Origin of the sequence: Pseudolysinimonas sp. (genome assembly GCF_051954455.1) — a bacterium.
Taxonomy (GTDB): Bacteria; Actinomycetota; Actinomycetes; order Actinomycetales; family Microbacteriaceae; genus Pseudolysinimonas.
Map to the genome: position 1 here is coordinate 57,109 of NZ_JBQCHS010000024.1, position 55,849 is coordinate 112,957.

Below are 55,849 nucleotides of genomic sequence, written 5' to 3' on the forward strand. Positions count from 1 at the left end.
CTCCGCGGCCTTCGTCGCCGTCAGGAGGTAGCGCACGAGGATGACGAGGAACGCGATGATCCCCGCGAGGACGACGAGCGCGACGACCACGGCCACGATCGCCGCCCCGACGCCGTAGGTCGCGCGGAGCAGCTCGCCGAGCGGGCCGTGCGGTCCGGGGCCCGGCCACGGGCCGTGCATCAGTAGCGCTCCTCGAGCTCCCGCAGCTCGGCCTGGCGCGACTTCTCGAGCACGTCGCCCACCGCGATCGCGATCCCGATGCCGAGGCTGGCCCACATGAGGACGAGCCGCCAGTCGCGCGGGCCCTCCTTCGACGCCCGGGCGAGCCCGATCGCCGGGAAGATCGCGGACCAGATGCCGGGGCTCAGCAGGAACTTGCGCACGGCTCCACGGTAGCGACGCCCGTCGGAGGCCGCATCCGTCGCCAGCCGACCCTCAGGTCGATCGCGTCACGCGGTGCGCTTGGCCTGGCGCTTGGCCGCCTTGCGCTCCGCGCGCGCCTTCAGCATGTGCGAGGGGCCGACGCCGAGCGGATCGCGCTCCGCGTGCTCCTGCCCGACGTACTTCTTCGCGTACGCGACCGTCTCGATCAGCACGTCGAGCTTCGGCTGCTGCTCCTTCTCCTTGCGCGTGATCACCTCGGCGACCACGTTGCCGCTCCAGTGGTTCTCGGCGAGCCAGGTGAGCGTCTCGGCGACGGGCTGGGTGCCGTGCCCCGGGGGCAGGTGCTCGTCGAGGATCTGCCCCTCGTCGGCCGACCTGCGCCCGTCGCAGAGGTGGATGTGCTTGAGCCGGTCGCCCATCGCCTGCGCCATCTGCAGCGAGTCGCGACCCGCGAGCGAGGCGTGGGAGAAGTCGAGCGTCATCGCGTCGACGTCCATCTCGAGCGGATCCGAGCTCGGCTTGTAGGCCTTGATGCCCCGCCCGCCGACCTTCCACGGGAACATGTTCTCCACGCAGATGTCGACGCCGCTGGACTGCGCCGTCTCGCGCACGACCTTCTCGAAGCGGTCGGCGTACTCGCCCTGCCAGCGGAACGGCGGGTGGACGACGACCGAGCCGGCGCCGAGGCGAGCGGCGTGCTCCGCCGACTTCTCGAGCTTGATCCGCGGGTCGCGGCCATAGACGAACGTCGTCAGCAGCAGCACCGGCGCGTGCACCGAGAGGATCGGCATGGTGTACCGCTCGCTCAGGCGGAGCAGGGCGTCGGCGTCCTGCGTGGTCGGGTCGTTCGTGATCATGACCTCGACGCCGTCGTACCCGGCGAGACGTGCGAGGCGGAAGGCCTGCTCCATCCCCAGCGGATAGACGCAGGAGGTGCTCATCCCGATCGAAATCATCAGACCCACAACCTAACCGAGCGACGTGACGGGGGCGTGACACGCACAGGAACTGCGTGGACCGCTCGAGGGATTCGGTGCGGGGGCAGGATCGGATGGTGACGGTCTTCCGCAAGCAGCGCGCCGACGCGCCCCCGGGCTTCTTCGCGGCGGAGGCGGCCGGGCTGCGCTGGCTGGCCGAGGCCGAGTCGGTCGGCGGGGCCGCCGTCGTCGCGGTGCGCGGCGTGGGGGAGGGCTGGATCGAGCTCGACCGTCTCGCGTCGGCGCGCCCGACGGCGGAGGCGGCGCGCGTCTTCGGGGCGGCGCTCGCGCGCACCCACGCGGCTGGTGCCGCGGCGTTCGGCGCCGCCCCCGGCGACGGTCCGTGGTTCATCGGCCGGCAGGAGCTGCCGTGCGATCCGAGCGCGACCTGGGGCGCGTTCTACGCGGCGCAGCGGGTGCTGCCGTTTGCGCGCCGCGCGCACGAGCGGCGCCACCTCGATGCCCGCGGCCTGGCCGTCGTCGAGGAGGCGTGCGCGCGGATCGCGTCGGGCGCGCTCGACGACGACGAGCCGCCCGCGCGCCTGCACGGCGATCTCTGGAACGGCAACGTCGCGTGGACGCCCGCGGGGGCCGTGCTCATCGACCCCGCGGCGCACGGCGGTCATCGCGAGACCGACCTGGCGATGCTCGCCCTGTTCGGCCTCCCGTTCCTCGACGTCGTGCTCGACGGCTACGACGCGGCGGCGCCGCTGCGGCCGGGCTGGCGGGATCGCGTGCCGATGCACCAGCTCCACCCGCTCGCCGTGCACGCCGCGTCGCACGGCGCGGCCTACGCGGAGCCGCTCGCCGCCGCTGCTGAGAGCACGCTCGGACTCGGCTGATAGCGTCGGGACCATGGACGACGAGACGTACCCCTTCGTCGTCGTCAGCAACCGCCTCCCGGTCGATCGTGTCGTCGACGAGGACGGCACGGAGCACTGGCGCCAGTCGCCCGGCGGCCTGGTCACCGCCCTCGAGCCCATCATGCGCGAGGCCGACGGAGCCTGGGTCGGCTGGGTCGGCGCCCCCGATCTCGAGCACGAGCCCTTCGATCACGACGGCATCCGCATCGTGCCGGTCGCGCTCAGCGAGGACGACATCCAGCGCTACTACGAGGGCTTCAGCAACGACACCCTCTGGCCGCTGTACCACGACGTGATCGCGCCGCCGAGCTACCACCGGATCTGGTGGGACAGTTACGTCAGCGTCAACCAGCGCTTCGCCAACGCGGTCGCGGCGGTCACCTCCGAGAACGGCACCGTCTGGGTGCAGGACTACCAGCTGCAGCTCGTGCCGCGGATGCTGCGCCAGCTCCGCCCGGACCTGACCATCGGGTTCTTCAATCACATCCCGTTCCCGGCCTACGGCATCTTCAGCCAGCTGCCCTGGCGCACGCAGATCGTCGAGGGCCTCCTCGGCGCCGACGTCATCGGCTTCCAGCGCTCCGCCGACGCGGGCAACTTCTCCCGGGCGGTACGGCGCCTCGTCGGCTACCCGGCGAAGAGCCCCGTCATCGACGTGCCCGCACGCGGCGACAGTCCGGCGCGCAGGGTGGTCGCGCGGGCCTTCCCGATCTCCATCGACGCGGCGGGATTCGAGGAGCTGGCGCACCGCCCCGAGGTCGAGGCGCGCGCCGCGCAGATCCGCCACGATCTCGGCGACCCGAAGCGGATCCTGCTCGGCGTCGACCGGCTCGACTACACCAAGGGCATCGGCCACCGGCTGAAGGCCTACCACGAGCTCCTGCAGGACGGCCGCGTCGACGTCGAGGACGTCGTGCTCGTCCAGGTCGCGAGCCCGAGCCGCGAGCGCGTCGACACCTACCGTCAGCTGCGCGACGAGGTCGAGCTGACCGTCGGCCGCATCAACGGCGACTTCGGCGGGATCGGCCGCGAGGCCGTCAGCTATCAGCACCACGGTTTCCCGCGCGAGGAGATGGCGGCGCTCTACCTCGCGGCCGACGTCATGCTCGTCACGGCCCTCCGCGACGGCATGAACCTCGTCGCGAAGGAGTACGTGGCGGCGCGGTTCGACGAGGACGGCGTGCTCGTGCTCTCCGAGTTCACCGGGGCCTCCGACGAGCTGCGGCAGGCGGTGCTCATCAACCCGCACGACATCGACGGGATGAAGGACGCGATCGTCCGGGCGATCGAGATGCCTCGGCCCGAGCGGCGCCGGCGGATGCGGGCGCTGCGCAAGCGCGTGCGCGACAACGACGTGGCGCACTGGTCGCGGGAGTTCCTGCGCACGCTGGCCGAGCACTCCCGCGGCGGGTCCGACCCGCTCGGCGAGCTCGAGTGGACCGTCGACCGGGCCCCGCGGAGCTGACGTGGACGAACCGCTGGATCCCGGGCTCGTCGACGCCCTCCGCGCCTTCGCCGGGCCGGGCCGGGTGCTCGTCGCCCTCGACTTCGACGGGACCCTCGCCCCGATCGCCGACCATCCGGGCGGGGCGCGGACGCTGCCCGCCGCGCACGACGCGATCGAGCGGCTGCTCGCGGCGCCCGAGACCGAGGTCGCCTACGTCAGCGGCCGCTCGCTCGCGAGCCTCGTCGACGCCGCCCGGCCGCCGGCGGGGTCGCTGCTGGTCGGGTCGCACGGGATCGAGGTGCGCCTCGACGACGGGGCGGAGCCGCTCGCCCTGCACGACGACGAGCGCGCCCGGGTGCGGGAGCTCCACGACCTGCTCGAGCAGGTCGCCACCCGTCACGAGGGCGTCTGGGTCGAGGACAAGCCGGCCGGATCCGCGCTCCACACCCGGCAGGCCGACGACGACGTCGCGGAGACGGCCGAGCGGGAGGCGCTGGCGGAGACCGAGGCGCGGCTGCCCGGCCTCACCTCGCGGGGCGGCAAGAGGATCCTCGAGTTCTCCGTCCGCGACGCGACGAAAGGGGACGGGCTCGACCTGCTGCGCGCGCATGTCGGCGCCGACCGTGTGCTCTACGCGGGCGACGACCTCACCGACGAGGACGCGTTCGCGGTGCTGCGCGACGGCGACGTCGGGATCAGGAGCGGGCCCGGGGAGACGCGCGCCGCGTTCCGCGTCGCCGGTCCCGAGGAGATGGCGGCCGCGCTCGCGCTTCTCGCCGACGCCCGCGCCTGAGGGACTGCCGCCGCGCGCCCCAGCCGAGCATGCCACGCCGCTGGGCCGAGTACGCCTGCGCATCCGCGAGCCCTCAGCGACGAAGGTTCAGGGGAGGCCCGCCGAGTCGCGGTCCGGCGCGAGCGGTGTGCGGCGCGTCTCCTGAAGTTTCGACGGGGGGCGGAGCCGAGGGGGCGCATCGACCGGGGGCGGAGGGGAGGGGCGCTTCGACGTGGCGGAATCCGGTCGCCGCTCCCGCGCGTCGGTGGCGCCCGCGCGGCGGCGCTACCCTCGTCACATGCCGGAAACAACGCCCGAATCGGCCGCGCCCGCCGTCGACTGGAAGCCGCGCAGCCGCACCGTCACCGACGGCATCGAGGCCATGACGAGCCGCGGGATGCTCCGCGCGGTCGGCATGGGCGATGAGGACTGGGAGAAGCCGCAGGTCGGCATCGCGAGCTCCTGGAACGAGATCACCCCCTGCAACCTGAGCCTCGCCCGCCTCGCGCAGGCCGCCAAGGAGGGCGTCCACTCCGGCGGCGGCTACCCGCTGCAGTTCGGCACCGTCTCGGTCTCCGACGGCATCTCGATGGGCCACGAGGGGATGCACTTCTCGCTCGTCAGCCGCGAGGTCATCGCCGACTCCGTCGAGACGGTCATGCAGGCGGAGCGCCTCGACGGCTCGGTGCTGCTCGCGGGATGCGACAAGTCGATCCCCGGCATGCTCATGGCCGCCGCCCGGCTCGACCTGGCGAGCGTCTTCCTCTACGCCGGGTCGATCGCGCCCGGCTGGGTGCGCCTCTCCGACGGCTCGGAGCAGGACATCACCATCATCGACTCCTTCGCCGCGGTCGGCGCCGTGCAGGCCGGCCTCATGAGCGAGGAGGACGCGCACACGATCGAGTGCGCCTTCGCGCCCGGCATGGGCGCGTGCGGCGGCATGTACACCGCCAACACGATGGCGTCGGTCGCCGAGGCGCTCGGCCTCTCGATCCCCGGCAGCGCGAGCCCGCCGGCCGCCGACGGACGCCGCGACTACTACGCGCGCCGCTCGGGCGAGGCCGTCGTCGAGCTGCTGCGGAAGGGCATCACCGCGCGCCAGATCCTCACCAAGGAGGCGTTCGAGAACGCGATCGCCGTCGGCATGGCGCTCGGCGGGTCGACGAACATCGTGCTGCACCTCCTCGCGATCGCCCACGAGGCGGGGGTCGAGCTCGACCTCGACGACTTCAACCGGATCGGCGCCAAGGTCCCGCACATCGGCGACCTGAAGCCGTTCGGCCGCTACGTCATGAACGACGTCGACCGTCGCGGCGGCATCCCGGTGCTCATGAAGGCCCTGCTGGATGCAGGCCTCCTGCACGGCGACTGCCTCACCGTGACCGGCAAGACCATGGCCGAGAATCTCGCCGACATCGACCCGCCGAAGCTGGACGGCACGGTGCTGCGCACCCTCGAGGACCCGATCCACGCGACCGGCGGCCTCACGATCCTCAAGGGCTCGATGGCGCCCGAGGGGGCGGTCGTCAAGACGGCGGGCTTCGACAAGGCGACCTTCGAGGGCCCGGCGCACGTGTTCGAGCGCGAGCGTGAGGCGCTCGACGCGCTCGCCGCCGGCCGGATCGCGAAGGGCGAGGTGGTCGTCATCCGCTACGAGGGCCCCAAGGGCGGTCCCGGCATGCGGGAGATGCTCGCGATCACCGCCGCCATCAAGGGCGCGGGGCTCGGAGCGGATGTCCTACTATTGACGGACGGACGATTCTCGGGCGGCACAACCGGCCTCTGCATCGGCCACATCGCACCCGAGGCGGTGGACGCTGGTCCCATCGCCTTCGTGCGCGACGGAGATCTGATACGGGTCGATATCGCAGCACGGACGATCGACCTACTCGTCGACGCCTCCGAGCTGGAGAGCCGCCGTTCCGGCTGGGCTCCCCTTCCCCCGCGTTACACCCGCGGCGTCCTCGCGAAGTACTCCAAGCTCGTGCGCTCCGCTGCGGAGGGCGCGGTCACGGGGTAGCCGCGTCCCGCCTCCGATCTCAAGGACACCTCCATGGCCTCCACCGAGCCGCCGATCCTCACCGGGTCCGGCGCCATCCTCGCCAGTCTCGAGAAGCTGGGCGTCACCGACGTCTTCGGCATCCCGGGCGGCGCCATCATGCCGTTCTACGACGAGCTCATGTCGTCGACCGCGGTGCGGCACATCCTCACCCGGCACGAGCAGGGCGCCGGTCACGCAGCGGAGGGCTACGCCGCCGCGTCGGGCCGGGTCGGCGTCTGCATCGCGACCTCCGGCCCCGGCGCCACCAACCTCGTGACCGCGATCGCCGACGCCTACATGGACTCGGTACCGCTCATCGCGATCACCGGGCAGGTCTTCTCGACCGTCATGGGCACCGACGCGTTCCAGGAGGTCGACATCGTGGGCATCACGATGCCGATCACCAAGCACTCGATCCTCGTGAAGACGCCGGAGGAGGTGCCCGCCGCCCTCGCCGAGGCGTACCAGATCGCGACCACCGGCCGCCCCGGCCCGGTGCTCGTCGACGTGACGAAGGACGCGCAGCAGAACTCCGCGCCGTTCATCTGGCCGCCGAAGCTCGACCTGCCGGGCTACCGGCCGGTGATCAAGGCGCACGGCAAGCAGATCGTCGCGGCGGCGGAGCTCATCGCCGCGTCGAGCCGGCCGGTGCTCTACGTCGGCGGCGGCGTGGTCCGCTCGGGCGCGGAGGCGGAGCTCGAGAAGCTCGTGACCGCGACCGGCGCCCCGGTCGTCACGACGCTCATGGCGCGCGGGGTGTTCCCCGACTCGCGGCCGGAGAATCTCGGGATGCCGGGCATGCACGGTGCCGTCCCCGCCGTCCTCGGCCTCCAGGAGTCGGACCTCATCGTCGCGATCGGCGCGCGCTTCGACGACCGGGTGACGGGCAAGGTCGCCGACTTCGCCCCGCACGCCAAGGTCGTCCACATCGACATCGACCCGGCCGAGATCGGCAAGATCCGCCAGGCCGACGTGCCGATCGTGGGCGACGCCAAGGAGGTCCTCGTCGATCTGCTGGACGCGTTCCTCGGGCTGCGGAAGCTGCCGGACCTGCAGCCGTGGTGGGCGCGTCTCAACAAGCTGCGCGAGGACTTCCCGCTCGGCTACACGGAGCCCGACGACGGTCTGCTGTCGCCTCAGGCGATCATCGCCCGCATCGGCGAGCTGACGGGGCCCGAGGGCGTCTACGCGGCGGGGGTCGGCCAGCATCAGATGTGGGCGGCCCAGTTCATCAGGTACGAGCGCCCGCACGCCTGGCTGAACTCCGGCGGCGCCGGGACGATGGGCTACGGCGTGCCCGCGGCGATGGGCGCCAAGGTCGCGGAGCCCGAGCGGGTGGTCTGGGCGATCGACGGCGACGGGTGCTTCCAGATGACCAATCAGGAGCTCGCCACCTGCACGATCAACGACATCCCGATCAAGGTCGCGATCATCAACAACTCGTCGCTCGGCATGGTGCGCCAGTGGCAGACCCTGTTCTACGACGGCCGCCACTCGTTCACCGACCTCAACACCGGGCACGACACGATCCACGTGCCCGACTTCGTGAAGCTGGCCGAGGCGTACGGCGCCCTCGGCATCCGGGTCACGAAGAAGGAGGAGGTCGATGCGGCGATCAGACTGGCGCTCGAGACCAACGACCGACCCGTGGTCATCGACTTCGTCGTGAGCCGCGACGCGATGGTGTGGCCGATGGTGCCGCAGGGCGTCGGCAACTCGCAGGTGCAGTACGCCCGGGACCACGCCCCGGCGTGGGAGGAGGAGTAGTCATGAGTCAGCACGTGCTCTCCCTCCTCGTCGAGGACAAGCCTGGTCTGCTGACCCGTGTCGCCGGGCTCTTCGCCCGCCGCGGCTTCAACATCACCTCGCTCGCGGTCGGCACGACCGAGGTCGAGGGGCTCTCGCGCATCACGGTCGTGGTCGACGTCGAGGAGCTGCCGCTCGAGCAGGTGACGAAGCAGCTGAACAAGCTCATCAACGTCATCAAGATCGTGGAGCTGGACCCCGCCCAGGCCGTCCAGCGCGAGCACCTGCTCGTCAAGGTGAAGGTCGACAACCAGACCCGCTCGCAGATCCTCGAGGCGGTCACGCTGTTCCGCGCCCGCGTCGTCGACGTCGCGACCGACGCGCTCGTCGTCGAGGTGACCGGCGACAGCGGCAAGGTGCAGGCGTTCCTGCGGGTGATCGAGCCCTACGGCATCCGCGAGATCGCCCAGTCCGGGCTCCTCGCGATCGGGCGCGGGTCCAAGAGCATCACCGAGCGCGTCTTCAAATCCTGACCCGCCCTCCGGGCGACCAGAGAACAGCCACCCCAACCAGAAGGAAAGAAATGCCCACCGAGATCTTCCACGACAACGACGCGGACCTGTCGATCATCCAGGGCCGCAAGGTCGCCGTCATCGGCTATGGCTCGCAGGGTCACGCGCACGCGCTGAACCTCCGCGACTCCGGCGTCCAGGTCAAGATCGGCCTGAAGCCCGACTCGAAGTCGGTCGCCAAGGCGCAGGAGGCCGGGTTCGAGGTCCTCACCGCCGCCGAGGCCGCGAAGTGGGGCGACGTCATCGTCATCCTCGCGCCCGACCAGCACCAGCGCGGCCTGTTCGCCACCGACATCAAGGACAACCTGGAGCCCGGCGACGCGATCCTCTTCGGTCACGGCTTCAACATCCGCTTCGGCTACATCGAGGCGCCGGAGGGCGTCGACGTGATCATGGTCGCACCCAAGGGCCCGGGCCACACCGTGCGCCGCGAGTACGAGGCCGGCCGCGGCGTGCCGGTCATCGCGGCGGTCGAGAAGGACGCCACGGGTCACGCGTGGGATCTCGCCTGGTCGTACGCCAAGGGCATCGGCGGCCTCCGCGCCGGCGGCATCAAGACCACCTTCACCGAGGAGACCGAGACGGACCTGTTCGGCGAGCAGGCCGTCCTCTGCGGCGGCATGAGCCACCTCGTGCAGGCGGGCTTCGAGACCCTCGTCGAGGCGGGCTACCAGCCGCAGATCGCGTACTTCGAGGTCCTGCACGAGCTGAAGCTCATCGTCGACCTGATGTGGGAGGGCGGCATCGCCAAGCAGCGCTGGTCGATCTCCGACACGGCCGAGTACGGCGACTACGTCTCCGGCCCGCGCGTGATCGACGCGCACGTGAAGGAGAACATGAAGGCGGTGCTGTCCGACATCCAGGACGGCACCTTCGCCACGCGCTTCATCGCCGACCAGGACAACGGCGCGAAGGAGTTCCTGGAGCTCCGCGAGAAGGAGGCCGCGCACCCGATCGAGGCGACCGGGCGCGAGCTGCGCGCGCTCTTCGCGTGGAAGCAGCAGGACGCGGACTACACCGAGGGCTCCGCGGCGCGCTGACCCTCACCGATTGACGCAGAAGCCCTGTGCGGGAGAGCCCGCACAGGGCTTCTGCGCATGATGGCGGTCGGCGCGGGCGTAGGGTCGCGAGCATGGAGCATGCGGGCACGACCGTCACCACCCTCGACGAGCTCGAGGAGATCGTCGGCCTTCCTACGGCGCGCGCGGCCGCCAAGGTGCGCGACCGGCTCCACCCCGTCGACGAGGCCTGGATCGCCGCCACCCCGCTCGCGTTCGTCGCGACCCGCGGCGACGACGGCGGCCTCGACGTGTCGCCGAAGGGCGACCCGGCGGGCTTCATCCGGGTGCTCGACGACCGGACCGTCGCGATCCCGGAGCGGCCGGGCAACCGGCGCGTCGACGGCTTCCGCAACGTGCTCGCCGACCCGCACGTGGGCCTCATCCTGACGATCCCCGGCCGCGGCGACACGCTGCGCATCAACGGCCGCGGCACGATCCTGCGCGACGCGCCGTTCTTCGACGACATGGTCGTCAAGGGGCACCGCCCCCTGCTCGCCCTCGTGGTCGACGTCGACGAGGTGTTCTTCCACTGCTCGAAGGCGTTCCTGCGCTCGGCGGCGTGGGATCCCGAGACCTGGACACCGGACGCCGCGCCCCGTCGCGCCGTCATCGCGCACGAGGTCGAGCGGCCCGACGACAGCGTCGCCGACCTCGACGCGTACTACGGCGCCTCGTACGCGGAGGGCATCTACCGGGGCTGAGCCAGCGGATACGGCGGGGACGGCGGCTCAGTACCGCGGCAGCTCCGGGTCGACCTGCACCGCGTAGGCGTCGATCCCGCCCGTGAGATGGCGCACCCGGGTGAAGCCCGCGCGCTCGAGCATGCCGAGAGCGCGCGAGGACCGCACGCCGTGGTGGCAGTACACGACGAGCGGTGCATCCCGATCGAGCTCGTCGAGCCGCTCCGGCAGCCGCCCGAGCGGGATGTGCACGGCGCCCGGCAGGGACACGAAAGAGACCTCGGGATCCTCGCGCACGTCGAGCAGGACGGGCACCGGCTCGTGCACGCCGAGGGTGCTCGCCCCGGCCAGGAGCTTCGCCAGCTGCGGCGCGGTGACCGAGTGCGAGGTGTCGGGTTCCGGGATCGTCGTGCGCTCCTCGATGGAGCCCGGCCGCGGCGCGCCGTCCTCGCGGTGATACGTGAACTCCTGGAACGAGCCCGTGCGCGCGTCGTAGACGACGGCGCGGCCGAGGAGCGGATCGCCGCTTCCGCTCAGGAGCTTGAGGGTCTCGGCCGCCATGATGCCGGCGACGACCGAGCAGACCGCGGGCAGCACCCCGGCCGAATCGCCGTCGGCGTCCTCGACATCGTCGGTCGACGCGTCCTCCGGGTGCAGGTCGCGGTAGTCGACCCCCCGCTCATCCCAGGCGACGCCCGCCCGGCCGACCCAGCCGAGCGCCGATCCCCAGACCATCGGGATGCCGCGGACCGCCGCCGCGTCGTTGGCGAGGTAGCGGGTCGCCCGGCTGTCGCTCCCGTCGACCAGAACGTCCGCGTCGAGGAGCAGGTCGAAGGTCGCGCCCTCGACGAAGCGCTCGACCCGGGCCGTGAGGTCCGCGTCGGGGGCGAGGCGGCGCAGCGCGTCGACCGCGGCCTCCGCCTTCGGCCTGCCGATGTCGTCGACGCCGAACAGGGTGTGCCGATGCAGGTGCGACTCCTCGACACGGGCGTCGTCGACGACCGTGATCCGGCCGATCCCGGCGCCCGCGAGCGTCGACAGGACGGCCGAGCCGATGCCTCCCGCCCCGACCACGACGACGTGCGCGGACGCGAGGCTCTCCTGCCCGCTCGCGCCGAATCCCTCGAGCGCGCGCTGGCGGACGAACCGCGTCGCCCCGGGATCCACCGCCATGCCTCGATTCTGGTGGAACATCCCGAGGTGCGCTCGGCGCCGGTCAGTCGGTGTGCGGGCGTCCGATCGTTCCGAGCACCGTGACGACGCCCGTGATGACCGCGGCGAGGAGCGCCGGCCAGCCGAGCCCGAGGCGCAGAAGCAGGGCGCCCGCGGCGGCGCCGGCTCCGATCAGCAGGATCGCGCCCGCACGCCGGGCCCACGGGTGCGTCGCCGTGCCGCGCCCGAAGCGCGAGTCGAAGGCGAGGCCGACGAGCGTCGAGGTGACGACGACGGTCGTGATGTCGGCGACGCCGATGTGCCGTGCCGCGCCCGCCTGCATGCCCATCGCCAGCGCGAGCAGCCCGGTGACGACGTAGGCGAGGGCCTGCGGACGCGAGTCGGCGCTCGCGAACGCCAGGATCGCCGCCGCGAGGAGGAGGAGCGAGACGACGCCGAGCAGCACCGTCGTGCGCAGCGACCAGCCGGCCGGCAGCCCGCGGAGCGTGCGCCCGGAGATCGCCGCGCCGACGAGGAAGAGCGCGAGCGCGAGCAGCGGACCCCAGATCGGGAGCCCGTCCGCCCCGGTGAGCGCCATGGCCAGGATGACGACGTTGCCGGTCATGTTGCCCGTGAAGACGCGATCGAGCCCGAGGTAGCCGACCGCGTCGGCGACGCCCGTCGAGAACGTCAGCGCGAGCATGAGTCCGAGGTGCAGGCCCGCGGGATGGTCGCGGAGTCGGGACGCCATAGGCTGCAAGCTACCGGAGTCGCGGAGGGCCCCTTGACCGTGTTGCAGCCGGGCGCGGGGCCGATCCGCGCCGACGTCTATCTCCCCGCCGAGCCGGCCCGCCTGTTCTGGGGACGGCTGCCCTGCGCCGTCGACGAACCCGTGCTCGAGGTCGATCCGGGCGTCGAGGTGACCGTCGACACGCTCAGCCACGAGGGCCTCCTCGACGACCAGGGGTCGGATCCCGCCGCCTACTTCGGGCGCTTCGATGTCGAGGGCGTGCTCGAGGACGCGATCGCGCTCGCCGCGACGCGCACCCGCCACGTCGACGACGGCCCGCACGTCGTCACCGGTCCGATCCGGGTCCGCGGCGCGCGGCCCGGCGACGTGCTGTCGGTGCGCATCGTCGAGCTCCTGCCGCGCGTGCCCTACGGCGTCATCTCCAACCGGCACGGACGCGGCGCTCTGCCCGGCGAGTACCCGCTCGGCGGCGAGAGCGTCAGCGTCTTCGCGCGCGCCGACGGCGATCAGGGGGTCATCGACCGGGTCGAGGGCGGACCGGCGCAGGCGCGCTTCCCGCTCGCGCCGTTCCTCGGCCTCATCGGCGTCGCCGCGCCCGGAGCGGTCCGGCCGCACTCGGTGCCGCCGGACCGCTTCGGCGGCAACATCGACATCAACCTCCTCACCGAGGGGGCCACCCTGCACCTGCCCGTGCTCGCCGACGGCGCCCTCGCCTACGTCGGGGATCCGCACTTCGCGCAGGGCGACGGGGAGGTCGCGCTCACGGCGTTCGAGGCCTCGCTCCGGGCGACCGTGCGCTTCGATCTGACGCCCGGCGACGAGCCGTTCGCCCGGTTCGTGCAGGAGTTCGGCCCGGTCGCCGAGACCGACGAGCTCATCTGCCCGACGGGCCTGGACCCCGACCTCCGCGACGCGATGAAGAAGGCGGTCCGCGCCTCGATCGCCTACCTCACGACGCTGCACGGCTTCGACCACGAACACGCGTACGCCTACCTCAGCGCGGCGACCGACTTCCGCATCTCGCAGGTCGTCGACCGCACCACCGGGGTGCACGCCGCGATCCGCAAGGCCGACCTCGCGTGACGGGGCGGCACGCCGCGGCGCCCGAGCCTGAGCCGGAGGGGCTGCGGGAGGCCGTCCTCGGGTACGAGGCGGCGCTCATGGCCGACGACGTGGCGAGCCTCGACGACTGGTTCGAGTCGGGACCGGAGACCCTCCGCGGCGACGCCGGCGGGCTCCTCGTGGGTCACGAGGCCATCGCCGCGTTCCGGCGGTCGCGAGGCGGGGCGGCGAAGCGCACGATCTCGCGGCTCGAGATCCGGGCTCTCGCCGACGACCTCGGCGTGGCGGTGCTCGTGGTCGACCCGGCGGCGGGCGGCCACGGGATGCTGACCCAGGTCTGGCGCCGCGCCGGCGGCCGTTGGCGGATCGTCGCGGCGCAGGTGGCCGCGCCCGCCCCCGCCGTCGAGGGGCGGGTCTGGCGGGTGGCGGGCGCGCCGCTCGTCGCCGCACCGGCGGGTACCGGCGACGCACCGCTGGCCGGGCGCTCGGTCGCGGTCAAGGACCTCTTCGCCGTGGCCGGATTCGCCATCGGCGCCGGCAACCCGGCGTGGCTCGCCGAGGCGGCGCTCGAGTCCGCGACGGCGCCCGCCGTGCAGCGGCTGCTCGAGGCCGGGGCGACGATCGCGGGCATCGCCCGCACGGACGAGTTCGCCTACGCGATCGCCGGCGTCAATGCGCACTACGGCGCCCCGCCGAACGCCGCGGTTCCCGGCGCGATCCCGGGCGGCTCGACGAGCGGGCCGGCGTCGGCCGTCGCCCTCGGGCAGGCCGACATCGGGCTCGGCACCGACACGGGCGGATCGGTCCGCGTCCCGGCCTCCTACCAGGGGCTCTGGGGCCTCCGCACGACGCACGGCGCGGTCGACCGCGCCGGTCTCCTCCCGCTCGCCCCGAGCTTCGACACCGTCGGCTGGCTGACGCGCGACGCCGCGACGCTGCGGGCCGCCCTCGTCGCGACGCTCGGCGAGACGACCGAGCCGCTCGGCGATCCGCTCGTCGCGCCCCGGCTCGCCTCCGTCGCCGACGCCGCCGTGACGGCGGCCTTCGGTGAGGCGGTCCGCGCCCTCGGCATCCCCGAGGCGATCGATCCGGGTGACCTCGACGAGCTGTTCGAGACGTTCCGCGTCGTGCAGGCGGCGGAGGCCTGGGCGAGCCACGGCGCATGGCTCACCGCGCACCCGGGGGCCGTCTCGGGCGCGGTCGCGGAGCGTTTCGCGATCGCCTCGCGGGTCACCGCCGGTCAGGAGGCCGCGGCCCGCGACCGCCTCGCGGCGCACCGGGAACGGCTCGACGCGCTGCTCGGGGATCGCGTGCTCGTGCTGCCGTCGGCGTCGTCCGCGGCACCGGCGCTCGGCTCCGATCTCGAGGCGGCGCGCGCGGCCACGATGCGGCTGACCTGTATCGCGGGCATCACCGGGCGCCCGGGGCTCTCGGTGCCCCTGCTGCGCGTCCCCGCTCCGACCGGCGGCGACGCGCCGGTGGGGCTCGGACTCGTCGGACCGAGGGGATCCGACCTCGCGCTCGTCGACGTCGGAGCACGCATCGCGGCCGACCTCGCGCGACACGCGGCCGAAACACCGCGCGACTAGCCTGACGGCACCATGAGCCCCGCCGTCCCGCCGCCGATCGACCCGCCCGCGCGCCTCCTCATGGGGCCGGGCCCCATCACGGCCGATCCGCGCGTGCTCCGCGCCATGTCGGCGCAGCTGGTCGGCCAGTACGACCCGGCGATGACGGCGTACATGGCCGAGACGCAGGAGCTCTACCGGGGGGTGTTCCGAACCCGGAACGACGCCACGCTGCTGGTCGACGGGACCTCGCGGGCCGGGATCGAGGCGGCGCTCGTCTCGCTCCTCGCGCCCGGCGACCGGGTGCTGGTGCCGATCTTCGGGCGGTTCGGGCACCTGCTGCGCGAGATCGCGGAGCGCTGCGGCGCCGAGGTCCACGTCATCGAGCGCGAGTGGGGCACCGTCTTCACCGCGGCCGAGATCGAGGCGACGCTCGCCGAGGTCCGCCCGAAGCTGCTCGCGGTCGTGCACGGCGACACCTCGACGACCGTCGCGCAGCCGCTCGAGGAGCTCGGCGCCCTCGCCGCGAAGCACGGCGCGCTGCTCTACACCGACACGACGGCGTCGCTCGGCGGCAACGAGTTCTGCGCCGACGAGTGGGGCGTCGACGTCGCGACCGCCGGGCTGCAGAAGTGCCTCGGCGGCCCGTCGGGCTCGGCGCCGATCACGCTGTCGGAGGCGGCCGTCGCGGTGGTCCGGGGACGCACGAGCGTCGAGGCCGGCATCCGGTCGGCGGGCGATCCCGTCAACCCCGACCCGATCCGCAGCAATTACTTCGATCTGGGCCAGATCCTCGCGTACTGGGGCCCGCAGCGGCTCAACCACCACACCGAGGCCACGACGATGCTCTACGGCGCCCGGGAGTGCGCGCGCCTCGTGCTCGAGGAGGGCCTCGACGCGCGCATCGAACGGCACCGCGTGCACGGTGCGGCGATGACCGCCGGGCTCGTCGGCCTCGGGCTCGACCTCTTCGGCGACCAGAGCGTGCGGATGCACAACGTCGTCGGCGTGCGGATCCCCGACGGGATCGACGGCGACGCGGCCCGCGCCGCGCTGCTGGCCGACTACGGCATCGAGATCGGCACGAGCTTCGGCCCCTTGCACGGCAAGGTCTGGCGCGTCGGGGTCATGGGCTACAACGCCCGGCGCGACACCGTGCTGACGACGCTCGCCGCACTCGAGCAGATGCTCCGCCGCGGCGGCGTCGCCGTGCGGGCGGGCGCGGGCGTCGACGCGGCCCTCGAGAGCTACGCGGCATGACCGGTGCGATTCGTCGCACGCGCGGCGGCATTCCCGGCCGCGGATGCGACAGAGGGCCGCGGCCGTGAGCGCGATCCTGCGCGGCGCCGCCGCGGCGGAGCGCGTGCTCGCGCGCGCGGACGAGCTCGCGGCCCTGTCGCGGACGTCGGGCGGCATCGATCGCCGCTACCTCACCCCGGAGCACCGCGCCGCGAACGCGCTCACCGCCGGCTGGCTCGCCGATGCCGGGCTCGTCGCCTGGCAGGACGCGGCCGGCAACCAGTGCGGACGGGTGCCGGGCGCGCCGGTCGACGCTCCCGTCGTGCTGCTCGGCTCGCACCTCGACTCCGTGCCGAACGCCGGGCGGTACGACGGGATCCTCGGGGTCCTCGTCGCCCTCGAAGTCGCCGAGCGCCTGCGCGACGACGCGACGACACTGCCGTTCGCGCTCGAGATCGTCGGGTTCGCCGACGAGGAGGGCACCCGCTTCGGAGCCACCCTGCTCGGCTCGCGGGCCGTCGCCGGCACCTGGGACCCGGCGTGGGCCGAGCTGCGCGACGAGAACGGCGTCACCCTTCGCGAGGCGGCGCGCGGCTTCGGCCTCGACCCCGACCGGGTGGGTGAAGCGTCCCGCGCCGGCGAGCTCGTGGCCTACCTGGAGGCGCATATCGAGCAGGGGCCGCGTCTCGAGCGGGCCGACCGGGCGCTCGGCGTGGTCACCCGGATCGCCGCGGCCGAGCGCCGCCTGCTCACGCTGAGGGGGGAGACCCGTCACGGCGCCACCCCGTGGGACATGCGCCACGACGCGCTCCTCGGCTTCGCGGAGGCCGATCTCGCCATCGAGCGCATCGTGCGCGACGCGGGCGCGTACGCCACCGTCGGGCACGTGGCGGTCCAGCCCGACGCGGTCAACGTCATCCCCGGCCTCGCCGAGTTCAGCCTCGACCTGCGCGACGCGACGGAGGAGGGCCGCGACGCTGCCTGGGAGCTGGTGCACGCCGAGCTGGTGGGCCTCGCCGACGCGCGCGGGCTGCGGCTCGACGTCGCCTCGACCCACCGCGCCGACGCGTGCATCGCCGATCCTCGGCTCCGGAACGCGATCGCGACCGGCATCGCGGCCACCGGCGACGCCGAGCCGATGGAGCTGTTCAGCGTCGCGGGCCACGACGCGATGGCGATCGCCGCGGCCGCGCCGGTCGCGATGCTGTTCGTCCGCTGCGCCGGCGGCATCAGTCACGCCCCCGAGGAGTCGGTGCGCGCTGACGACGTCGCCCTCGCGATCGACGCGCTCGAGGCCGCGGTGCGCGACCTCGCCCGCGGCGCCGCATCGGCCTCCTGACGCGCGCGTCCCGCTGGCGCGTGCAGGGCGGCCGGACGGCGGGGCCGCGTCAGCGGTCGATGTCGGCGCCGTCCCAGAGGTCGCCGCACTCGACGTCGTCGGCTCCGTGGGTGCGCAGGTAGGGGCCCGCGCCCCGGTCGCCGTGCACCGATGCGGCGATCGCCTTCCAGTGGTCGCGCCCGAGCAGCACCGGGTGCCCGGGGCGCCCGTCGTAGACCGCCCGGCGGAGGGCGGCCGGGGTGGCGCCGGCGGCGACGCGCGCGGCCGCCGCGACCGGCATCCCGGGGAGGTCGACCAGCGTGACGAGCGCCGCATCGCCCGAGGCCGCCGCCAGCCCCGCCCGGAGCGATGCGGCGACGCCCTCGTCCCAGTCCGCCGCGACGACGACCTCGGCATCCGTCGGCACGATCGCCGCCCCGAGCACCGCGATCACGCGGTCGCAGCCCGCCTGACGCAGCACGTCGACCGCGTGCGCCAGCCAGCCCTCGCGGAGGGCTTTCGGACCGCCGGCGCGCGTGCCGGCGCCGGCCGCCAGCACGATCCCGACGAGGCCCGTCATCGCTACAGTTGAGCACATGATCGCGCCGTCCGAGGAGCAGCTCGGGGCCGCGCTCGGGGTGCGGCGCTGGGTCGACGAGATCGCGGCCGGCGCGCCCTACCCGGACCTCGCGGCGCTGCTGGACGCCGCTGCCGCCGCGACGCCGCTCAGCCCGGGCGAGATCGACGAGGCCATGGCGCACCACCCGCGGATCGGCGAGCGCCCGTCGGGCGAGGGCGCCGCGCAGGCCTTCAGCCGTCGCGAGCAGGCCTCCGCGGACGCGGACGATGCGGAGGCCAACGCGGCGATCGCGGCCGGCAACGCCGCCTACGAGGAGCGCTTCGGCCGGGTCTTCCTGATCCGCGCGGCGGGCCGCACGCGCGCCGAGATCCTCGCCGAGCTGCGGCGCCGGCTCGAGCTCGACGACGCGACGGAGCTCGCGATCGTCGGCGAGCAGTTGCGCGAGATCGCGCTCCTGCGGCTCCGCTCGACGTTCGAGGCGGCGGCGTGAGCCGGATCACGACCCACGTCCTCGACGCGGTCCGCGGCCGGCCGGCGGCGGGCGTCGCGGTCACGCTGAGCGGGCCCGGCGGCACGGTCGCGACCGGCGCGACCGACGACGACGGCCGCATCCGCGAGCTCGGCCCGGAGGAGCTCCCGGAGGGCGACTATCGGATCGAGTTCGCGACGGGCGCGTGGTTCGACGCGCAGGGCGTCGACGCGTTCTACCCGCGCGTCGTCATCGACTTCCGGCTGGGCTCCGGCCACCACCACGTGCCGCTGCTCCTGTCGCCCTTCGCGTACTCCACCTATCGCGGGTCCTGAGCCGCGCGGACGCCGGCTCAGTACGCCGTGCGGGCCTCGTGCGCGAGCCACGCGTCGAAGGGGGCGGCGGCGTCGGCGGGGCGGTCCTCCTCGATCGTGACGTGCCACTCGGAGCGGGGCCGCTCGAACAGCTCGTAGAAGGCCCGGTCGTCGAAGCCGCCGCGGGCGGCGTCGTGCCGGTCCGCCGCGTAGACGACCCTGTCGATCCGCGCCCAGAGCGCCGCCGACAGGCAGAGCGGGCACGGCTCGCACGAGGTGTAGAGCGTGGCGCCCTCGAGCGAGAAGGCGCCGGCCGCCGCGCAGGCGCGCCGGATGGCGACGACCTCGGCGTGCGCGGTGGGGTCGTTGTCGCGCGTGACGCGGTTCTGCCCCTCGGCGAGCACCGCGCCGTCCGCCCCGACGACGAGCGCGCCGAACGGGCCCCCGCCCGACGCGACGTTGTCGACCGCGAGCTCGACCGCGCGGTCCAGGTGGCCCGTCATGCCGCACCCAGCGACGCGCGCCACGCCTCGTGCGCCGCGGGGGCGTCCTCCCGCGAGATGGCGGCCTCGATGAGGCCGTAGGGCCGGTCGTCGGCGTGGAACACCTCGCCGTGCTGCTCGATGCCGAAGCGGCCGATGTCGTAGTCGAAGTGGTGCTTGTTGGGCGCCGTCAGCCGGATCTCCACGATCTCGGGATGCCGGTCCAGCACCGCCGTGCCCATGTGCCACAGCGTCTGCTGCAGTGCGAGCGAGTGCAGGGTCGCGAACTGCTCGATCATGAGCGCTCGCGCGGCGTCGTAGGAGGCGTCCCAATCGACGTCGGTCCCGGCGTAGCGCCACTTCACGTCGAGCGAGGTCGCCATGATCCGGTCGTCGGTCTCCGGGAGGGTCGTGTACCCGTCCTTCAGGAAGCCGTGGAACTCGGATCCGGTCGACTTGAGGATCACGAGGTCCTTGAGCCCCGCGATCACGTACTCGCCGGTCGCGTCGACGGTCACGGCCGCGGTGCGCACCTCCTGCCCCTTCCGCAGGAAGGTGTGGTCGTGCTCGGCGCCGCCGACCACCGCGCGCTCCCAGGCGTACTCCTCGATCTCGATCCGGGCTCCCGTCACGGGCGCGGTCTCGGCGACGAAGTGCCGGGCGAGCTCGAGTCCGTACTGCTCGATCGTCGCGATCCCCTTCTCCTTCGCGAAGGCGTAGGCGGTGTTCTTCTGCGTGTCGGTCGGCAGCACCTTCGACTGGTCGCCGACGAGGTACGCGTCGGCGAAGTCGCCGCGCAGGGCGGTCGTCACGTTGAGGTCGACGATCTCGTGCCGGGCGGTGTCGCGCACGATCCGCACGACGCGCGACTCGGCCTTGCCGTACTGGTGCTCGAGGCGGTAGGTCATCAGCGGGTCCTTTCGAGGAGATGTCCGAGGTCGGGGGCGGCGCCCCGCAGCCAGGTGCGGCGCACCTCGCCGCGCAGCTCCCGACCGTCGTAGGCGCTCACGGGGTTCCGGTGCAGCAGCTCGCCGGCGCGGATCACGCGGCGCGCGTCGGGGGCGAAGACGGCGAGGTCGGCGTCGGCGCCCGGCGCGATCGCGCCCTTCGCGGGGGTGAGGCCCGCGAACCGGGCGGGGGCGGACGACATCCACTCGACGACGCGCTCGAGCGGGACACCGCGCCCGCGCGCCGCCGTCCAGACGGCCGACAGGCCGAGCTGGAGCCCCGCGATCCCGCCCCAGGCGACGCCGAAGTCGCCGTCGCCGGCGAACTTGAGCTCCGCGGTCGAGGGGGAGTGGTCGGTCACCACGAGGTCGATGTCGCCGTCGAGCAGCCCCCGCCAGAGCGCGTCGCGGTTCTCCTCGGAGCGGATCGGCGGCGCGCACTTGTACTGGGTCGCCCCGTTCGGCACGCCCTCCGCGGCGAGCGAGAGGTAGTGCGGACAGGTCTCGACCGTGATCGGCAGCCCCTCGGCGCGCGCGGCGCGCAGCTCGGGGAGGGCGGCGGCGGACGACAGGTGCAGGATGTGGGCCCGCGCGCCCGTCCGACGCACGCCCGCGATCACGTTCGAGATCGCCGCGACCTCCGCCTCGTCGGGCCGCGACGCCACGTAGCGCCCGTAGTCGGGTCCGCCCGCGTTCGCGTGGTCGTGGAGCACGCGGGGGTCCTCGGCGTGCACGATGAGCAGCCCTCCGAATCCGGCGATCTCCTCGAGCGCGGCGTCGAGCTGCCGCGCGTCGAGGTGTCCGAACTCCGGCACCCCGCTCGGCGCCAGGAAGCACTTGAACCCGAAGACTCCGGCCTCCCAGAGGCCGCGCAGCGATCCCAGGTTCTCGGGCACGGCGCCGCCCCAGAAGCCGACGTCGATCCGCACCGCGCCGCGGGCGGCCTCCTGCTTGACCCGGAGGTTCTCGACCGTGGTGGTCGGCGGGATGCTGTTGAGCGGCATGTCGAGCACGGCGGTCACCCCGCCGGCCGCGGCGGCCGCGGTCGCGGAGGCGAAGCCCTCCCAGTCGGTGCGGCCCGGCTCGTTGATGTGCACGTGCGTGTCGACGAGCCCTGGCAGCAGGACCTCGTCGGGGGCGAGTACGACGGTCTCGGCGGCCGGCTCGGGCCCGGCGTCGAGGGTCGCGACCCGCCCGTCGCGCACGCCGACGGCCGCCTCGCGGAAGGCGCCGTCGACGAGGGCCCGCCCGCGGACCACGAGGTCGAGGCTCATGCGGCCAGCTCCGCGCCGATCTCGCCGAGGGCCGTCGCGTAGGCGACGTCGTCCCCGGGGGAGCGGCCCGGCCCGCCGGAGAGGTTCACGCCGACCACGCCGTCGAGGGCGAGCAGCTCACGCCCGAGCGCCACCGCCGCCTCGGCGCCCGCGGCCCGCGGGTCGGCGGCCGCGAGGATGCCGTCGAGGTACCCGGCCGGCAGCGCGAGGGCCGTGAAGCTCCGCAGCAGCTCCGCGCTCCCCCGGTCGACGACGACCGGGATGCACGGGATGAAGTCCATCGCGACCCCGAGCGCTCTCGCCTCCGCGATGAACCGCGCGACGGGGCCGACCCCGCCGGCGTGGTTGACGAAGCAGACGACGGCACCGGCGCGCTCCTTCTCGCGCAGCCGCGCGGCGCGACGCCCGATCGGCGGCGCGGCGGGCGACTCGGCCACCGAGACGCGCAGGCCGGCGGCCCGGGCGAGCGCGGCGAGCCCGGTGCTGTCGAGATCGAAGACGGGGGCGGCGTCCGGTCGCGAACCGGTCAGCGTGTGGTCGCCCGTGACGCAATGCACCCCGAGGACCCCGGCGTCGGCGAGCGCCGCGAGCTCGCCCTCGAGCGCGACGCGGTTGCGGTCGCGGCAGGTGAGCCCGCTCCACACGGGGAGACCGGCATCCATGAGCAGGCGTGCGCGGTAGGCCGGCGGGAACTGCACCCGCTCCGCACCCGAGTCGCCGGCGAGCACGGCGCCCACCCGGCCGCGCAGGGCGTCGGCGCACGCCGCGAGCGAGGCCCGGTCCATCGGCCGCGCGGGGAGGTCCGCGACGACGATCCGGTCGAGCCCGGAGGGACCGCCGCGCGCCTCGGGTCCCGGCCAGGTCACGGTCGGCTCGTCGACGAAGGCGCAGCGAAGGCCCCCGATCTCGCAGCCGCCGTCGTCGGCGACGCCGCCGCACGGGCCGAACGTCATGTGCTTGGGGCAGGCGGTGCCGGCGCTGCGGGGATCGAGCAGGTCAGCCCGCACGGCGCGTCACCGTCCAGCCGTCCCCGCCCCGGGTGTCGGCGTGCCGGGCGTACTCGAGCCGGCGGGAAGCGGTCGCGGGGTCGCCCTGCCAGAAGGCGAGCCGGTGCGGCACGACGCGGTAGCCGATCCAGCTCGGCGCCGGGGCGAAGCCGTCCGCGTGCGCGGCTGCGAACCCCGCCCACGCCGAGCGGCGGTCGTCGAGCGGCAGGGTCGCGAACTCGTCGGTGTTCTGCCAGGCGAGCTGCTGGAGGTACGGGGAGCGGCGGGCGTACGCCGCGCGATCCGCCTCCGCACCGGCCGGCTCGGCGCGACCCTGCACGACGAGCTGGTGCGCGTCGGCGGCGAGGTGCATGACGAGCGCGACCGCGGGGTCCGCGGCGAGCTGCGCCGCCTTCCGCGACCGCGCGTCGGTGTGCAGCAGGAAGCCGTCGCGGCTCCAGCCGCTGAGGAGCACGGTCCGCGCGTCGGGCACGCCGCCGTCGAGGGTGGCGAGGGTCATGGTGGGACGCACGGGGTCCTCGTCGTCGGGCAGCCAGGCGGCGACGAGCTCCCACGGGTCGGTCGGCGGCTCGTCCGGCAGGTGGAGGACCGCGGTGGCGCCGGCGCGGGCGGCCGCGGGGCTCACGCGGCGCCGCCGCGGAAGCCGGCGATCTCGTGCAGCGCCTCGACGCCGCTGCGGATGCCGCGCTCCACGAGCTCGGCGCCGTGCTCCGCGTTCGCGCCCGTCGCGTCGCCGATCACCCCCGCGGGGTCGAAGTCGTTCGAGAGCCAGCCGAAGCTGACCGCCCCGCCGTTGAACTTGAGGTGGCGCAGCGCCGCCACGTCCTCCGGGATCCAGCGCGCGGCCTTGCTGATGTCGACGAGGTCGGGGCGCAGGTGCAGGATCACGCTCGTCTCGCCGTAGCCGCCGTGGATGCCGAGCCCCTTCTCGTCGGGCGACCCGTTCGCGCCGTCTCCCGCGGCTCCCGCCCCGGTGCCCATGAGGAAGGTGCGCAGCCCGTAGAGGCGCCGGATCTCGCGGAGCGCGACCTGCAGGAGGGCGACGTTGCCGCCGTGCCCGTTGAAGAACACGAGCGTGCGCGCCGGGGTCCGCGACACCGACTCGCCGATCTCGACGACCGTGCGCATGAGGGTCTCCCAGCCGATCCAGACCGTGCCCGGCGCCCAGTGGTGCTCGTCCGACTTCGAGTAGGCGATCGCCGGCAGCCGCCAGACATCGAGGCCGTCCTCGACGGCGGCGTCGACGAGCCGGCGCGAGATGAGGTCGGCCATGAGGTAGTCGGTGGCGAGCGGCAGGTGGGGTCCGTGGTGCTCGATCGACCCGACCGGCAGGACGACGACGGAGTCCGACGTGAGCGTGTCGGCGAGCACGGGCCCGGCGAGCTCGGTCAGCTCGCGCGTCATCGGGTCGCCCCCGGCGCGGCGGCCTCCTCGGCGGCCTGCGCCGCGGCCCCGAGCACCTTGGTGTGCTGCCGGCCGGTCTCGACCGTGGGCTCCGCGAGCTTGCCGGGGTTGAGTAGCCCGTGCGGGTCGGTCTCGGCCGCCAGCTCGGCCGTGCGCTCCGGCTGGTAGTCGACGAACCACTGGTGCGGGTTGTGGAATCCGATGCCCAGCTCGCGGATCTTCGCGAAGCCCGCGTAGACGTCCTCCGCGCCCGTGTAGCGGCCTGCGAGCATGCCGATCGGGCCCTGTTGCTGCCCCTCGATGTGCAGCATCCCGCCGGGGTAGATCGCCTGCAGCTCGTCGACCCGGTCGATGAGCCCCTCGCCGCCGACCTCGACGTGGAAGTAGGTGTCGGGGTAGGCCTTCTGCAGCCACTCGATCGGGTGGTTGTAGCTCGTCATGGACACCCGCATGGTGTGCTGCGCCCCCTCCTTCACCGCCTCCACCCGGCCGCCGGCCTCCTCGACGAGGCGCGTCGCCTCGGGGACACTGGCGACGTCGAGGATCGCGCGCAGGCTCGCGCGCCCGGCGGGCAGCCCCTCGTCGGCGGGCAGCGCCTCCGCGAGCGTCGGCTGGTCGCCGGAGACGAGGCGCGGGGTCGGCTGCAGCTGCGAGAACGTGCGGATGAGGCGGAAGGCGTCGTGGTAGTCCTCGAAGCTCGCGTAGAACGCGCGCCACTCCTGCAGCGGCTCGAGTGCGACCTTGACCCGCGCGATGATGCCGGCCGTGCCGTAGTTGTGGATGTACGGCTCGGTCGCCTCGCCGACCAGGTGGATGAGCTCCGCGTCCGGCACCGCGTGCACGACGTCGGCCTCGAGCACGTATCCGGTGTGCAGCATGCCGTTCTTGATCGACCCGGTGCCGCCGGAGCCGCCCGAGACGAAGCCGCCGATCGTCGAGTTGGCCGTCGACGGGTACATGAGCACCTGCTGGCCGGCCCGGTTCGCGGCCTGCTCGACCGCGACCATCGTCGCACCGGCCTCCGCGACGAGCCAGCCGTCACCGACCTCGCTGATGGCGCGCGCCTTCGAGGTGTCGAGAACGAGTCCGCCCTCGAACGGGATCGACTGCCCGTAGTTGCCGGTCCCCTTGCCGCGGGGCGTGATCGGGACGCCGTGGCGCACGGCGGCTCCGACGACGAGCGCGATCTCCTCCGCCGATCCCGGGTAGGCGACAAGCTGTGCGCGACCGAGCGGCAGCTGCTCGCTGATCACGGGGGAGAGGTAGGAGCCGTCGCGCGACGCCCGGTCGAGGGCGGCGTCCTCCGTGCTCACCGCCTTGTCGCCGATCAGCTCGCGGAGCTCGGCGGCGAGGGCCTCGATGGTCGGGGCGTCGACGCGGGTGGTGCTCATGGTGGTGCCTTTCAGTGCATGACCATCCCGCCGGTGACGTTGATCGCCTGGCCGGTCAGGTAGTCGGAATCGGAGGAGGCGAGGAACAGGGCGACGCCCGCCACGTCGGAGGGCTCGCCGAGCCGGCCGAGGGGCGACCAGCTCGACCAGAGCGCCACGTCCTCCTCGGTGCGGGTCGCGGCGCCCATGTCGGTGAGGATGAAGCCGGGGCAGAGCGCGTTCGCGGTGATGTGGTGGCATCCCCACTCCAGCGCGGCCGCCCGCGTGAGGGCGACGACCGCGGACTTCGATGCGGCGTAGTGCGCCTCGTTCGCGCCGCCCTTCTTGGCGGCCATGCTCGCCAGGTTGATGATCTTGCCGCCGTGGTCGGCGTCGAGCCAGTGGCGCGCCGCCGTCTGCATGGTCGTGAGCATCGCGCGGGCGTTGATCGCGAACATGCGGTTCCAGTCCTCGACGGTGATGTCGAGCAGCGGCTTCAGCTGCAGGATGCCGGCCGAGTTGACCAGCACGTCGAGGCCGCCGAGGCCCATGATCGCGGCGCGCACGGCGTCCTCGGTGCCGGCGGGGTCGAGCAGGTCGACCTCGTGGAAGGCGCCGCCGATCGAGTCCGCGGTGGCGCGCCCCTCCTCGGCGAGGCGGTCGAGGATCGCCACCCGTGCGCCCTCCCGGGAGAAGCGGGCGGCGATCTCGCCGCCGATGCCGCGGGCCCCGCCGGTGACCACGACCCGCGCGCCGTCGAGGCGTCGGGAGGCGGGCACCGGCAGGGCGTCGTTCATCGCGAGCGGATCCGTCGGCTCAGAAGCCGAGGCTGATCTTCTTGTCGATGAACTCGTTGGTGAAGAGATCGCTCGCCTTCAGGCCGGCCTTCGGCGCGGAGCCGGTGGCCGTGAAGATCGGCGTGTCGATGTCGATGATCTTCTGGATGCGCGACTCGTCCATGTCGCCGACGTAGCCGTTGTCCCCGTCGGACGCGATCTTGAGGTCCTTCATCGTCTTCACGCCGTACGCCGCGACCTGCGCGTCGTAGACCCAGCCGTTGTTGTAGGCGGTCACGAGGTCGACGATCAGCTTGTTGGCCGCGGTCGGGTCCTTGAAGTAGTCCACGTCGGCCTGCTGCAGGACCGGCACGAGCTTCTTGAGGCACGGCGTCAGCTTCTCGAGGTCGCCGGTGCGCACCGAGAGCGCCTCCGGGTAGATCGGGTAGCCGGCGTCGTTGATGGTCTGGAACGCGACCTTCTTGTTCCAGGCCGCGACCTCGTGCGAATAGATGTACGGCTCGGCGGTCGCGAAGCCCTGCTGGCCCGAGACGCCCTTGTCGGCGACGAACTTCGCCGGGGTCCCGTCGTAGCTGCCGTCCGTCTGGCTCTCCTTGAGGATGCCGGCGCCGGTCAGGTACGACATGTACGCCGCGCCCTTGAAGTACCGCACGGTCGCGCCGGGCTTCAGCGCCTCGCCGAGCTCCTTGATGGTCTTGACCTTCGGGTAGACCGACGGGTCCCACATGATCATCTGCGGGGACGTGTCGTTCTCGGCCATGACCGCGGTCATCGGGAACTTGTCGCTGAACTGCACGGCCTCGTCGGTCGAGATGTAGCCCATCGTGATCGACTTGTCGGAGTAGACCTGCGAGCTGACCGTCTGGTAGCCGATGGCGGGGCCGCCGGAGCGGACCTCGATCTTGACCCCGGTGGGGGCGCCCTGCGAGTAGAGGTCGCCCGTGACGATCTTCTTGTCGGAGTCGATCTTGGGGTTCGGTCCGACCATCTCGTAGAGCTGGCCGTGGTCGGCCTCCGGGTTCCAGTCGGTCTGGAACACGATCGTCGAGGGGCAGACGCTCGCGAGGTCGACCTTGGCGCCCTTGGCGGCGGCCGGGGTCGAGTCGCCGCCGCTGCCGCCGCCGGAGCAGGCGGCGAGCAGGGCGGCGCTCGCCGCGGCGAGGCCGATCACGGCGAGGATGCGCGGTCTGTGGTGCATGGGATCTCCTGTCGGGAACGTGAGGTGGAGCAGGGGATGGTGCGGTGGTGCCGGTGGTGGGATCAGAACTCGTACCAGCGGCCGATGGCCAGCCGGGCGAGGGCGCCGAAGACGACGAACACCAGGACGCCGAGGAGCGACGCGGTGAGGATCGCGGCGAAGGTGCCGGGGCCGTTGAGGCGCGAGGTGGCGACCTGGATGAGGACGCCGAGGCCCGGCGTCCCGCGCTGGAAGAACTGGTCGCCCACGATCGCGCCGATGACGCTCAGGCCCGCCGCCGTCCGCAGGCCGACGAAGATCGACGGGAGCGCCGCGGGGAAGCGGAGCTTCACGAGCGTGGTCAGCCGGCCGGCGCCCTGCAGCTGGAACAGCTCCCGCTGCCCCTTGTCGGCCGAGAGCAGGCCGAACAGGGTGTTCGACACGAGCGGGAAGAGCGAGATCATCGTCGTGACGAGCACCCGGCTGAAGAACTCGTAGCCGAACAGGGTGCCGATGAGCGGCACGAGCGCGAGGATCGGGATGCACTGCAGCACGACCGCGTACGGGTAGAAGGAGCGCTCGACCCACTTCGCCTGCGCCATGAGCGTCGCCCACAGGACGCCGATCACGATCGCGGCCGCGAGGCCGGTGAGGGCGACCAGGCTCGAGTTGAGCAGGTTCTGCCGCAGCTGCGGGCCGAAGAAGGGGTCCCAGAGCTGGGCGACCACCTGGTGCGGGTACGGCCAGAGCCAGGTCTGCTTCTGGACCTTGTCGTAGTAGAAGGCGATCAGGTAGGCGACGCCGACGAGGCCGATGAAGACGACGACCGGCTGCCAGACCGACATGTAGCGACGGCCGCGGTAGACCGCGCGGCGCAGCTCGCGGGTCTCGTTGCGCTCGACGGCGGTCGTCGAGGAGACCAGGGATCCGGACATCAGCTGTGCCCCTCTCGGAGAGCGTGCGAGACCTGGCCGACGAGCTCGGCGAACTCGGCGGTGAAGCGGATGTCGGGGTCGCGCGGCATCGGGAACGGCACCTCGAACTCGTCGACGATGGTGCCGGGCCGGCCCGACATGACGATGACGCGGGTCGAGAGGTAGACCGCCTCCGACACCGAATGGGTGATGAACAGCCCCGCGAACCGCTTCTCGACGAAGAGCCGCAGCAGCTCGTCGTTGAGGCGCTCGCGGGTGATCTCGTCGAGGGCGCCGAACGGCTCGTCGAAGAGGAAGAGCTCGGGGTCGAGGGTGAGCGAGCGCGCGAGCGAGGTGCGCATCTTCATGCCGCCCGAGAGCTGCTTCGGCAGGCTCTTCTCGAAGCCGGTGAGGCCGACGAGGTCGATGGCCTCCTGCGCCTTCGCGGCGCGCGCCGCCTTCGGCGTCCTGTGCAGCTCCGCGAGCAGCTCAACGTTGCGCTGCACGGTGCGCCACTGCAGCAGGGTCGCGTCCTGGAACACGTAGCCGATGCGGTTCGTCGTCGTCGTCGCGCTGCCGTGGCTGTGCTTCTCGAGCCCCGACGCGATCCGCAGCAGCGTCGACTTGCCGCAGCCGGACGGTCCCACCACGGTGACGAACTCGCCGCGCTTCACGGTCAGGTCGACGTCGTGCAGTGCGACCACCCCGTTCGGGAAGGTCATCTCGACGTCGCGGAAGTCGAGCAGGGTGTCGGTCGCGGTGGCGGCCGGGGGAGAGATGACGCTCATCGAGCTGCCTCCAGGAGGGGGGAGCGGGCGGATGCCGGCGCGGCGACGTGCCGGGTGAGCTCGGACCGGGCGACGATCCGGCCGGCGTGGAGGACGATGCGGTCGGCCGGCGCGCTCGCGACGACCTCGGCGAGCCCGGAGGCGCGCACGGCGAGCAGGTCGGCGGCGGCACCCGGGACGGGTCCGGCGGCGGGCAGGCCCATGACCTCGCGGGCGCCGTCGGCGACGAGGCCGTACGCCTCGTCGATCGTCAGGTGCCCGGCGACGACGAGCAGCATGGCGGTCTCGAGCGCGTCGCCGCGGCCGAGCGGGTTGAAGGGGTCGCGCACGTTGTCGGCGCCGGCGGCGACCCGGGCTCCGGCGTCGAGGAGGGTGCGCAGCGCGGTGAGGCCGCGCGGGGTGCCGACCGGCGACTCCCAGCCCTGGAGGTAGAGGTTGGTGATCGGGTTCGCGATCACGCCGACGCGCGAGGCGACCACCTCGGCGACCACGGGGGCGAGCTCCGCGTCGGTCATCATCCCGAGGCGCACGCAATGCCCTGCGGAGACGTTCTGCGGCCAGTCGCGCACGATGCGGGCGAACTCGAGGAGGGTGTCGGCGCCATCGAGGCTCTCGTCGGTGTGCAGGTCGACCGGGGTCCCGCGGCGCTCGGCGATCGCGAGGAGGCGGCGGAGGTCGGTGACCGGGTCCGCCGCGAGGTGCGGGGCGCCTCCGACCGCGTCGACCCCCGCGTCGAGCGCGGCCTCGACGGCCGCGTCCGGCGCCTCGGGGCCGGCGAGGGCCACGAGCTCCAGGTCCATGAGGCCCGCCAGGTGCTCGCGTACCGTGACCAGCGCGCGCACCCCGCGCAGGGCGTCGCCGGTCGTGAGGATGTCGACGTGGGTGCGGATCGCGGTCGTGCCGTTCGCGAGCATCTCGAGCGCCTGCGCGAGGGCGCGTTCGGCGATGTCGTCCTCGGTCATCGAGATCGTGTGCGCCTTCCAGGAGGCGATGGCGAGGCCGAGGTCGCCCATCGGCGGCTGGATCGCATCCCAGGAGCGCGCCTTGTCGAGGTGGGCGTGCGGGTCGGCGGCCGCGGTGAGCAGGGTGTAGCCGGTGAGGTCGAGCTCGTCCGGTCCGACGGTGCCGCCGGCGGCCGGGACGACGGCCTCCACGCGTCCGCGCGCGAGCCTCACGTCGACCGTGCTGCCATCGGCGAGAGCGGCGCCGCGCAGGGCGCTCACCGGCATCGGCAGCTCGGGCACGGGCGGCTCCTCGGGGGCGGGGAATGTTGATGGGCTCAACACCCCTGACGCTAGAAACCGTTCGTTTCGAGCGTGTGACGGATCCGTCTCGGCACGTAAACTCCTGCGGCCGACCGTCTTCTGCGGCCGACCCGCTGTGGTTGTCTGTCCACGCCCGCCCCGCGAGAGGAGTCCGCCGTCAGCACCATCGACGCCGCGCCCGATGCCGCCGCCGCCCAGATCGGCCCCCGGATCCGGCGCGTCCGGCACACCCGCGGGCTCACCCTGGTCCAGCTGGCCGACCGCGCCGAGCTCTCGCATCCCTTCCTGAGCCAGCTCGAACGCGGCCTCGCGCGGCCGAGCTTCACCTCGCTCGAGCGGATCGCCCGCGCCCTCGGCACGAGCCAGCTGGAGCTGCTCGCCGGCGCGGAGGAGGACGCGGATGCGCGCCGCGACCAGCCGGCCGTGAGCGTCGTCCGCCGCGGCGACGGCACGCAGGGCGCCTACGGCGAGGGCGACGCGCGCATGCTCGTCCACGGCCACCGCCGCTTCCACCCGATGGAGATCACGGGAGCGAACCGCGACTGGGGCGTGCTGTTCTCGCACGCCGAGGACGAGTTCCTGTACGTGCTCGACGGCCGCATCGAGCTCGACCTCGGGCCCGAGGGGATGTTCGTGCTCGCGACCGGCGACGCCGTGCACTGCGACGGTGGGGTGCCGCACCGCTGGCGTGCGATGGGTGACGAGGGCTACCGGCTGCTCGTGGTCAAGGACGCGCCCCGGCGGCTGTGAGGATGATGCCGTGAACCGCCCCCGCTCCTCCGACGTCGACCCGGTCGTGCTCGCGCGGACGGACGTCGCCGACGGCCTCGCCGTCCTCGAGCTCGGCCTGCCCGACGGCGCGCCGATGCCCTCGTGGGAGCCGGGCGCCCATGTCGACGTGCTGCTGCCGTCGGGTCTCGTGCGGCAGTACTCGCTGTGCGGCGACCCCGATGCGCCCACCTGGCGGCTCGGGGTGCTGCGCGAGGCGGGCGGCCGCGGCGGCTCGGCGGAGGTGCTGCGGATCGCGACCGAGGGCCGGGTGCTCCGGCTCGCGGGACCGCGCACCCACTTCTCCTTCGACGCCCGGTCGTCGGCGCCCGCGCTGCTCATCGCCGGTGGCATCGGGATCACGCCGATCGCCCCGATGGCGGCTCTCGCCGCGGAGGCCGGGGCCGACTACGTGCTGCACTACGCGGGCCACGACGGCCGGATGGCGCTCGTCGACGCGCTGCGCGCGCGGCACGGCGACCGGCTCGTCCTGCACGTCGACGCGCGCCCGGACGTCGGGGCGCTCATCGCCGGGAGTGCGCCGGACGCGATCGTGTACTGCTGCGGTCCCGCGTCGCTCATCGATGCGGTCGAGGCGGCGTGCCTCGCCCGCGGCCGCGAGTTCCGCACCGAGCGGTTCGAGGCCGAGACGCTCACCCCGCCCGTGTGGGACGGTCCGTTCGAGGTCGAGCTGGAGGCCTCGGGGCTGACCCTGGAGGTGCCGCCGGAGCGCAGCGTGCTCGAGGTCGTCGAGGAGGCCGGCGTGCTCGTGCTCTCGTCGTGCACGGAGGGCACCTGCGGCACCTGCGAGACTCCGGTGCTCGAGGGCGAGGTCGACCACCGCGACTCGATCCTCACCCCCGCCGAGCGCGCGCGGAACGACGTCATGTTCGTGTGCGTCTCGCGCGCGGCGTGCCCGCGTCTGGTGCTCGACCTCTAGCTCGGCTGGCCGGGTCGCCCGGCTAGAGGGGGCGACCGACCCTCCGGCGCAGGCCGTCCGCGATCGCGTGCTCGTCGCCCGTCACGAGTTCCCCGCCGCGCACGACCCACCGCCCCGCGACCATCACGTCGCGCGGCCGCCGCCCGGGCGAGGCCCAGAGCAGGCCGGCGACCGGGTCGGCGACGCCCGCGTCCGCGACCCCCGACACGTCCCAGACGCACAGGTCGGCCGCGGCGCCCGGCCGCAGGTGCCCGAGCTCCGGTCGGCCGAGGCCGACGGCGGAGCCGGTGGTCGCCATCGCGAGCACCTCGCGCGCCGGCAGCTGCGGTCCGACGAGCGCGGAGACCTGCAGCGCCAGTCGCGCGTCCGCGAGCAGGTGTCCCGCGTCGTTGGACCCGCCCCCGCTCGTGCCGAGCCCGACGACGACGCCGGCCTGGCGGAGCGCCGCGACCGGCGCGATGCCCCAGCCCATCGGCACGTCGCAGCCCGGCGCGTGCGTGGCGCTCGCCCCCGAGACCGCGACCCGGGCCACCTCGTCGGGGGTCGGCTCGACGAGGTGGGCGATCGTGACGTCCGGCGCGAGCCACCCCCACTCGTCGAGCAGGTCGAGCGGGCGGCGACCGTAGCGCTCGAGGGCGATCGCGACGTCGACCTGCTCGTTCGCCTGGGTGCGGCGCCGCAGACCGTGCCGCGCGGCGATCTCGGCGAGCACCCGGAACGTCGCCTCGCCGTCGGAGTGGACGCCCGCCGGACCGACCGCGAGCTGCAGCATGCCGTCCGTGGTCCGCGCGGCGAGGGCGGCGACGATCGCCTCCGCGCTCTCCTCGACGACGTCGGGCGCATGGCGCGCGGACCCGCGGACGAAGACCAGCCGGCCCCCGAGCTCCCGCGCGGCGTCCGCCCCCGCGACGGCGATCCCGGTCGGGTCGCCGTCGGCCGGCCAGTTCAGCTGGTGGTCGGCCACCGTGGTGACGCCGTCGAGCAGACCCTCCGCGACGCCCGCGAGGGTCGTCACGCGGGCGAGCTCGGGATCCATCCCCGCGGCGGAATACGCGGTCGCCATCGCCGGCAACCAGGCCGCCATCGGCACGCCGCGCGTGCCGGGCAGCGTGCGGAAGGCCGACTGCAGGAGATGGTGGTGCGCGTTCACGAGCCCGGCGGTGACGACGCAGCCCCCGACGTCGAGCGTCTCGTGCGGGGTGGTGGACGGGTCGGCCGGCGCCGAGGCGACGACCGTGTCGTCGATCCACAGCTCGGTCGTGTCGGAGCCCGGGTCGCGGGCGTCGCGGACGATGGCGGTCGCGCCGGTCAGTCGCAGCATGAAACGAGCCTGACATCCGCATGTGTCAGCCTGATGTCGTGCTCGAGATCGCCGACCGCCTGCTCGCCCGGCTGGACGCCGGCGCGACGCTCGCGGTCGCGACCGTCGTGCGCGTCGAGGGGAGCATGCCGCGCACCGTCGGCACCTCGATGGCGTGGGACGGCGAGCACGTCATCGGCAGCATCGCCGGCGGCTGCGTCGAGGGCGCGGTCGTGGAGCTCGCGCAGCAGGTGCTCGAGGACGGGGTGGTGCGGTCGGAGCGCTTCGGCGTCTCCGACGACACGGCGTTCGGCTTCGGGCTGAGCTGCGGCGGGGTCGTCGGGGTGCGGGTCGCGCTGCTGCGACCCGACGACCCGGTCGTCCCGCGCCTGCGCGACGCGGCGGCGGGGAGACCGGCGCGGGTCGTCATCGCGCCCGACGGCCACCGCATCGAGCTGTGCGCCGACGGGGTCGTCGACGAGGTCGTACCGCCGGCGCGGATGATCGTGCTCGGCGCCATGGAGTTCTCGGCCGCGCTCGCCGCCGCCGCCCGCGCCGTGGGCTACCGCGTCACGATCGTCGACCCCCGAGCGCTCTTCCTCACGCCCGAGCGGTTCCCCGACGCCGAGCTCGTCGTGCGCTGGCCGCCGGAGCACCTCGTCGCGACGCCGATCGACGAGCGGACGGTCATCTGCGTGCTGAGCCACGACGACCGCTACGACGCGGAGGCGATCCTCGTGGCGCTCCGCTCGCCGGCGGCGTTCGTCGGCGCGATGAGCTCGCGGCGCACGCTCGAGCGCCGGCGGGCCGCGCTGCGCGAGCTCGGGGCGACCGATGACGAGCTGGCCCGGCTCCACGCGCCGATCGGCCTCGACCTCGGCGCCGTCACCCCCGCCGAGACGGCGGTCTCGATCCTCGCCGAGATCCTCGCCGCCCGATCCGGCCGCGCGGGCGAGTCCCTCCGCACCACGACGGGCGCCATCCACTCCGCCGGCTGAGGAGCGCCTCACCCGACGGGGTCCGCCAGACGCCAGAGCCGGTCGCGCGACATGGGCAGCTCGGTCGGCCGCACGCCGAGGGCGTCCCGGATCGCGTTCGCGAGCGCCGGGGCCACCGGGTTGTAGGGCGCCTCGCTCATCGACTTCGCGCCGAGCGGCCCGCGCTCGTCGACCGTGTCGGCGAAGAGCACCCGCAGTCGCGGGACGTCCGAGAACTTCGGGACACGGTAGGCGCGGAAGGCGGCCTCCACCACCTCGCCGTCGCGCACCCGCACCTCCTCCTGGAGGGCCGATCCGAGCCCCTGGGCGAAGCCTCCCTCGATCTGCCCGCGGAGCTGCTCCGGGTTGAGCACGCGGCCCGCGTCGGCGGCCTGGACGGCGTCGAGCACGCGCACCTCCCCGGTCTCGGGGCGCACGGCCACCCGGAAGCCCTGGGCGTTGAAGGCGACGTTGCGGTGCGCTCCGTCCGACCTCGCCGATGCCGCGCGCGGCCCGCCGTCGCGCAGCTGCGCCGCGAGCGTCGCCGCCGCCTCGTGCACCGCAGCCCCGGCGACGACCACGCCCGTCGACCCGTAGGCGCCGGTGTCGTGCCCGGCCACGTCGGTGTCCGACTGTCGGATGCGGATGCGGTCCGGCGTCGTGCCGAGCGCGGTCGCCGCGAGCTGCGCGTGCACCGTCGTCGAGCCGTTGCCGAACTCGGCCGTGCCGACCTCGAGCTCGTACTCGGCGCCGTCCGCGCCCCGCTCGTCGAGCGCGCGGATCCGCACCTCGGCGATATGGCCGCGCGGGGGGATGGTCGCGATCATCGCGAGCGCGATGCCCGATCCGATGCGCCAGCCCGACGCCGCGAGCTCCGCCGCCTCGGCCTTTCCGCGCCCCTCGGCGAGCGCTCCGGCGACGAGGTCGAGGCACTGCGTGCCGCCGTCCGCCCCGCGGTACTCGATGTCGCCCGGGTCGTCGTGGCTCGTGAGCAGAGGCTGGCCGGGCAGCACGACGTTGCGGCGACGCAGTTCCACGGGATCCATCCCGAGCTCCCGCGCGAGCTCGTCCATCGCCGACTCGACCGCGAAGATCACCTGGCCGAGGCCGTAGCCGCGGAAGGCGCCCGCCGGCGGGTTGTTCGTGTAGACCGAGTGCGCATCCACCCGCACGTTCGCGCATCGGTAGACCGCGATCGACTCGTGCACCGAGTGATACATCACCCCGACGCCGTGGTTGCCGTAGGCGCCGGTGTCCATCCGCTGGTCGACGTGCACGGCCGTGAGCCGCCCGTCCGCGTCGGCCCCGAGCGTGACCCGCACGCGCATGGGATGCCGCAGCGGCGCCGCACGGAACTCGTCCTCGCGCGTGAACTCCCATTGCACCGGCTGCCCGGTCGCCAGCACCGCCAGCCCGACGACCCCCTCCGTGAGCATCTCCTGCTTGCCGCCGAACCCGCCGCCGACCCGGGCCGTGAAGACCCGCACGCTCCCGGGTTCGCGACGCAGGATTCGGGCGAGCTCGTCGCGCACGAGGTACGGCACCTGGGAGGAGGTGCGCACGACGAGGCGCCCGTCGTCGTCGAGCCAGCCTCGGCTGGCGTGGGTCTCGAGAGCGGCGTGCGTCACGCGGCTCGTGCGCCAGGTGCCGGTGACCGTCGCGGCGGCGGTCGCGAGGGCGGCCGCGACGTCGCCGCGCTCCTCGTGGACCTCGGCGACGGTGTTCCGCTCGGGCGCGGCGGCGCGCGAGTCGGCGCCCAGCTCGGGGTGCACGAGCGGCGCGCCCGGCGCGTCGGCCTCGTCCGGGTCGAGGATCGCGGGCAGCGGCTCGTACTCCACCCGGATGAGCTCCCGTGCGCGCTCCGCGAGCCCGATCGAGTCGGCGACCACCGCCGCGACCCGTTGCCCGCGGAACCGCAGGACGGGGTCGAACAGCAGGGTGTCGTCCGGGTCGTCCAGGCGGTTCTGGTGGCGGCCGGTGGAGTGGAGGACGCCGGGATCGTCGCGGTGCGTGAGCACGGCCTGCACCCCGGGCAGTGCGAGGGCCGCGCTCGCGTCGATCGCGACGATGCGGGCGTGCGGATGCGGGCTGCCGAGCACCGCCAGGTGCAGCAGCCCGCCGGTCGTCGCGACATCGTCGAGCGTGTACGGCTCGGTGCCGGTGACGACCCGCCGGGCGGCGGGGGCGGCGAGCGAGCGGCCGGCGGCGTCGCCGGCGGGCGCGGTCGTCTCGACGTTCGCGACGCCGTGCAGCGCGTCCTCGATCGCCCGGTATCCGGTGCAGCGGCAGAGGTTGCCCTTGAGGGCGTGCGGCAGGTCGGCGAGCTGCTCCGCGTCGAGCGCCGAGGCGGTCACGACCATGCCCGGGGTGCAGAACCCGCACTGGAACGCCGCCGCCTCGACGAAGGCCCGCTGGACCGGGTGCGGATCCCCCGGCGTGCCCAGGCCGGCCGCGGTCACGACCTCCGCGCCGTCGACCCGGTGCGCCGGCACGAGGCACGAGTGGGTCGGGCTCCCGTCGAGGAGGACGGAGCAGGCGCCGCAGTCGCCCGCGTCGCATCCCTTCTTGACGCTCGTGATCCCGTGCTCCCGGAGGAGGGTGCGGAGCACCTGCCCGGGCCGCGGCTCGGCCTTGAGCGGCGCCCCGTCGACGGTCAACCGCACGCTCATGCCGCCAGCTCCTCGCGCAGCTCCTCCGCCAGCAGGCGCGCCATGGCGTGCCGCCAGTCGGGGGCGCCGTGCGGATCGTCGAACCACTCGCCGATCGCATCGACGGCGTCCGCGAGCTCCGCCGCGGTGGGGATGCCGGGGAAGAGGAGCCGGTGCGGGCGCGGCGTCGCGGCGGTGACGGTCGCGGTGAAGCCCGCGTCGTCCACGGTCGCGACGACCACGGCGCCGGAGCGGCCGAGCTCCGCGAGCGAGATGCGTCGGAGCGCCGAGCGGGCCCGGAGCGCGGCGGCGGGCACCTCCAGCGCCCGCAGGACCTCGCCGGGGGCGAGCGCGGTGGTGCGGTCGCCCGTCACCAGCTCGGCGACCGGCTCGCGGCGCTCGCCGCCGTCCGGCATCCAGATGAGGGCGTCGGCGCCGAGCCCGGCGAAGAGGGAGGTCATCGGTCCGGCCGGGAGCGCGAGGCAGATGTTGCCGCCCACGGTCGCGACGCGGTGGATCTTCCACGAGCCGAGGAGCGCGTCGACCGCGGGCGCGAAGAGCGGATGCCCGCCGGCGGCCGGATCCGCCGTGGCCAGCCGCTCGAGCGTGCAGGTCGCGCCGACCCGGAGACCGCCGTCCGGCAGCGGCTCGAGCGCGGGCCAGCCGAGCCCGGTCAGGTCGACGAGGCCCCGCACGCCCGGCTGCGGCTCCGAGTAGAGCCAGGTGCCGCCTGCCAGCACGCGCTCGCCGGGCGCGAGGGCGAGGTCGCCGCGCCCGCGGGCGACCCGGACGCTCTCGACGTCGACCAGATCCATGTCGAGGGAGTCAACATCACCCATGTGTCGGCCACGTAACACCCGGGTCGGGTCGCCGCGGCGAGGGCGCCGGGGCGGCGATGCGAGGATGGACGCGTGGCCCGCCCGACCGACCCCGAGCCCGGGGACGACGACCTCGACGCCGAGGCGCTCACCTGGGCGGGCGACGAGGAGCAGGGGCGCGCGCGTCCGCGGCTCGCGGAGCCGGACGCCGACGCGGTCTCGACGCTCGAGGCGGCGGGCGATGACGACGAAGCCCTCGACGAGGACGACGGCCCGGCTCCGGACGTCGCGGGCAACGTCGCGATCGCGCTGTTCGGCATCCTCTACCTGGCCGTCACGGTCGGCTGGATCTACTCGGTGCAGCTCGCGACCACGCCGCCGGGCGGATTCCCCGGGCCGGTCGTCTGGCAGTTCGGCACCTTCACCGCGATCATCGGCGCCCCCGTCTGGTTCGGCGCGGTCGTGGCGCTGACGCGCGGACGGATCGGGCTCCGGCTCGGCTGGTTCGCGCTCGGCCTGGGCCTGCTGCTGCCCTGGCCCGTCATCCTGGAGCTCGCCGGATGAGCGACGACGCCCTCGAGATCGCACCTCCCGCGTCGCGCGTGACGACGTGGGTCACGGCCGTCGTGTTCGCGGTCCTGTTCGCGGCGCCGCTCTTCTACGCCGTCTCGAACCTCGTCGAGTACCCGGCCGTGGTCGGCGGCCGGACGCCGTGGTGGTTGCTGATCCTCGGGGTGATCGCGCCGGTCGCGCTCTACGTCGGGGGTCTGCTGATCGGCCGTAGGAGGACGCCGGTGCTGCGCCTCGTCGTGCTGGCGGCGGCCCTCGGGGCGGCCAATGCGCTGACGATCGCCGAGATCGCGATCGCGCCCTTCCTGCTCGCCTGAGTCAGCGGAGCGCGCCGGCGAGCGGCGCGGTCGCGACGAGGACGACGGCGATGAGCACGAGCTGGAGGAGGAGCCGCGGCGTGTAGGCGATGGCCGCTCGCCCGAAGCGGCTCGGGTCGGCGGCGGCGACCGCGTTCGCCGGGAACACCGCCACGAGGAACACGACGAGCGCGATCCCGGTGACGAACCGCAGGAGCGGCCAGGGGATCAGGAGGCCGGCCGCGGCCGCCAGCTCGCAGACCCCGGTCGCCGCGACCAGCGCCCCGCGCCACCGCCGGAGGCGCGGGGGGATCATGGCTCGCATCCCGCGCGCGACGGCGGGCACGAAGTGCCCCACGCCCATGCCGGCGAACGCTACGGCCAGCGCGATCCGGAGCACGAGTTGCACGATCGCGAGTGGGTCCACGTGGTCATGGTGCCACTCCGCGCGCCGGTAGGCTGTGGGGCACCCCTTGCTCGCCGACGTAGAGGATCCTCCGTGGCCAAGCCGGTCGTGCTGATCGCCGAAGAACTGTCGCCCGCCACCGTCGAGGCCCTCGGGCCCGACTTCGAGATCCGGTCCGTCGACGGCACGGACCGTCCGGCTCTGCTGGCGGCGCGCGCCGACGCGGACGCGGTGCTCATCCGGTCGGCGACCAAGATGGACGCGGAAGCCATCGGCGCCGCCGCGCACCTCCGGGTCATCGCCCGCGCGGGCGTCGGTCTCGACAACGTCGACATCAAGGCGGCGACCACCGCCGGCGTCATGGTCGTCAACGCGCCGCCCTCGACCAGCGGGAGCGCCGCGGAGCTCACGATCGGCCACATCCTCAGCCTCGCCCGGCACATCCCGGCCGCCCACGGCAGCCTCGCCGCGGGGGAGTGGAAGCGCTCCAAGTACACCGGCACCGAGCTGTTCGAGAAGACGCTCGGCATCATCGGGCTCGGCCGCATCGGCGCGCTCATCACCGCGCGCATGCAGGCGTTCGGGATGGAGGTCGTCGCGTACGACCCGTACGTGACCGCGGCCCGCGCCCAGCAGCTCGGGGTGCGTCTGGTGAGCCTCGACGAGCTCCTCGCCGAGTCGGACTTCGTCACGATCCACATGCCGAAGACGCCCGAGACGACCGGCATGATCGCGGGACCGCAGCTCGCGGCCATGAAGAGGACCGCCTACATCGTCAACGTCGCCCGTGGCGGCCTGATCGACGAGGCGGCGCTCGCGCAGGCGCTCCGCGACGGCGAGATCGCCGGCGCCGGCATCGACGTCTTCACGAGCGAGCCGCCCACCGACGACGTGCTGACCTCGGCCCCGAACATCGTCGTCACCCCGCACCTCGGCGCGTCGACCGACGAGGCGCAGGAGAAGGCCGGCGTCTCGGTGGCGCGGAGCGTGCGCCTCGCCCTCGGCGGCGAGCTGGTGCCGGATGCGGTCAACGTCGCCGGCGGCGCGATCGACCCGTTCGTGCGCCCCGGCATCGCCCTCGTCGAGAAGCTCGGCCAGATCCTTGCGGCGGTCGCCGGCCACGGCCCGCTCACCGATCTCGAGGTCGACGTGCGCGGGGAGCTCGCGGCCTACGACGTCAGCGTGTACCGCCTCGCCGCGCTCAAGGGCTACTTCACCAATCTCGTCACCGAGAGCGTGTCGTACGTCAACGCGCCGGTGCTCGCCGAGCAGCGCGGGATCGCCTCCACGCTGACGACGGCCGAGGAGAGCAAGGACTACCGCAACACGACGACGCTGCGCGGCGTCCTCGCCGACGGGACCTCGGTCGAGGTCGCGGGCACGCTGTCCGGCACGAAGATGGTCGAGAAGCTCATCGGCCTGAACGGCTACGACATCGAGGTGCCGCTGGCGGAGCACCACATCGCCATGTTCTACGCCGACCGACCCGGCATCGTCGCGGTCTACGGCAAGGAGTTCGGCGAGGCCGGCATCAACATCGCGGGCATGCAGATCGCCCGCCGCAGCGCCGGTGGCCAGGCCCTCTCGATCGTGACGGTCGACTCGCCGGTGCCGGACGAGGTGCTCGAGCGGGTGCGCACGGCGATCGACGCGGACGAGCTCCGCGAGATCGACATCGTCGAGGCCTGACGCCGTCCGCCCGGGGCGGACATGCGAACGCGCCGCCCGCCGGCTCGACACCGGGCGGACGACGCGTTCGCGCGTGCAGGCCTTACGGCATCGGGTCGACGTTCGTGGTGCTGCTGCGCACGCTGTTGCCCGTGGCGGGGTCGACCGCGGTGCGCTCGACCGTCGTGGCGCCGCGGCGGCGCATCATCGCGACGAGGCCGACGATGAACAGGACGGCGCCGGCGATCATGAGGATGATGCCGATGATCCACATGCTCACCCCCGGCACCGCGAACGAGACGCCGAACGCGAGAATCGCTCCGACGACGAACAGCAGGACTCCTCCGACGACCATGGTCAGCTCCTTCTTCCTGTCCGGATCCCGGACGTGGTTGCGGATGGGAAGGAAGCTATGGCCGCTGGATGAGAACGGCCTCATCTCCGGGGCGGGCGGCCCGCGGGGATAGGCTGGGACGATCGGACGACGCCCGGAATCACGGGCCTGTCGCCCTGTCTGGACGTCACCTGGGCGTTCGGTCGACCGCAACGGAACGGAGCCCGTGGACGTGACCCGCCGCATCGATCTGGCCGTCATCCCGGGGGACGGGATCGGGCGTGAGGTCGTGCCGGAGGCGGTCGCGACGCTGCGCGCGGCCGTCGGCGACGACGTCGACATCGACACGACGGAGTACCCCTTCGGCGCGGGGCACTTCCTCGAGACCGGCGAGATCCTCTCGGACGACGACCTCGCGACGCTGGCCCGGCACGAGGCGATCCTGCTCGGCGCGGTCGGCGGCGACCCGCGCGACGCGAGGCTCGCGGGCGGCATCATCGAGCGCGGCCTGCTGCTCAAGCTCCGGTTCGCGTTCGACCACTACGTGAATCTGCGCCCGACGCGCATCTTCCCGGGCGTGGCCTCCCCGCTCGCCCGGCACGGCGACGTCGACTTCGTCGTCGTGCGCGAGGGCACCGAGGGGCCGTACGTCGGCAACGGCGGGCGCTTCCGCACCGACACCCCCGCCGAGGTCGCCACCGAGGTGAGCATCAACACGGCGTACGGCGTGGAGCGCGTGGTGCGCTACGCCTTCGAGCTCGCCTCGCGCCGCCGCAAGCGCCTCACCCTCGTCCACAAGACCAACGTGCTGACCAACGCCGGCCAGCTCTGGAGCCGGCTCGTGCGCGCCGAGGCGGAGCGGCATCCCGAGGTCGAATGGGACTACCTGCACGTGGACGCGGCGACGATCTTCCTCGTCACCGACCCGGCGAGGTTCGACGTGATCGTCACCGACAATCTCTTCGGCGACATCCTCACCGACTTGGCCGGCGCCATCAGCGGCGGCATCGGGCTGGCGGCGTCGGGCAACATCAACCCCGACGGCGCGTTCCCTTCGATGTTCGAGCCCGTGCACGGATCGGCCCCCGACATCGCGGGGCAGCAGAAGGCCGACCCCACGGCCGCGATCCTGTCGACCGCCCTGCTCCTCGACCACCTCGGGATGCCGGAGCCGGCCCGCCGGATCGAGGGCGCCGTCACGGCGGACCTCGCGAACCGCTCCGCCCCCCGCTCGACGAGCGCGATCGGCGACGCGATCCGCTCCCGACTCTCCTGAAAGGCGCACCCATGGCGATCAACCTCCTCCCGATGGCGAACCAGGACCTGCTGTGGCAGGTCATCCCGAGCGAGGCCGCGAAGTCGGCCGAGGAGCGCGCGGAGATCCTGAAGGCGCCCGGATTCGGCAAGCACTTCACCGACCACATGGTCGACCTGTGCTGGTCGGAGCGCGGCGGCTGGCACCGCCCCCGGGTCATGCCGTACGGGCCGATCTCGATCGAGCCGGCCGCGGCGGTGCTGCACTACGCGCAGGAGGTGTTCGAGGGCCTGAAGGCCTACCGCCACGCGGACGGATCGATCTGGACCTTCCGCCCCGAGCAGAACGCCGCCCGCATGCAGCGCTCGGCCCGCCGTCTCGCGATGCCGGAGCTGCCGACCGAGTACTTCATCGACTCCCTCAAGCGGCTCATCGCCGTCGACGGCGCTTGGGTTCCGTCGGAGCCGGAGACTTCGCTCTACCTGCGCCCCTTCATGTGGGCGAAGGAGGCGTTCCTCGGCGTGCGCGCGGCGAAGAAGATCAACTACAACCTCATCGCGTCGCCGGCGGGTGCGTATTTCACGTCGGGCCCCGAGCCGCTGTCGATCTGGCTCTCCACCACCTGGACCCGCGCGGGTCACGGCGGCCTCGGAGCGGCGAAGACGGGCGGCAACTACGCCGCGTCGCTGCTGCCGCAGGAGGAGGCGTACGAGAACGGGTGCCAGCAGGTGCTGTTCCTCGACGCGCAGGAGGGCAAGTACCTCGAGGAGCTCGGCGGCATGAACGTCGTGCTCGTCACGAAGGACAAAAAGCTCATCACGCCGGACTCCGACTCCATCCTCGAGGGGATCACCCTCGACACGATCCTGCGGCTAGCCGCCGATCGCGGCTACGCGATCGAGCAGCGCAAGGTCTCGATCGACGAGTGGCGCACGGGCGTGGAGTCGGGCGAGATCGTCGAGGCGTTCGCGTGCGGCACCGCGGCGGTGATCACGCCCATCGGCGAGATCAAGAGCCCCGACTTCGGCATCTGGATGAAGGAGCCCGAGGGCGAGCGCGTCTCGATGCAGCTCCGCGCGGAGCTCCTCGACATCCAGTACGGCCGCGCCGAGGACCGCCACGGCTGGCTGGTGCGCCTCGACGCGTAACCGCTCCGCTCCTTGCGAGCGGTCACCCTGGCACGGTCCTCCCCAGCTCGCACCGTTCCGGGTTGACCGCTGATCGGGTGACCCGGCGCACGGCGACGGCGACGCCACGTCGATAGTCGACGGATGACCGGCCGCGTCGAACTCCCCGGGGAGCTCCCGGAGGCGTTCACCGTGCCGGAGGCGCGGGCGGCAGGCGTGTCGCGCGGGCGGCTCCGGGCGGGAGACCTCCGTCGGCCGTTCCGCGGCGGTCGGTCCCTCGTCGATGACCGCCTCACGGCGCTCCTGCCGCTGATGCGCGACGATCATGCCTTCGCCGGTCCGACGGCGGCGCGGCTCCACCGACTCCCCATCCCGAGGCGATGGGAACGGGATGATCGGGTGCACGTCGTGGCACTGACCGATCGGAGGATGCGGCGCCCCGGTGTGGTCGGAACGCGATCGGTCGTGGTCGGCGTCACCCGGGTGCGGGGGCTCCCGGTGCTCGATCCGGTGAGCACCTGGGTCTCGCTGAGCACGATGCTCGAAACCGACGAGCTCGTGGCGGTCGCCGACCGCATCGTGACGGGGGACCGCGACTCCGTCGCGACGGCGACCCTCGACGACCTGCGATCCGCTGTCGATCGCGTTGGTCGTCGTCGTGGCGTCGTCGGGCTCCACACCGCGTTGCCGTGGGTCCGCGTCGGAGCGTGGTCGCCGGCCGAGACGGCACTCCGGCTGCTGATCGTGCGTGCCGGACTCCCGGAGCCGGAACTGAACGCCGTCGTGCCGCTCGCCGACGGTGGAGTCGTCCGCCCGGATCTGTCCTGGGCGAGTCGGCGTGTCGCCGTCGAGTACGACGGCTCGGCCTTCCACGGGCGCGACCGATGGGATCGCGACGCCGCCCGGCATGAGCGGCTGGTCGACGCCGGGTGGCTCGTGGTCCGGGTCCGAGCCGACGACCTGTACCGGCATCCGGACCGTCTCGTGGCCCGCCTCCACGTCCGCCTCGCCAGTCGAGCGGTCACTCCGGCACGGTGACGAGGCCGCCGGACCGTGCGGGAGTGACCGCTCGAGTGAGGAGGGGAGAGGAACCGGGTCAGGGCGCGATGCGGCGCGCGAAGGACGCGATCGCGGCGGCGGCCGCGTCGAGGTTCTCGGCGAGGGTGCGGCCCGAGGCCGCGCGGGGGCGGAGGCCGTGGTCGCCGTCGGGCGCCCACGAGATCGTGATCGCGGGGGAGAGCGCGTAGCCCGCGACCTCGGCGGAGGTGCCCATCGGATCCCGCTCGCCCTGGCAGATGAGCGCGGGCGTCGCGAGCGTCTCGAGGTGCGCCGTGCGGGGCTGCTCGAGCCGGCCAGGCGGGTGGAACGGGTAGCCGAGGCAGACGAGCCCCCGCACCCCGAGGGAGTCGGCGACCATCGACGCGACCCGCCCGCCGTACGACTTGCCGCCGACGAGCGGCGGCCGACCGGCCTCCTCCCACGCGGCGCGGTACTCGTCGAGCACCCGGTCGGCCCGCGGCACGGGCGGGCGCCGACCGTCACGCCGGGCGGCCATGTACGCGAACTCGAACCGCAGGACCCGCACCCCCGCGCCGGCGAGCCGGGCGGTCGTGTCATCCATCCAGCCGGAGTCCATCGGGGCTCCCGCGCCGTGCGCGAGCAGCAGGGTCGGGCCGTCGTCGGGGCCGTCGACGAGGAAGCGAGTCATGCCCTCAACGGTAGGCTCGACGGGTGAAGGTCGCGCGTTTCGCCGTCGACGGCGAGGACCCCCGGTACGGCATCGTGGACGACGACGAGCTCGTCGTCCTGCAGAGCGACCCGATCTTCGCCGGCTTCGCGACGACGGGGGAGCGCGTGCCGCTCGCCGACGCCCGCCTCCTCGCCCCGGTCATCCCGCGATCCAAGGTCGTGTGCGTCGGCCTGAACTACGCCGAGCACCGCGCCGACATGGCCGGCGTCGACGCCCCCGAGAACCCGCTGATCTTCCTGAAGCCCAACACCGCGGTCGTCGGGCCGGGGGACGTCATCCGGATCCCGCCGGTCGAGGGCCGCATCACGCACGAGGGCGAGCTGGTGGTCGTCATCGGCCGGATCGCCAAGCAGGTGAAGGCCGAGAACTGGGCCGACTACGTCTTCGGCTACACGATCGGCAACGACGTGAGCGCCCGCGACCAGATGTTCGCCGACGGCCAGTGGGCGCGCGCGAAGGGCTACGACACCTTCGCCCCGATCGGCCCGTGGATCGAGACCGAGCTCGACCCCGACGACCTCGAGATCCAGACCTACGTCGACGGCGAACCGCGCCGGCACGGCAACACGAAGGATCTCATCCACAAGATCCCGGAGCTGATCGCGTACATCTCCGACGTGTGGACCCTGCTGCCGGGCGACATCATCATGACCGGCACCCCGTCCGGGCTCGGCGGCTTCGTCGACGGACAGACCGTCGACATCGACATCGCGGGCATCGGACGGCTCAGCAACCCCGCCCGCAACCGCGACGCCTGAGCGCGGCGTGAGCACCCGTCTGGCCTGGGGGCCCGGAGTCCTGCTCGCGGCCGTCGGCGCCGCCCTCGGCTGGGTCGTGCACGCGGTCGCGCCCGTGGTCCCGTGGCTCACCGCGTCGCTCGTCCTCGGCGTCGTCGTCGGATGCATCCCGCCGCTCCGCCGGCTGCTGGACGGGGTGTTCCGGCCCGGTCTCGCGGTCGCCTCGCGCCGGCTGCTGCGGATCGGCATCGTGGTGCTCGGCCTGCAGCTGAGCCTTCTCGACATCGCCCGCCTCGGCTGGATCGCGGTGATCGTCATCGTCGTGCTCGTCGCGGTCGGATTCGGCGTGGTCTACCTGCTCGGGCGCGCCTTCCGGCTGCCCGGCGACGAACCGGTGCTGCTCGCCGCCGGATTCTCGATCTGCGGCGTCTCGGCCGTCGGCGCGATGAGCGCGGCCCGCCGCTCGGACCCGGAGGACGGCGGCGCGCCCGTCGCGATGGTGACGCTCTTCGGCACGGCGGCGATCGCCGTGCTGCCGGCGCTCGCCGTGCCGCTCGGCCTCGGGCAGGGGCGCATCTACGGGGACTGGGTGGGGGCGAGCATCCACGACGTCGGCCAGGTGGTGGCGACCGCCGGCTCGGCCGGGGCCGCCGCGCTCGCCGCGGCCGTCGTGGTCAAGCTCACCCGCGTGCTCATGCTCGCGCCGATGGTCGCGATCGCCTCCGTCGCGACCCGTCGCCGGATGCGTGCCGCGGGGGAGGACGTGCGCGGCCCCCTGCCGCCCGTCGTGCCGCTGTTCATCATCGGGTTCGTCGTCGCGGTCCTGATCCGCACGTTCGCCGGCGGCGCACTCCCGCCGGTGGTGTGGGACATCGCCGGCACTGTGCAGTCGGCCCTCCTCGCGACGGCGCTGTTCGGGATCGGCGCCTCCCTCCGCCTGGAGCGCCTGATCCGCAGCGGCTGGCGCGCCCTCGTGACCGGCGCGATCGGCTGGATCGTGATCCTCGGCCTCGCGCTGCTCGTGCCGCTCGCCGTCTCGCTGGCGTAGGACGGCCGCCGTGGTCGCGGTCCTCGGGCTCGTCAGCGCCGTGATCTTCGGCGCCTCCGACTTCTTCGGCGGGCTGGCCGCGCGGCGCATGTCGCCGCTGCTCGCCAGCGCCGTCGGCGGGGTGGTGTCGGTGACGGGAGCCGCGATCGCCGTCGCGATCGAGCAGCCGGTCTGGACGGTGCCCGACGTGCTCCTGTCGATCGGCGCCGGCATCCTCGGCGGCATCGGCACGTGGACCTTCTACGCCGGGCTCGCGATCGGCCCGATGAGCATCGTCTCGCCCGGCGTCGCCATGATCTACGCCGTCGTGCCGGCGATCGCCGGCATCGCGCTCGGCGAGCGGTTCTCGCCCCTCGGCTACGTCGCGCTCGTCGTCGTGGTGGGCGCCGCGCTGCTGCTCGCGGTGCCGCGGCAGCGCGACGGCGGCCGCCTGACGACGCGGGCGATCGTGCTCGGTACGGTCGCCGGGCTGTCGTACGGCGGCTACCTCATCCTCCTCGACCGCACGAGCACCCGGTCAGGTCTCATGCCGTTGCTCGTCGAGCTGAGCGCGGGGTTCGTGATCTTCGTCGGTGCGCTCGCGCTCAACCGGCTCCGCCGCGGTCCCGCCGAGCTCGCCGCACTCCGCGACCGTCGCGTCGTCGGGCAGGCGCTCCTCGGAGGCCTCTTCCTCGTGGTCGCCAACATCCTGCTCGTGATCGGGCTTCACCTCGGCGACCTCGCCGTGATGGGCGTGCTGAACTCGCTCTACCCGCTCGGCACGATCCTGCTCGCGCTCGCCGTGCTGCGCGAGCGGCTCGGGAGGCTGCAGATCGCGGGCGTCGTGCTCGCGTTGGCCGCGTCGGTGGTGCTCGCCGTCTCCTAGCGGGGAGCGGGTGGCCGGCGCCCTACGGCGCGAGCGCTCCGGTGGTCGCCCCCTCCTCGGTGTCGAGGGCGATGTCGCGGGTCTCGCGCACGAAGAGCAGCGCGATGAAGGTGAGCACCGCGGCGCCCGAGAGATACAGCCCGACGAGCAGGATGTTCCCGTCCGCCTGCCACAGGAACGCCGCCGCGATGAACGGGGCGAGCGAGGCGCCGAGGATCGACGAGACGTTGTAGGAGATGCCCGACCCCGTGTAGCGCGTGCGGGTCGGGAACAGCTCCGGCAGGAGCGCCCCCATCGGCCCGAACGTCATGCCCATGAGAGCGAGCCCCACCGCGAGGAAGAGCGCGGTCAGCACGGGGGAGCCGGCGGTCTGGGCGAACCAGAGCTGGAACGTCAGCCCGAACAGGATGATGAGCGCCGTCGTCACGAGCAGCACGCGGCGGCGCCCGAAGCGGTCGGAGAGCCGGCCGGCGATCGGCGTGAAGACGCCGAAGAACACCACGCCGACGAGCAGCAGGAGCAGGAACGTGTTCTTGTCGTACCCGAGGCCGTGCTTGGGGGAGGTCGGGTTCGGCGAGGTGCCGTAGTTCAGCGTGAACGTCGTCATGAAGTAGAAGAGGACGTACGTCGCGAGCATGATGAAGACGCCGAGGATGAGCTCCCGCCAGTTCGAGCGCAGCACCGCGCCGAGCGGCACGCGGACGATGGTCCCGCGCTCGCGCGCCGCCTGGAACACCGGCGCCTCGACGAGCCGCAGCCGCACGTAGAGGCCGACGGCGACGAGCACCGCGCTCAGCAGGAACGGGATCCGCCACGCCCAGGTCGCGAAGGCGTCGGCCGGGAGCGCGAGCCCGAGGATCAGGAACAGCCCGTTGGCGAGCAGGAAGCCGATCGGCGCCCCGAGCTGCGGCGTCGAGCCGAAGAAGCCGCGCCGCCGCTCCGGCGCGTTCTCGGTCGCGAGGAGCGCCGCCCCGCTCCACTCGCCGCCGAGCCCGATGCCCTGCCCGAACCGCATGACCGCGAGGAGCGCGGGCGCCGCGATCCCGGCGGTCGCGTAGGTCGGCAGCACGCCGATGAGGAAGGTGGAGATGCCCATCGTGAGCAGCGACGCGACGAGCGTCGTCTTCCGCCCCACGCGATCCCCGAAGTGCCCGAACAGGATCGAGCCGATCGGGCGGGCGAAGAAGGCGAGGGCGAACGTGACGAGCGAGGAGAGCGTGGCGGCCGCCGGATCCTCCGACGGGAAGAAGAGCGCCGGGAACACGGCCACCGCGGCCGTCGCGTAGACGTAGAAGTCGTAGAACTCGATCGACGTGCCGATGAGGCTGGCGATCACGACCCGGGATCGCGGATTGACGGGGGCGGTCGCGGCGGCGCTGCTCATCGGACCACACTATTCCCGCTCCGATACCCTCGGAGTCGTGCCCGAGCTCCCCGTCACGACCGCCGCCGGATCCGACATCCGGGTGCGCTTCTGCCCCTCGCCGACCGGCACGCCGCACGTCGGCATGGTGCGGACGGCCCTGTTCAACTGGGCGTACGCGCGCCACACCGGCGGCACGTTCGTGTTCCGGATCGAGGACACGGATGCCGAGCGCGACTCCGAGGAGAGCTACCTGCAGCTGCTCGACGCGCTGCGCTGGCTCGGCCTCGACTGGGATGAGGGCCCCGAGGTCGGCGGCCCGCACGCGCCCTACCGCCAGTCGCAGCGCGGGCACATCTACCAGGACGTCATTGCGCGTCTGCGCGAGGCCGGTCACCTCTACGAGAGCTACGTCACGCCCGAGGAGATGGAGGCCCGCAACCGCGCAGCCGGCCGCGACCCGCGCCAGGGCTACGACAACCACGAGCGCGACCTGACCGACGAGCAGCGCGCCGCCTACCGCGCCGAGGGCCGGCAGCCGTCGCTGCGGCTGCGGGTACCCGACGTCGACCTGAGCTTCGAGGACCACATCCGCGGCCACGTGACGTTCGCCGCCGGGAGCTTCCCCGACTTCGTCCTCGTGCGCCCGAACGGTGCCCCGCTCTACACGCTCACCAACCCGGTCGACGACGCGCTCATGGGCATCACCGACGTGATCCGCGGGGAGGACATCCTCTCGTCGACCCCGCGCCAGATCGCCCTCTACCTCGCGCTCATCGACATCGGCGTGACCACCTTCGTGCCGCGGTTCGGCCACATGCCGCTCGTGCTGGGGGAGGGCTCCAAGAAGCTGTCGAAGCGCGACCCGGAGTCGAACCTGTTCCACCACCGCGAGCGCGGCTTCATCCCCGAGGGACTGCTCAACTATCTGGCGCTCCTCGGCTGGTCGATCGCGGCCGACCGCGACGTGTTCAGCCGCGAGGAGCTCGTCGCGGCGTTCGACATCCGCGATGTCAACGGCAACCCGGCCCGGTTCGACCAGAAGAAGGCCGACGCGATCGACGGCGACCACATCCGCATGCTGGAGCCCGACGACTTCGCGCGACGGATCGTTCCGTACCTCGAGGGCCTCGTCGCCGATCCGCCGACCGCGGAGCAGGAGGCGATCCTCCGCGAGGCGGCGCCGCTCGTCCAGGAGCGCATCACCGTGCTCGGCGAGGCGCGCGGGATGCTCGCGTTCCTCTTCACTCCCGGCGACGCGATCGAGTACGCCGACGACGCTCTGCCCAAGCCGAAGGACCGCGACCAGGCGCAGCTCGTGCTCGACGCCGCCGTCGCCGCGCTCGAGCAGCTGGACGACTTCTCCGCCGCCGCGACCGAGGCGGCCCTCCGCGCCGCGCTGACGACCCCGGTCGAGGAGGGCGGCGCCGGCCTCAACCCGCGCATCGCGTTCGGGCCGCTCCGCACCGCGCTCAGCGGCCGCCGGATCAGCCCGCCGCTGTTCGAGTCGATGGAGATCCTCGACAAGGAGGAGACGCTCGCGCGCCTCGACCGCTACCGCGCGTTCCTGCAGCGCTGGGTGCCCGAGGCCTGACCCCGCGCACGGCGGGAGCAGGCCTCTCCGTACGGTAGAGTCGTTCCTCGGTCCGGTCGCCCGGATCGCACCGTGGGGTATGGTGTAATTGGCAACACGGCTGATTCTGGTTCAGTTGTTCTTGGTTCGAGTCCAGGTACCCCAGCTTCGAAAAAGCCCCGGCGACGGGGCTTTTTTCATGCCGCTCCGCGACGCGGGCGAGCGGCTCAGTCGTCCTCGACGACGTAGTCCCACGCCGCGAGGAACGTCGCCGCATCCGGCCGCAGCCGCAGCATGCCCTCACCGGCCGGCAGGACCCCGTGCAGGCGGACGGTCTGCGAAGCGCCCGGCTCCAGGGTGCCGGGGAGAGGGTCCTCCGGCGTGAGCGCATGGGTCCGCCCCGAGTTGTCGTAGACGTCGAACATGTCGGCCGAGACCGGGATCGGGCGGCTCGCCCCGCTCAGCGTGACCGTGAACGTGCAGTCCACCTCGGGCGCGTCGAGCGGGGTGTCGGCCGGGCTCGCCGGTCCTTGCACGTCGACCCGCATCCTCCCGCCGCGCGTCGTCACGATCACCGGGCTCCCCGCGTAGGACAGGGCGGGGGAGGCCGCGTCGCCGTGCGCGATCGACGACGGTGACGGGGAGGGCAGGAACGTCGGCCACGCACCGATCCCGGCGTCCGACGACGAAGGCGCGCGGTCCGTCGCCGCGCAGCCGGCCAACACGGCACCGGCGGCGACGACGAGGACCGCGGCGGCGGCCCGGCGACCGGGCGTCACGACGTTCCTCACCGCCGTGCGGTCCGGCGCCGGCGCAGCAGCACCAGCGTCACCCCGCCGGCCACGAGGAGCACGGCCGAGCCCGCCATCCCGACGACGGCCGCCGTCTCCACGCCCGTGGGCGGGAGGGTCGGCGCGGCCGCAGCCGTCACCGCCGCGTTGTTGAAGACGTCGGTGCCGAAAGGGGCGAGCCCCGCCTGCGCGGCGAAGCCGAGATGCCCCTGCCCGTCGAGGCCGCCGCTGACCGAGCCGGCCGCGAGGGCCGACTTCGCGCTGCCGTTCGACACCTGGAACACGTCCTCCATGGTGCGCAGCCACGAGTAGTGGTTGTACGAGGTCGTCGACACGGTACCGGGCTTGATCAGCGGGGAGATCAGCACGGAGCCCGTGATGCCGCCGCCCGGGGTCGGGTCGGTGGCGTCGAAGGCCGCGGCCGCCGTCTCGCCCGCGTTCAGGTGGCCGGGGACGCCGAGCGCCGAGAGGCCGATGGCGGTCACCGCGGCCGTGGTCTGCACCGGCGCGCCCGTCGCGTCGACCAGCGTGAAGGATCCCGTCGTCACCGATCCCGTCGGGTTGGGCCCGGAGTCGACGACCGCGCCGACGTAGGTGCCCGCCGGGATGCTGCCGGCCGGGGTCCCGGTGACCGCGCGGCCGATGTCGGTCGGAAGGATCGAGGCGTTGACCGTGGCCGACCCGGCGGGAGCCGAGGCGGTCCGGCCGACCACCGCGGCGGCGTACCCGAAGGCCGAGCCGGTGTTCTTCGCGCCCGCCACGCAGTTGTCCTTCGCCGCGTCGGCCTTGGCATCCTGTTCGCACGACGGGGGTCGCACGATGTAACCGTTGTCGCCGGGCCCGGGGAAGAGCTGGTTGCCGGCGCTGTCGGCCTGCAGCGTCGCGTTCGGGCCGGTGGGCTCCCAGTCGACGTTCTTGCCGTCGATGTTCTGCCCGGCGAGGTCGGCCTTCAGGTAGTCCTTGGCGAGCGGCCCCGGCGCCGGGAACAGGTTCGCGGCGAGGGTGGTGCCGGCGGCCTGGGTGTCGGTGACGGTGGGCGCGGCGTACGAGTAGAGCATGTTGCCCCGCGCGGCCTGGGCGACCGGGGTCTGGTCGGTCGCGTTGTTGAACGACATGTTCGTGAAGGGCGGGTTGGCCTCGTCGAACGTGATGTCGATCACGCCGCCGTCCTTGAAGGCGGCCGAGCGCTCGATGAGCGGGATGTAGTACTTGAGGAACAGGTCGGCCGCGTACAGGCCGCCCGTCGAGTTGACGGCCGGGGTGGTCAGCGGCTTCGAGTAGTCGGGGTTGCCGCTCGCGTCGAAGACGCCCGAGAGGTTGTTGCCGGCGCACGTCGCGTCGTGCGCGTCCGAGCAGTTGTTCGGGGTGATCCAGTTGAAGGCCGGAACCTGGTCGGCCGGCTTCGCGAGGTCGGCGAGCAGGCCGCGGCTCGGGTCGTCGAGGTTCGCGATGTGCGCCGCGTCGGAGTCCGTGCCGCCCCCGACCGGCGTCGTCAGGCTCCCGTCGATGATCGAGTGGAACCACGGGAACGGGAAGTGCTTCGCGACGTACTGATCGGCAGGCGTCGCCCCCGTGTACGTCGGCGACATCGGGAAGGGGTTGCTCGTCGGGTTGAACGCCGTCGTGCCGGGGGAACCGGCGGTGCCGTCCTCCCGTCCGGGGGTGTTGTGCAGGTCCTGCGCGTAGCCCTTCCACGTGACGTTGGCGGCGTCGAACTGGTTGAAGAGCGTCGGCACGTCGCTCGGGAACGTGCATCCGTTCTGGCCGTCCGGGGAGTTCGGCGTCGGATTCGAGACGACCTGCCCGTAGTTGTCGGTCTGGCCGAACGGAGTCCCGGTGTGCGTCGTGATGATCGTCGCGTTGGACCCGAGGTCGGAGTTGGTCTTGTCGCAGTCCGACTGCAGATCGGCGGAGGGCGACTGGCCCGACACGGCCGACTCGTAGTTGTCCTGACTGAAATGACCGGTGCCGTAGTAGTCCTGGAGCAGCACGCCCTGCGACGGCAGCGTCTTCCACAGGTAGCTGTTCTGGTTCAGGCCCGTGAACGTCGCGTCGTACGACTTGTTCTCGAGCATGATCGTCCACACGTGCTTGACCTGGCCGGGCTGGAGGCCGGTCGACGTGATGGTCATGCCGCTGGGGGAGGCGCCCGCGGCGCCGACGGCGGGGATCGAGACGAGGCCGGCGATGCCGAGCCCCGCCGCTGCGATGGCCGCGACGCGGACGGCGACGTTCTTGGGAAAGCTCACGAAGTGACGTTGTACGCGGGCAAGGTGTCCCCCCGGAGGGGGGCGGGTGAACGATCGGTGTGCCGTGCTCGCGCCGGCGCACCTCGCTCGGGGGACGCGCCGGGGGTGGTCGATCCCGTAGCGTGAAGCGGGTCGCGGCTCCGCCGCCGCGAGGCACCACGGGGAGGGCGGACGGTGACGACACCGGGCGATGCGGCGCGGATCCAGGCGATCGCCGCGTATCGGCTGCTCGAGGCGCCGGCCGTCGACCTCAACGGGCTGGTGGAGCTGGCGGCCGGCACGTGCGGCGTGTCCAAGGCGGTCATCAACATCATCGACGAGCGCGCGCAGCACCAGGTCGCCGCGCTCGGGTTCGACGCCGCCGTGTGCGCACGGGAGGACTCGATGTGCGCGGTGGTGATGCAGGGCGGTCGCAGCGTCGTGGTCGCCGACGCGCGGGCCGATCCGCGATTCGCCGCGAACCCGTTCGTCACCGGGGTCATCGGCGACGTCCGCTTCTACGCGTCGAGCCCGCTCGTCACCCCCGACGGCATCACGATCGGCACGCTGTGCGTGTTCGACGAGAACGTGCTCGAGCTCACCCCGGCGCAGGCCCGGGCGCTCGATCTGCTCGCGCGTCAGGTCGTGGACGTGCTGGAGCTGCGGCGCATCTCGCGCGAGCTCGCGAACTCGAACGAGCGCCTCACCCTCTTCGCCGCGCAGGTCAGCCACGACCTGCGCAACCCGCTCTCGGCGCTCATCGGGTTCCTCGACCTCGCGCTCGACAGCGGAGAGCTGGACCCTGCCTCGACCGCCGCCAAGGCGCTCGCCCGCGCGGACGGGGCCGCCGAGCGCATGAACGACCTGGTGACCGACCTGCTGGCCTACGCGAAAGCGGGCTCGGCGCCGCGCCGCGAGGAGGTCGACCTCGCGAGCATCGTCGACGCGGTCCGCGACGATCTCGACAGCGCGATCTCCGCCGCCCGTGCGCGGGTCGACGCTGCCGCCGACGTGCGCCTCGTCGGCGATCCCATGATGCTGCGGATGCTGGTGCAGAACCTCGTCGCGAATGCGATCAAGTTCGGCAGCGCGGCGGGCCGTGAGCCGCACGTCGTCGTGGCGGCGCGGGAGAGCGGCGACGGCTGGCAGATCACGGTCGACGACGACGGGCCCGGCATCCCCGTCGACGCCCGAGAGCGTGTCTTCGAGGTCATGGAGCGCGCGGCGGGCGACGACGTGCCGGGCCTCGGGATCGGCTTGGCGACGTGCCGTCGCGTCGTCGACGCCCACGGCGGTCGGATCGCGATCGAGGACTCGCCGCTCGGCGGTGCGCGCATCGCGGTGTCGCTGCCGCGCGACCCCGCGGCGCCGATGGTCCCGCGGAGTCCGGCCGCGTCCGTCTGACCGGTGGACCAACCGCTCCCGCCTCGGGGCCCCGGCCCGCCGTGGGACGTTCGCCTCATGCGCAGAATACCCATGGGGGTATAAAGGGAGCATGGACGGGAACAGACGTGTGGTCATCGTGGGCGGAGTCGCGGCCGGCATGTCGGCGGCGACGCGGCTGCGGCGTCTCGATGAACGCGCCGAGATCATGGTGCTCGAACGGGGCGAGTACGTGTCCTTCGCGAACTGCGGCCTCCCGTACTACGTGGGAGGCGTGATCGCCGACCGCGCCTCCCTGCTGGTCCAGACGCCCGAGGTACTGCGCCGTCGGTTCGCGCTCGACGTGCGGGTCGGCCACGAGGCCGTCCGCATCGATTCCGGGGCGCGGCGCATCCTGGTCCGCGAGGTCGCGAGCGGTGCTGAATCGTGGGAGGACTACGACGCGCTGGTGCTCGCCGCGGGCGCCCGCGCGGTCTCCGGATTCGCGGGCGGCGGAGTGCCCGTGCGCGGCCTGCACACGATCGACGACGTCGATGCGGTCGCCGGGCTGCTGGACCGGGCCCCCGAGCAGGCGGTCGTGGTC

Annotated in this window: 56 protein-coding genes, 1 tRNA gene and 1 pseudogene (2 of these 58 running past the window's edge); 31 read left to right on the forward strand and 27 right to left on the reverse strand. The window is 73.3% G+C overall.

The genetic code is table 11. The features are described from left to right. The 3 genes from ACTHM3_RS11165 to ACTHM3_RS11175 all read right to left on the reverse strand — a co-directional run. On the reverse strand, nt 1-180 hold the 5' portion of the coding sequence (locus ACTHM3_RS11165; RefSeq protein ID WP_440406173.1) for a hypothetical protein. The gene continues 174 nt to the left of window position 1, outside the view; only the first 180 of its 354 coding nucleotides appear in the window; its start codon is at nt 178-180; the stop codon falls past the left edge of the window. Continuing rightward, nucleotides 180-383: a hypothetical protein gene (locus tag ACTHM3_RS11170; RefSeq protein WP_440406174.1), complete on the reverse strand. Its 204-nt coding sequence runs from the start codon at nt 381-383 to the stop codon at nt 180-182. The genes ACTHM3_RS11165 and ACTHM3_RS11170 overlap by 1 nt, the downstream gene beginning before the upstream one ends. A 66-nt stretch (nt 384-449) precedes the next feature. After that, a complete protein-coding gene (locus ACTHM3_RS11175; RefSeq protein WP_440406175.1) occupies nt 450-1,325 on the reverse strand; it encodes a sugar phosphate isomerase/epimerase family protein in 876 nt (291 codons plus the stop codon). A 92-nt stretch (nt 1,326-1,417) separates the two neighbouring features. Here ACTHM3_RS11175 and ACTHM3_RS11180 point away from each other — a divergent pair, with 92 nt between their 5' ends. The 8 genes from ACTHM3_RS11180 to ACTHM3_RS11215 all read left to right on the forward strand — a co-directional run bounded on the left by ACTHM3_RS11180 (nt 1,418) and on the right by ACTHM3_RS11215 (nt 10,564). After that, a complete protein-coding gene (locus ACTHM3_RS11180; protein WP_440406246.1) occupies nt 1,418-2,203 on the forward strand; it encodes a fructosamine kinase family protein in 786 nt (261 codons plus the stop codon). Nucleotides 2,204-2,216: 13 nt separating this feature from the next. Further along, nucleotides 2,217-3,689, forward strand: a complete 1,473-nt coding sequence (locus ACTHM3_RS11185; protein WP_440406176.1) for an alpha,alpha-trehalose-phosphate synthase (UDP-forming) — start codon at nt 2,217-2,219, stop codon at nt 3,687-3,689. Between the two features lies 1 nt (nt 3,690). Then, nucleotides 3,691-4,464, forward strand: coding sequence for a trehalose-phosphatase (gene otsB, locus ACTHM3_RS11190; protein WP_440406177.1), 774 nt, complete (start codon nt 3,691-3,693; stop codon nt 4,462-4,464). Nucleotides 4,465-4,741: 277 nt separating this feature from the next. Next, nucleotides 4,742-6,463, forward strand: coding sequence for a dihydroxy-acid dehydratase (gene ilvD, locus ACTHM3_RS11195; protein ID WP_440406178.1), 1,722 nt, complete (start codon nt 4,742-4,744; stop codon nt 6,461-6,463). A 33-nt stretch (nt 6,464-6,496) separates the two neighbouring features. Continuing rightward, complete coding sequence (locus ACTHM3_RS11200; RefSeq protein ID WP_440406179.1) at nt 6,497-8,251, forward strand: acetolactate synthase large subunit; 1,755 nt, start codon at nt 6,497-6,499, stop codon at nt 8,249-8,251. 2 nt (nt 8,252-8,253) lie between these two features. After that, complete coding sequence (gene ilvN / locus ACTHM3_RS11205; protein ID WP_440406180.1) at nt 8,254-8,763, forward strand: acetolactate synthase small subunit; 510 nt, start codon at nt 8,254-8,256, stop codon at nt 8,761-8,763. A 50-nt stretch (nt 8,764-8,813) separates the two neighbouring features. Continuing rightward, complete coding sequence (gene ilvC, locus ACTHM3_RS11210; protein ID WP_440406181.1) at nt 8,814-9,842, forward strand: ketol-acid reductoisomerase; 1,029 nt, start codon at nt 8,814-8,816, stop codon at nt 9,840-9,842. Between the two features lie 92 nt (nt 9,843-9,934). Next, nucleotides 9,935-10,564, forward strand: coding sequence for an MSMEG_1061 family FMN-dependent PPOX-type flavoprotein (locus ACTHM3_RS11215; protein ID WP_440406182.1), 630 nt, complete (start codon nt 9,935-9,937; stop codon nt 10,562-10,564). A 27-nt stretch (nt 10,565-10,591) separates the two neighbouring features. Here ACTHM3_RS11215 and ACTHM3_RS11220 read toward each other — a convergent pair whose 3' ends face one another. Together ACTHM3_RS11220 and ACTHM3_RS11225 are read right to left on the reverse strand one after the other, a co-directional pair. Continuing rightward, a complete protein-coding gene (locus ACTHM3_RS11220; RefSeq protein WP_440406183.1) occupies nt 10,592-11,716 on the reverse strand; it encodes a ThiF family adenylyltransferase in 1,125 nt (374 codons plus the stop codon). Nucleotides 11,717-11,759: 43 nt separating this feature from the next. Beyond that, nucleotides 11,760-12,446: a YoaK family protein gene (locus tag ACTHM3_RS11225; protein ID WP_440406184.1), complete on the reverse strand. Its 687-nt coding sequence runs from the start codon at nt 12,444-12,446 to the stop codon at nt 11,760-11,762. A gap of 39 nt (nt 12,447-12,485) precedes the next feature. Between ACTHM3_RS11225 and ACTHM3_RS11230 the strand changes: the two genes are divergently transcribed. The 4 genes from ACTHM3_RS11230 (at nt 12,486) to ACTHM3_RS11245 (ending at nt 17,654) form a co-directional block, all read left to right on the forward strand. Next, nucleotides 12,486-13,529, forward strand: coding sequence for an acetamidase/formamidase family protein (locus tag ACTHM3_RS11230; RefSeq protein WP_440406247.1), 1,044 nt, complete (start codon nt 12,486-12,488; stop codon nt 13,527-13,529). Continuing rightward, a complete protein-coding gene (locus ACTHM3_RS11235) occupies nt 13,526-15,097 on the forward strand; it encodes an AtzH-like domain-containing protein (protein ID WP_440406185.1) in 1,572 nt (523 codons plus the stop codon). Before ACTHM3_RS11230 ends, ACTHM3_RS11235 begins: the two co-directional genes overlap by 4 nt. A gap of 12 nt (nt 15,098-15,109) precedes the next feature. Then, on the forward strand, nt 15,110-16,336 hold the full coding sequence (locus tag ACTHM3_RS11240) for a pyridoxal-phosphate-dependent aminotransferase family protein (RefSeq protein WP_440406186.1): 1,227 nt from the start codon (nt 15,110-15,112) through the stop codon (nt 16,334-16,336). A 64-nt stretch (nt 16,337-16,400) separates the two neighbouring features. Next, the gene (locus ACTHM3_RS11245) at nt 16,401-17,654 is read left to right on the forward strand and encodes a Zn-dependent hydrolase (protein WP_440406187.1); all 1,254 of its coding nucleotides are present in this window, start codon (nt 16,401-16,403) and stop codon (nt 17,652-17,654) included. 49 nt (nt 17,655-17,703) lie between these two features. Here the strand turns inward: ACTHM3_RS11245 and ACTHM3_RS11250 are convergent, their stop codons facing one another. Next, nucleotides 17,704-18,213, reverse strand: coding sequence for a nucleotidyltransferase family protein (locus tag ACTHM3_RS11250; RefSeq protein WP_440406188.1), 510 nt, complete (start codon nt 18,211-18,213; stop codon nt 17,704-17,706). Between the two features lie 16 nt (nt 18,214-18,229). Here ACTHM3_RS11250 and uraD point away from each other — a divergent pair, with 16 nt between their 5' ends. After that, nucleotides 18,230-18,703, forward strand: a complete 474-nt coding sequence (gene uraD, locus ACTHM3_RS11255) for a 2-oxo-4-hydroxy-4-carboxy-5-ureidoimidazoline decarboxylase (protein WP_440406189.1) — start codon at nt 18,230-18,232, stop codon at nt 18,701-18,703. Further along, a complete protein-coding gene (uraH, locus tag ACTHM3_RS11260; protein ID WP_440406190.1) occupies nt 18,700-19,017 on the forward strand; it encodes a hydroxyisourate hydrolase in 318 nt (105 codons plus the stop codon). The genes uraD and uraH overlap by 4 nt, the downstream gene beginning before the upstream one ends. Before the next feature lie 17 nt (nt 19,018-19,034). Here the strand turns inward: uraH and ACTHM3_RS11265 are convergent, their stop codons facing one another. From ACTHM3_RS11265 to ACTHM3_RS11320, 12 genes are all read right to left on the reverse strand, one after another. Next, entirely contained in the window at nt 19,035-19,499 is a 465-nt protein-coding gene (locus tag ACTHM3_RS11265; RefSeq protein WP_440406191.1) for a nucleoside deaminase, read from the reverse strand. Then, on the reverse strand, nt 19,496-20,386 hold the full coding sequence (gene pucL, locus ACTHM3_RS11270) for a factor-independent urate hydroxylase (protein ID WP_440406192.1): 891 nt from the start codon (nt 20,384-20,386) through the stop codon (nt 19,496-19,498). The genes ACTHM3_RS11265 and pucL overlap by 4 nt, the downstream gene beginning before the upstream one ends. After that, the gene (allB, locus tag ACTHM3_RS11275; RefSeq protein ID WP_440406193.1) at nt 20,386-21,699 is read right to left on the reverse strand and encodes an allantoinase AllB; all 1,314 of its coding nucleotides are present in this window, start codon (nt 21,697-21,699) and stop codon (nt 20,386-20,388) included. The genes pucL and allB overlap by 1 nt, the downstream gene beginning before the upstream one ends. Further along, nucleotides 21,696-22,706, reverse strand: coding sequence for a methylenetetrahydrofolate reductase C-terminal domain-containing protein (locus ACTHM3_RS11280; RefSeq protein WP_440406194.1), 1,011 nt, complete (start codon nt 22,704-22,706; stop codon nt 21,696-21,698). The genes allB and ACTHM3_RS11280 overlap by 4 nt, the downstream gene beginning before the upstream one ends. Next, a complete protein-coding gene (locus ACTHM3_RS11285; protein ID WP_440406195.1) occupies nt 22,696-23,331 on the reverse strand; it encodes a pyridoxamine 5'-phosphate oxidase family protein in 636 nt (211 codons plus the stop codon). Before ACTHM3_RS11285 ends, ACTHM3_RS11280 begins: the two co-directional genes overlap by 11 nt. After that, nucleotides 23,328-24,110, reverse strand: coding sequence for a creatininase family protein (locus ACTHM3_RS11290; RefSeq protein ID WP_440406196.1), 783 nt, complete (start codon nt 24,108-24,110; stop codon nt 23,328-23,330). The genes ACTHM3_RS11285 and ACTHM3_RS11290 overlap by 4 nt, the downstream gene beginning before the upstream one ends. Beyond that, entirely contained in the window at nt 24,107-25,501 is a 1,395-nt protein-coding gene (locus ACTHM3_RS11295; protein WP_440406197.1) for an FAD-binding oxidoreductase, read from the reverse strand. The genes ACTHM3_RS11290 and ACTHM3_RS11295 overlap by 4 nt, the downstream gene beginning before the upstream one ends. Nucleotides 25,502-25,512: 11 nt before the next feature. Further along, nucleotides 25,513-26,277 carry an SDR family NAD(P)-dependent oxidoreductase gene (locus ACTHM3_RS11300; protein ID WP_440406198.1) on the reverse strand — a complete coding sequence of 255 codons (765 nt, stop codon included), beginning with the start codon at nt 26,275-26,277 and terminating at the stop codon, nt 25,513-25,515. Nucleotides 26,278-26,296: 19 nt separating this feature from the next. Next, on the reverse strand, nt 26,297-27,475 hold the full coding sequence (locus ACTHM3_RS11305; RefSeq protein ID WP_440406199.1) for an ABC transporter substrate-binding protein: 1,179 nt from the start codon (nt 27,473-27,475) through the stop codon (nt 26,297-26,299). Between the two features lie 62 nt (nt 27,476-27,537). Then, on the reverse strand, nt 27,538-28,389 hold the full coding sequence (locus ACTHM3_RS11310; RefSeq protein ID WP_440406200.1) for an ABC transporter permease: 852 nt from the start codon (nt 28,387-28,389) through the stop codon (nt 27,538-27,540). Then, entirely contained in the window at nt 28,389-29,156 is a 768-nt protein-coding gene (locus ACTHM3_RS11315; protein WP_440406201.1) for an ABC transporter ATP-binding protein, read from the reverse strand. Before ACTHM3_RS11315 ends, ACTHM3_RS11310 begins: the two co-directional genes overlap by 1 nt. Further along, on the reverse strand, nt 29,153-30,400 hold the full coding sequence (locus ACTHM3_RS11320) for an amidohydrolase family protein (protein WP_440406202.1): 1,248 nt from the start codon (nt 30,398-30,400) through the stop codon (nt 29,153-29,155). Before ACTHM3_RS11320 ends, ACTHM3_RS11315 begins: the two co-directional genes overlap by 4 nt. 219 nt (nt 30,401-30,619) lie before the next feature. On the opposite strand from ACTHM3_RS11320, the pseudogene ACTHM3_RS11325 reads away from it, so the two are divergent. From ACTHM3_RS11325 to ACTHM3_RS11335, 3 genes and pseudogenes are all read left to right on the forward strand, one after another. Further along, nucleotides 30,620-30,781, forward strand: a pseudogene (locus ACTHM3_RS11325) (helix-turn-helix domain-containing protein); the annotation flags it as partial. Between the two features lie 63 nt (nt 30,782-30,844). Then, complete coding sequence (locus tag ACTHM3_RS11330; RefSeq protein WP_440406203.1) at nt 30,845-31,171, forward strand: cupin domain-containing protein; 327 nt, start codon at nt 30,845-30,847, stop codon at nt 31,169-31,171. Between the two features lie 10 nt (nt 31,172-31,181). Continuing rightward, the gene (locus ACTHM3_RS11335) at nt 31,182-32,129 is read left to right on the forward strand and encodes a PDR/VanB family oxidoreductase (RefSeq protein WP_440406204.1); all 948 of its coding nucleotides are present in this window, start codon (nt 31,182-31,184) and stop codon (nt 32,127-32,129) included. 22 nt (nt 32,130-32,151) lie between these two features. Here the strand turns inward: ACTHM3_RS11335 and ACTHM3_RS11340 are convergent, their stop codons facing one another. Continuing rightward, a complete protein-coding gene (locus ACTHM3_RS11340; RefSeq protein ID WP_440406205.1) occupies nt 32,152-33,450 on the reverse strand; it encodes an amidohydrolase family protein in 1,299 nt (432 codons plus the stop codon). A gap of 20 nt (nt 33,451-33,470) precedes the next feature. On the opposite strand from ACTHM3_RS11340, the gene ACTHM3_RS11345 reads away from it, so the two are divergent. Then, entirely contained in the window at nt 33,471-34,427 is a 957-nt protein-coding gene (locus ACTHM3_RS11345) for an XdhC family protein (protein WP_440406206.1), read from the forward strand. Nucleotides 34,428-34,435: 8 nt separating this feature from the next. Here ACTHM3_RS11345 and ACTHM3_RS11350 read toward each other — a convergent pair whose 3' ends face one another. Both ACTHM3_RS11350 and ACTHM3_RS11355 read right to left on the reverse strand, forming a co-directional pair. Further along, on the reverse strand, nt 34,436-37,075 hold the full coding sequence (locus ACTHM3_RS11350) for a molybdopterin-dependent oxidoreductase (RefSeq protein WP_440406207.1): 2,640 nt from the start codon (nt 37,073-37,075) through the stop codon (nt 34,436-34,438). After that, on the reverse strand, nt 37,072-37,869 hold the full coding sequence (locus tag ACTHM3_RS11355; RefSeq protein WP_440406208.1) for an FAD binding domain-containing protein: 798 nt from the start codon (nt 37,867-37,869) through the stop codon (nt 37,072-37,074). The genes ACTHM3_RS11350 and ACTHM3_RS11355 overlap by 4 nt, the downstream gene beginning before the upstream one ends. A gap of 96 nt (nt 37,870-37,965) precedes the next feature. On the opposite strand from ACTHM3_RS11355, the gene ACTHM3_RS11360 reads away from it, so the two are divergent. Beyond that, entirely contained in the window at nt 37,966-38,436 is a 471-nt protein-coding gene (locus tag ACTHM3_RS11360; protein WP_440406209.1) for a hypothetical protein, read from the forward strand. Beyond that, on the forward strand, nt 38,433-38,759 hold the full coding sequence (locus ACTHM3_RS11365) for a hypothetical protein (protein ID WP_440406210.1): 327 nt from the start codon (nt 38,433-38,435) through the stop codon (nt 38,757-38,759). Before ACTHM3_RS11360 ends, ACTHM3_RS11365 begins: the two co-directional genes overlap by 4 nt. 1 nt (nt 38,760) lies before the next feature. On the opposite strand, the gene ACTHM3_RS11370 is transcribed toward ACTHM3_RS11365, so the two are convergent. Next, entirely contained in the window at nt 38,761-39,165 is a 405-nt protein-coding gene (locus tag ACTHM3_RS11370) for a DoxX family protein (RefSeq protein ID WP_440406211.1), read from the reverse strand. A 72-nt stretch (nt 39,166-39,237) separates the two neighbouring features. Here ACTHM3_RS11370 and serA point away from each other — a divergent pair, with 72 nt between their 5' ends. Beyond that, a complete protein-coding gene (serA, locus tag ACTHM3_RS11375; RefSeq protein ID WP_440406212.1) occupies nt 39,238-40,833 on the forward strand; it encodes a phosphoglycerate dehydrogenase in 1,596 nt (531 codons plus the stop codon). Nucleotides 40,834-40,915: 82 nt separating this feature from the next. On the opposite strand, the gene ACTHM3_RS11380 is transcribed toward serA, so the two are convergent. After that, complete coding sequence (locus tag ACTHM3_RS11380) at nt 40,916-41,167, reverse strand: DUF6458 family protein (protein ID WP_440406213.1); 252 nt, start codon at nt 41,165-41,167, stop codon at nt 40,916-40,918. A 211-nt stretch (nt 41,168-41,378) separates the two neighbouring features. Here ACTHM3_RS11380 and ACTHM3_RS11385 point away from each other — a divergent pair, with 211 nt between their 5' ends. The 3 genes from ACTHM3_RS11385 to ACTHM3_RS11395 all read left to right on the forward strand — a co-directional run bounded on the left by ACTHM3_RS11385 (nt 41,379) and on the right by ACTHM3_RS11395 (nt 44,566). Continuing rightward, a complete protein-coding gene (locus tag ACTHM3_RS11385) occupies nt 41,379-42,422 on the forward strand; it encodes a 3-isopropylmalate dehydrogenase (RefSeq protein ID WP_440406214.1) in 1,044 nt (347 codons plus the stop codon). A 32-nt stretch (nt 42,423-42,454) separates the two neighbouring features. Next, entirely contained in the window at nt 42,455-43,549 is a 1,095-nt protein-coding gene (locus ACTHM3_RS11390) for a branched-chain amino acid aminotransferase (RefSeq protein WP_440406248.1), read from the forward strand. Between the two features lie 123 nt (nt 43,550-43,672). After that, nucleotides 43,673-44,566 (forward strand): endonuclease domain-containing protein, encoded by an 894-nt coding sequence (locus tag ACTHM3_RS11395; protein WP_440406215.1) that lies wholly within the window; start codon nt 43,673-43,675, stop codon nt 44,564-44,566. A gap of 58 nt (nt 44,567-44,624) precedes the next feature. On the opposite strand, the gene ACTHM3_RS11400 is transcribed toward ACTHM3_RS11395, so the two are convergent. Beyond that, nucleotides 44,625-45,236 carry an alpha/beta family hydrolase gene (locus tag ACTHM3_RS11400; RefSeq protein WP_440406216.1) on the reverse strand — a complete coding sequence of 204 codons (612 nt, stop codon included), beginning with the start codon at nt 45,234-45,236 and terminating at the stop codon, nt 44,625-44,627. Between the two features lie 23 nt (nt 45,237-45,259). Between ACTHM3_RS11400 and ACTHM3_RS11405 the strand changes: the two genes are divergently transcribed. Genes ACTHM3_RS11405 through ACTHM3_RS11415 form a run of 3 tightly spaced genes read left to right on the forward strand, consistent with a single transcriptional unit; the run spans nt 45,260 to nt 47,928 of the window. Continuing rightward, nucleotides 45,260-46,036 (forward strand): fumarylacetoacetate hydrolase family protein, encoded by a 777-nt coding sequence (locus ACTHM3_RS11405; RefSeq protein ID WP_440406217.1) that lies wholly within the window; start codon nt 45,260-45,262, stop codon nt 46,034-46,036. 7 nt (nt 46,037-46,043) lie between these two features. Beyond that, nucleotides 46,044-47,063 carry a YeiH family protein gene (locus ACTHM3_RS11410; protein ID WP_440406218.1) on the forward strand — a complete coding sequence of 340 codons (1,020 nt, stop codon included), beginning with the start codon at nt 46,044-46,046 and terminating at the stop codon, nt 47,061-47,063. A 10-nt stretch (nt 47,064-47,073) separates the two neighbouring features. Further along, entirely contained in the window at nt 47,074-47,928 is an 855-nt protein-coding gene (locus ACTHM3_RS11415; RefSeq protein ID WP_440406219.1) for an EamA family transporter, read from the forward strand. 22 nt (nt 47,929-47,950) lie between these two features. On the opposite strand, the gene ACTHM3_RS11420 is transcribed toward ACTHM3_RS11415, so the two are convergent. Further along, the gene (locus ACTHM3_RS11420; protein ID WP_440406220.1) at nt 47,951-49,312 is read right to left on the reverse strand and encodes an MFS transporter; all 1,362 of its coding nucleotides are present in this window, start codon (nt 49,310-49,312) and stop codon (nt 47,951-47,953) included. 37 nt (nt 49,313-49,349) lie between these two features. On the opposite strand from ACTHM3_RS11420, the gene gltX reads away from it, so the two are divergent. Continuing rightward, complete coding sequence (gene gltX / locus ACTHM3_RS11425; RefSeq protein ID WP_440406221.1) at nt 49,350-50,885, forward strand: glutamate--tRNA ligase; 1,536 nt, start codon at nt 49,350-49,352, stop codon at nt 50,883-50,885. Between the two features lie 73 nt (nt 50,886-50,958). Continuing rightward, a tRNA-Gln gene (locus ACTHM3_RS11430) sits at nt 50,959-51,030 on the forward strand. A gap of 61 nt (nt 51,031-51,091) precedes the next feature. On the opposite strand, the gene ACTHM3_RS11435 is transcribed toward ACTHM3_RS11430, so the two are convergent. Both ACTHM3_RS11435 and ACTHM3_RS11440 read right to left on the reverse strand, forming a co-directional pair. Further along, on the reverse strand, nt 51,092-51,655 hold the full coding sequence (locus ACTHM3_RS11435; protein WP_440406222.1) for a hypothetical protein: 564 nt from the start codon (nt 51,653-51,655) through the stop codon (nt 51,092-51,094). Further along, on the reverse strand, nt 51,652-53,904 hold the full coding sequence (locus ACTHM3_RS11440; RefSeq protein ID WP_440406223.1) for a hypothetical protein: 2,253 nt from the start codon (nt 53,902-53,904) through the stop codon (nt 51,652-51,654). The genes ACTHM3_RS11435 and ACTHM3_RS11440 overlap by 4 nt, the downstream gene beginning before the upstream one ends. Before the next feature lie 174 nt (nt 53,905-54,078). Between ACTHM3_RS11440 and ACTHM3_RS11445 the strand changes: the two genes are divergently transcribed. After that, nucleotides 54,079-55,287: a sensor histidine kinase gene (locus tag ACTHM3_RS11445; protein ID WP_440406224.1), complete on the forward strand. Its 1,209-nt coding sequence runs from the start codon at nt 54,079-54,081 to the stop codon at nt 55,285-55,287. A gap of 91 nt (nt 55,288-55,378) precedes the next feature. Beyond that, nucleotides 55,379-55,849 carry the 5' portion of an FAD-dependent oxidoreductase gene (locus ACTHM3_RS11450; protein ID WP_440406225.1) on the forward strand. It continues 1,218 nt past the right edge of the window, so the window shows 471 of its 1,689 coding nt (coding positions 1-471); the start codon lies at nt 55,379-55,381; its stop codon lies beyond the right edge, outside the window.

Coding starts and splice junctions, on each gene's coding strand:
- ACTHM3_RS11420 (WP_440406220.1), bottom strand. CDS start 49,312: ATGAGCAGCGCCGCCGCGACCGCCCCCGTCAATCCGCGATCCCGGGTC.
- ACTHM3_RS11240 (WP_440406186.1), top strand. CDS start 15,110: ATGAGCCCCGCCGTCCCGCCGCCGATCGACCCGCCCGCGCGCCTCCTC.
- ilvC (WP_440406181.1), top strand. CDS start 8,814: ATGCCCACCGAGATCTTCCACGACAACGACGCGGACCTGTCGATCATC.
- ACTHM3_RS11225 (WP_440406184.1), bottom strand. CDS start 12,446: ATGGCGTCCCGACTCCGCGACCATCCCGCGGGCCTGCACCTCGGACTC.
- ACTHM3_RS11200 (WP_440406179.1), top strand. CDS start 6,497: ATGGCCTCCACCGAGCCGCCGATCCTCACCGGGTCCGGCGCCATCCTC.
- ACTHM3_RS11220 (WP_440406183.1), bottom strand. CDS start 11,716: ATGGCGGTGGATCCCGGGGCGACGCGGTTCGTCCGCCAGCGCGCGCTC.
- ACTHM3_RS11300 (WP_440406198.1), bottom strand. CDS start 26,277: ATGAACGACGCCCTGCCGGTGCCCGCCTCCCGACGCCTCGACGGCGCG.
- ACTHM3_RS11175 (WP_440406175.1), bottom strand. CDS start 1,325: ATGAGCACCTCCTGCGTCTATCCGCTGGGGATGGAGCAGGCCTTCCGC.
- ilvN (WP_440406180.1), top strand. CDS start 8,254: ATGAGTCAGCACGTGCTCTCCCTCCTCGTCGAGGACAAGCCTGGTCTG.
- ACTHM3_RS11265 (WP_440406191.1), bottom strand. CDS start 19,499: ATGACGGGCCACCTGGACCGCGCGGTCGAGCTCGCGGTCGACAACGTC.
- ACTHM3_RS11350 (WP_440406207.1), bottom strand. CDS start 37,075: ATGAGCGTGCGGTTGACCGTCGACGGGGCGCCGCTCAAGGCCGAGCCG.
- ACTHM3_RS11315 (WP_440406201.1), bottom strand. CDS start 29,156: ATGAGCGTCATCTCTCCCCCGGCCGCCACCGCGACCGACACCCTGCTC.
- ACTHM3_RS11390 (WP_440406248.1), top strand. CDS start 42,455: ATGGCGAACCAGGACCTGCTGTGGCAGGTCATCCCGAGCGAGGCCGCG.
- ACTHM3_RS11290 (WP_440406196.1), bottom strand. CDS start 24,110: ATGACGCGCGAGCTGACCGAGCTCGCCGGGCCCGTGCTCGCCGACACG.
- ACTHM3_RS11185 (WP_440406176.1), top strand. CDS start 2,217: ATGGACGACGAGACGTACCCCTTCGTCGTCGTCAGCAACCGCCTCCCG.
- ACTHM3_RS11380 (WP_440406213.1), bottom strand. CDS start 41,167: ATGGTCGTCGGAGGAGTCCTGCTGTTCGTCGTCGGAGCGATTCTCGCG.
- ACTHM3_RS11365 (WP_440406210.1), top strand. CDS start 38,433: ATGAGCGACGACGCCCTCGAGATCGCACCTCCCGCGTCGCGCGTGACG.
- ACTHM3_RS11305 (WP_440406199.1), bottom strand. CDS start 27,475: ATGCACCACAGACCGCGCATCCTCGCCGTGATCGGCCTCGCCGCGGCG.
- ACTHM3_RS11340 (WP_440406205.1), bottom strand. CDS start 33,450: ATGCTGCGACTGACCGGCGCGACCGCCATCGTCCGCGACGCCCGCGAC.
- pucL (WP_440406192.1), bottom strand. CDS start 20,386: ATGACCTACCGCCTCGAGCACCAGTACGGCAAGGCCGAGTCGCGCGTC.
- ACTHM3_RS11355 (WP_440406208.1), bottom strand. CDS start 37,869: ATGGATCTGGTCGACGTCGAGAGCGTCCGGGTCGCCCGCGGGCGCGGC.
- ACTHM3_RS11215 (WP_440406182.1), top strand. CDS start 9,935: ATGGAGCATGCGGGCACGACCGTCACCACCCTCGACGAGCTCGAGGAG.
- ACTHM3_RS11345 (WP_440406206.1), top strand. CDS start 33,471: ATGTGTCAGCCTGATGTCGTGCTCGAGATCGCCGACCGCCTGCTCGCC.
- ACTHM3_RS11400 (WP_440406216.1), bottom strand. CDS start 45,236: ATGACTCGCTTCCTCGTCGACGGCCCCGACGACGGCCCGACCCTGCTG.
- uraD (WP_440406189.1), top strand. CDS start 18,230: ATGATCGCGCCGTCCGAGGAGCAGCTCGGGGCCGCGCTCGGGGTGCGG.
- ACTHM3_RS11250 (WP_440406188.1), bottom strand. CDS start 18,213: ATGACGGGCCTCGTCGGGATCGTGCTGGCGGCCGGCGCCGGCACGCGC.
- ACTHM3_RS11295 (WP_440406197.1), bottom strand. CDS start 25,501: ATGAGCACCACCCGCGTCGACGCCCCGACCATCGAGGCCCTCGCCGCC.
- ACTHM3_RS11395 (WP_440406215.1), top strand. CDS start 43,673: ATGACCGGCCGCGTCGAACTCCCCGGGGAGCTCCCGGAGGCGTTCACC.
- ACTHM3_RS11310 (WP_440406200.1), bottom strand. CDS start 28,389: ATGTCCGGATCCCTGGTCTCCTCGACGACCGCCGTCGAGCGCAACGAG.
- ilvD (WP_440406178.1), top strand. CDS start 4,742: ATGCCGGAAACAACGCCCGAATCGGCCGCGCCCGCCGTCGACTGGAAG.
- allB (WP_440406193.1), bottom strand. CDS start 21,699: ATGAGCCTCGACCTCGTGGTCCGCGGGCGGGCCCTCGTCGACGGCGCC.